This is a genomic window from Thalassobacter sp. (genome assembly GCF_982993085.1).
The window spans coordinates 1-55,783 of sequence record NZ_CEZFMW010000005.1 but is presented as its reverse complement, the minus strand read 5'-3'; the positions used below and the strand labels follow the sequence as shown (position 1 = coordinate 55,783).

Annotated in this window: 61 protein-coding genes (1 of these 61 cut by a window edge); 15 read left to right on the top strand and 46 right to left on the bottom strand. The window is 57.8% G+C overall.

The genetic code is table 11. The features are described from left to right. The 4 genes from dut to AC4GMC_RS01880 all read right to left on the bottom strand — a co-directional run. Positions 1–351 carry the 5' portion of a dUTP diphosphatase gene (gene dut / locus AC4GMC_RS01895; protein WP_487876468.1) on the bottom strand. Its footprint begins 117 nt before the window's first position, so only the first 351 of its 468 coding nucleotides appear in the window; the start codon lies at positions 349–351; its stop codon lies beyond the left edge, outside the window. Beyond that, positions 348–1,544, bottom strand: coding sequence for a bifunctional phosphopantothenoylcysteine decarboxylase/phosphopantothenate--cysteine ligase CoaBC (gene coaBC, locus AC4GMC_RS01890; protein WP_487876469.1), 1,197 nt, complete (start codon positions 1,542–1,544; stop codon positions 348–350). The genes dut and coaBC overlap by 4 nt, the downstream gene beginning before the upstream one ends. A 66-nt stretch (positions 1,545–1,610) precedes the next feature. Beyond that, the gene (locus tag AC4GMC_RS01885) at positions 1,611–2,429 is read right to left on the bottom strand and encodes a ChaN family lipoprotein (protein WP_487876470.1); all 819 of its coding nucleotides are present in this window, start codon (positions 2,427–2,429) and stop codon (positions 1,611–1,613) included. Continuing rightward, positions 2,426–3,304, bottom strand: a complete 879-nt coding sequence (locus tag AC4GMC_RS01880) for an RNA polymerase factor sigma-32 (protein WP_487876471.1) — start codon at positions 3,302–3,304, stop codon at positions 2,426–2,428. Before AC4GMC_RS01880 ends, AC4GMC_RS01885 begins: the two co-directional genes overlap by 4 nt. 82 nt (positions 3,305–3,386) lie before the next feature. Between AC4GMC_RS01880 and cobU the strand changes: the two genes are divergently transcribed. Genes cobU through AC4GMC_RS01860 form a run of 4 tightly spaced genes read left to right on the top strand, consistent with a single transcriptional unit; the run spans position 3,387 to position 6,976 of the window. Then, complete coding sequence (cobU, locus tag AC4GMC_RS01875; RefSeq protein WP_487876472.1) at positions 3,387–3,929, top strand: bifunctional adenosylcobinamide kinase/adenosylcobinamide-phosphate guanylyltransferase; 543 nt, start codon at positions 3,387–3,389, stop codon at positions 3,927–3,929. Then, positions 3,926–4,486: a histidine phosphatase family protein gene (locus tag AC4GMC_RS01870; protein WP_487876473.1), complete on the top strand. Its 561-nt coding sequence runs from the start codon at positions 3,926–3,928 to the stop codon at positions 4,484–4,486. The genes cobU and AC4GMC_RS01870 overlap by 4 nt, the downstream gene beginning before the upstream one ends. A gap of 59 nt (positions 4,487–4,545) precedes the next feature. Further along, on the top strand, positions 4,546–5,415 hold the full coding sequence (locus AC4GMC_RS01865; RefSeq protein WP_487876474.1) for a glutathione S-transferase: 870 nt from the start codon (positions 4,546–4,548) through the stop codon (positions 5,413–5,415). 46 nt (positions 5,416–5,461) lie between these two features. Then, positions 5,462–6,976: a YifB family Mg chelatase-like AAA ATPase gene (locus AC4GMC_RS01860; RefSeq protein ID WP_487876475.1), complete on the top strand. Its 1,515-nt coding sequence runs from the start codon at positions 5,462–5,464 to the stop codon at positions 6,974–6,976. On the opposite strand, the gene gshB is transcribed toward AC4GMC_RS01860, so the two are convergent. The 3 genes from gshB to rsmI form a co-directional block, all read right to left on the bottom strand. After that, a complete protein-coding gene (gshB, locus tag AC4GMC_RS01855) occupies positions 6,973–7,911 on the bottom strand; it encodes a glutathione synthase (protein WP_487876482.1) in 939 nt (312 codons plus the stop codon). The genes AC4GMC_RS01860 and gshB overlap by 4 nt on opposite strands. Positions 7,912–7,990: 79 nt before the next feature. Beyond that, on the bottom strand, positions 7,991–8,344 hold the full coding sequence (locus AC4GMC_RS01850) for a YraN family protein (RefSeq protein ID WP_487876476.1): 354 nt from the start codon (positions 8,342–8,344) through the stop codon (positions 7,991–7,993). Continuing rightward, positions 8,341–9,207 (bottom strand): 16S rRNA (cytidine(1402)-2'-O)-methyltransferase, encoded by an 867-nt coding sequence (gene rsmI / locus AC4GMC_RS01845; protein WP_487876477.1) that lies wholly within the window; start codon positions 9,205–9,207, stop codon positions 8,341–8,343. Before rsmI ends, AC4GMC_RS01850 begins: the two co-directional genes overlap by 4 nt. A gap of 107 nt (positions 9,208–9,314) precedes the next feature. On the opposite strand from rsmI, the gene AC4GMC_RS01840 reads away from it, so the two are divergent. Genes AC4GMC_RS01840 through murJ form a run of 3 tightly spaced genes read left to right on the top strand, consistent with a single transcriptional unit; the run spans position 9,315 to position 14,814 of the window. Then, the gene (locus tag AC4GMC_RS01840) at positions 9,315–10,478 is read left to right on the top strand and encodes a penicillin-binding protein activator (RefSeq protein WP_487876478.1); all 1,164 of its coding nucleotides are present in this window, start codon (positions 9,315–9,317) and stop codon (positions 10,476–10,478) included. 55 nt (positions 10,479–10,533) lie between these two features. Beyond that, positions 10,534–13,275 (top strand): [protein-PII] uridylyltransferase, encoded by a 2,742-nt coding sequence (locus AC4GMC_RS01835; RefSeq protein WP_487876483.1) that lies wholly within the window; start codon positions 10,534–10,536, stop codon positions 13,273–13,275. 3 nt (positions 13,276–13,278) lie between these two features. Beyond that, a complete protein-coding gene (gene murJ / locus AC4GMC_RS01830; RefSeq protein WP_487876479.1) occupies positions 13,279–14,814 on the top strand; it encodes a murein biosynthesis integral membrane protein MurJ in 1,536 nt (511 codons plus the stop codon). Here the strand turns inward: murJ and AC4GMC_RS01825 are convergent. Then, complete coding sequence (locus AC4GMC_RS01825) at positions 14,811–15,494, bottom strand: rhomboid family intramembrane serine protease (RefSeq protein ID WP_487878926.1); 684 nt, start codon at positions 15,492–15,494, stop codon at positions 14,811–14,813. The two genes, murJ and AC4GMC_RS01825, sit on opposite strands and share 4 nt — an antisense overlap. A 143-nt stretch (positions 15,495–15,637) precedes the next feature. Here AC4GMC_RS01825 and trpS point away from each other — a divergent pair, with 143 nt between their 5' ends. Beyond that, positions 15,638–16,660 (top strand): tryptophan--tRNA ligase, encoded by a 1,023-nt coding sequence (gene trpS, locus AC4GMC_RS01820; RefSeq protein WP_487877520.1) that lies wholly within the window; start codon positions 15,638–15,640, stop codon positions 16,658–16,660. Between the two features lie 3 nt (positions 16,661–16,663). Here the strand turns inward: trpS and AC4GMC_RS01815 are convergent, their stop codons facing one another. The 14 genes from AC4GMC_RS01815 to AC4GMC_RS01750 all read right to left on the bottom strand — a co-directional run bounded on the left by AC4GMC_RS01815 (position 16,664) and on the right by AC4GMC_RS01750 (position 30,164). Next, positions 16,664–19,108 (bottom strand): ATP-binding protein, encoded by a 2,445-nt coding sequence (locus AC4GMC_RS01815; RefSeq protein ID WP_487877519.1) that lies wholly within the window; start codon positions 19,106–19,108, stop codon positions 16,664–16,666. A 150-nt stretch (positions 19,109–19,258) separates the two neighbouring features. Then, a complete protein-coding gene (locus tag AC4GMC_RS01810) occupies positions 19,259–20,026 on the bottom strand; it encodes a TIGR02186 family protein (RefSeq protein WP_487877518.1) in 768 nt (255 codons plus the stop codon). Beyond that, a complete protein-coding gene (locus AC4GMC_RS01805) occupies positions 20,026–20,946 on the bottom strand; it encodes a sulfite exporter TauE/SafE family protein (RefSeq protein WP_487877517.1) in 921 nt (306 codons plus the stop codon). The genes AC4GMC_RS01810 and AC4GMC_RS01805 overlap by 1 nt, the downstream gene beginning before the upstream one ends. Positions 20,947–21,079: 133 nt before the next feature. Further along, positions 21,080–21,883, bottom strand: a complete 804-nt coding sequence (locus tag AC4GMC_RS01800; RefSeq protein ID WP_487877516.1) for a purine-nucleoside phosphorylase — start codon at positions 21,881–21,883, stop codon at positions 21,080–21,082. Continuing rightward, positions 21,867–22,835, bottom strand: coding sequence for an ABC transporter permease (locus AC4GMC_RS01795; protein ID WP_487877515.1), 969 nt, complete (start codon positions 22,833–22,835; stop codon positions 21,867–21,869). Before AC4GMC_RS01795 ends, AC4GMC_RS01800 begins: the two co-directional genes overlap by 17 nt. Further along, complete coding sequence (locus AC4GMC_RS01790) at positions 22,832–23,908, bottom strand: ABC transporter permease (RefSeq protein ID WP_487877514.1); 1,077 nt, start codon at positions 23,906–23,908, stop codon at positions 22,832–22,834. The genes AC4GMC_RS01795 and AC4GMC_RS01790 overlap by 4 nt, the downstream gene beginning before the upstream one ends. Continuing rightward, positions 23,908–25,476 carry an ABC transporter ATP-binding protein gene (locus tag AC4GMC_RS01785; protein WP_487878925.1) on the bottom strand — a complete coding sequence of 523 codons (1,569 nt, stop codon included), beginning with the start codon at positions 25,474–25,476 and terminating at the stop codon, positions 23,908–23,910. Before AC4GMC_RS01785 ends, AC4GMC_RS01790 begins: the two co-directional genes overlap by 1 nt. A 6-nt stretch (positions 25,477–25,482) precedes the next feature. Continuing rightward, positions 25,483–26,487 (bottom strand): BMP family lipoprotein, encoded by a 1,005-nt coding sequence (locus AC4GMC_RS01780; protein ID WP_487878441.1) that lies wholly within the window; start codon positions 26,485–26,487, stop codon positions 25,483–25,485. A 132-nt stretch (positions 26,488–26,619) separates the two neighbouring features. Then, positions 26,620–27,003, bottom strand: coding sequence for a GNAT family N-acetyltransferase (locus AC4GMC_RS01775; protein ID WP_487878442.1), 384 nt, complete (start codon positions 27,001–27,003; stop codon positions 26,620–26,622). A gap of 20 nt (positions 27,004–27,023) precedes the next feature. Continuing rightward, on the bottom strand, positions 27,024–27,656 hold the full coding sequence (gene tsaB / locus AC4GMC_RS01770) for a tRNA (adenosine(37)-N6)-threonylcarbamoyltransferase complex dimerization subunit type 1 TsaB (RefSeq protein WP_487878443.1): 633 nt from the start codon (positions 27,654–27,656) through the stop codon (positions 27,024–27,026). Next, a complete protein-coding gene (locus AC4GMC_RS01765) occupies positions 27,646–28,206 on the bottom strand; it encodes a NifU family protein (RefSeq protein ID WP_487878444.1) in 561 nt (186 codons plus the stop codon). The genes tsaB and AC4GMC_RS01765 overlap by 11 nt, the downstream gene beginning before the upstream one ends. Before the next feature lie 76 nt (positions 28,207–28,282). Further along, positions 28,283–28,738: a universal stress protein gene (locus AC4GMC_RS01760; protein ID WP_487878924.1), complete on the bottom strand. Its 456-nt coding sequence runs from the start codon at positions 28,736–28,738 to the stop codon at positions 28,283–28,285. A gap of 70 nt (positions 28,739–28,808) precedes the next feature. Next, entirely contained in the window at positions 28,809–29,672 is an 864-nt protein-coding gene (locus AC4GMC_RS01755) for a branched-chain amino acid aminotransferase (RefSeq protein ID WP_487878159.1), read from the bottom strand. 84 nt (positions 29,673–29,756) lie between these two features. Next, a complete protein-coding gene (locus AC4GMC_RS01750; protein WP_487878160.1) occupies positions 29,757–30,164 on the bottom strand; it encodes a universal stress protein in 408 nt (135 codons plus the stop codon). Positions 30,165–30,208: 44 nt separating this feature from the next. Here AC4GMC_RS01750 and AC4GMC_RS01745 point away from each other — a divergent pair, with 44 nt between their 5' ends. Further along, on the top strand, positions 30,209–30,754 hold the full coding sequence (locus AC4GMC_RS01745; protein WP_487878161.1) for a pyridoxamine 5-phosphate oxidase: 546 nt from the start codon (positions 30,209–30,211) through the stop codon (positions 30,752–30,754). Here AC4GMC_RS01745 and AC4GMC_RS01740 read toward each other — a convergent pair. From AC4GMC_RS01740 to AC4GMC_RS01700, 9 genes are read right to left on the bottom strand one after another with little or no spacing between them, the layout of a single operon-like run. Next, entirely contained in the window at positions 30,742–31,239 is a 498-nt protein-coding gene (locus tag AC4GMC_RS01740; RefSeq protein ID WP_487878162.1) for a flagellar basal body-associated protein FliL, read from the bottom strand. The two genes, AC4GMC_RS01745 and AC4GMC_RS01740, sit on opposite strands and share 13 nt — an antisense overlap. 11 nt (positions 31,240–31,250) lie before the next feature. After that, on the bottom strand, positions 31,251–31,982 hold the full coding sequence (gene flgH, locus AC4GMC_RS01735; protein ID WP_487878163.1) for a flagellar basal body L-ring protein FlgH: 732 nt from the start codon (positions 31,980–31,982) through the stop codon (positions 31,251–31,253). Between the two features lie 12 nt (positions 31,983–31,994). Continuing rightward, positions 31,995–32,423, bottom strand: a complete 429-nt coding sequence (flgA, locus tag AC4GMC_RS01730; RefSeq protein ID WP_487878164.1) for a flagellar basal body P-ring formation chaperone FlgA — start codon at positions 32,421–32,423, stop codon at positions 31,995–31,997. 4 nt (positions 32,424–32,427) lie between these two features. Continuing rightward, a complete protein-coding gene (flgG, locus tag AC4GMC_RS01725) occupies positions 32,428–33,213 on the bottom strand; it encodes a flagellar basal-body rod protein FlgG (RefSeq protein WP_487878165.1) in 786 nt (261 codons plus the stop codon). 15 nt (positions 33,214–33,228) lie between these two features. After that, entirely contained in the window at positions 33,229–33,948 is a 720-nt protein-coding gene (locus AC4GMC_RS01720; protein ID WP_487878167.1) for a flagellar hook-basal body complex protein, read from the bottom strand. After that, entirely contained in the window at positions 33,948–34,214 is a 267-nt protein-coding gene (locus AC4GMC_RS01715) for a flagellar biosynthetic protein FliQ (protein ID WP_058124332.1), read from the bottom strand. Before AC4GMC_RS01715 ends, AC4GMC_RS01720 begins: the two co-directional genes overlap by 1 nt. A 12-nt stretch (positions 34,215–34,226) precedes the next feature. Continuing rightward, positions 34,227–34,520 carry a flagellar hook-basal body complex protein FliE gene (gene fliE, locus AC4GMC_RS01710; RefSeq protein ID WP_487878288.1) on the bottom strand — a complete coding sequence of 98 codons (294 nt, stop codon included), beginning with the start codon at positions 34,518–34,520 and terminating at the stop codon, positions 34,227–34,229. A gap of 14 nt (positions 34,521–34,534) precedes the next feature. After that, the gene (flgC, locus tag AC4GMC_RS01705; protein WP_116904364.1) at positions 34,535–34,927 is read right to left on the bottom strand and encodes a flagellar basal body rod protein FlgC; all 393 of its coding nucleotides are present in this window, start codon (positions 34,925–34,927) and stop codon (positions 34,535–34,537) included. A gap of 9 nt (positions 34,928–34,936) precedes the next feature. Then, a complete protein-coding gene (locus AC4GMC_RS01700) occupies positions 34,937–35,314 on the bottom strand; it encodes a FlgB family protein (protein WP_038004060.1) in 378 nt (125 codons plus the stop codon). 84 nt (positions 35,315–35,398) lie between these two features. Between AC4GMC_RS01700 and AC4GMC_RS01695 the strand changes: the two genes are divergently transcribed. Together AC4GMC_RS01695 and deoD are read left to right on the top strand one after the other, a co-directional pair. Continuing rightward, on the top strand, positions 35,399–36,718 hold the full coding sequence (locus tag AC4GMC_RS01695) for a FliI/YscN family ATPase (protein ID WP_487878287.1): 1,320 nt from the start codon (positions 35,399–35,401) through the stop codon (positions 36,716–36,718). A 40-nt stretch (positions 36,719–36,758) separates the two neighbouring features. After that, the gene (gene deoD / locus AC4GMC_RS01690; RefSeq protein ID WP_487878286.1) at positions 36,759–37,463 is read left to right on the top strand and encodes a purine-nucleoside phosphorylase; all 705 of its coding nucleotides are present in this window, start codon (positions 36,759–36,761) and stop codon (positions 37,461–37,463) included. On the opposite strand, the gene AC4GMC_RS01685 is transcribed toward deoD, so the two are convergent. The 6 genes from AC4GMC_RS01685 to AC4GMC_RS01660 all read right to left on the bottom strand — a co-directional run bounded on the left by AC4GMC_RS01685 (position 37,460) and on the right by AC4GMC_RS01660 (position 43,192). Beyond that, positions 37,460–38,632, bottom strand: coding sequence for a type III PLP-dependent enzyme (locus AC4GMC_RS01685; RefSeq protein ID WP_487878285.1), 1,173 nt, complete (start codon positions 38,630–38,632; stop codon positions 37,460–37,462). The two genes, deoD and AC4GMC_RS01685, sit on opposite strands and share 4 nt — an antisense overlap. Before the next feature lie 224 nt (positions 38,633–38,856). After that, positions 38,857–39,891, bottom strand: a complete 1,035-nt coding sequence (locus AC4GMC_RS01680) for a quaternary amine ABC transporter ATP-binding protein (protein WP_487876261.1) — start codon at positions 39,889–39,891, stop codon at positions 38,857–38,859. Beyond that, on the bottom strand, positions 39,888–40,832 hold the full coding sequence (locus AC4GMC_RS01675) for an ABC transporter permease (protein WP_487876260.1): 945 nt from the start codon (positions 40,830–40,832) through the stop codon (positions 39,888–39,890). The genes AC4GMC_RS01680 and AC4GMC_RS01675 overlap by 4 nt, the downstream gene beginning before the upstream one ends. An 82-nt stretch (positions 40,833–40,914) precedes the next feature. Continuing rightward, positions 40,915–41,883: a glycine betaine ABC transporter substrate-binding protein gene (locus tag AC4GMC_RS01670; protein WP_487876259.1), complete on the bottom strand. Its 969-nt coding sequence runs from the start codon at positions 41,881–41,883 to the stop codon at positions 40,915–40,917. An 87-nt stretch (positions 41,884–41,970) separates the two neighbouring features. Further along, complete coding sequence (locus tag AC4GMC_RS01665) at positions 41,971–42,720, bottom strand: class II aldolase and adducin N-terminal domain-containing protein (protein ID WP_487876258.1); 750 nt, start codon at positions 42,718–42,720, stop codon at positions 41,971–41,973. A gap of 46 nt (positions 42,721–42,766) precedes the next feature. Then, positions 42,767–43,192 (bottom strand): VOC family protein, encoded by a 426-nt coding sequence (locus tag AC4GMC_RS01660; protein WP_487876257.1) that lies wholly within the window; start codon positions 43,190–43,192, stop codon positions 42,767–42,769. A 50-nt stretch (positions 43,193–43,242) separates the two neighbouring features. On the opposite strand from AC4GMC_RS01660, the gene ade reads away from it, so the two are divergent. The 4 genes from ade to AC4GMC_RS01640 all read left to right on the top strand — a co-directional run bounded on the left by ade (position 43,243) and on the right by AC4GMC_RS01640 (position 47,864). Next, a complete protein-coding gene (gene ade / locus AC4GMC_RS01655) occupies positions 43,243–45,027 on the top strand; it encodes an adenine deaminase (RefSeq protein WP_487876256.1) in 1,785 nt (594 codons plus the stop codon). Next, positions 45,024–46,508: an AMP nucleosidase gene (locus AC4GMC_RS01650; protein ID WP_487876255.1), complete on the top strand. Its 1,485-nt coding sequence runs from the start codon at positions 45,024–45,026 to the stop codon at positions 46,506–46,508. The genes ade and AC4GMC_RS01650 overlap by 4 nt, the downstream gene beginning before the upstream one ends. 119 nt (positions 46,509–46,627) lie before the next feature. After that, a complete protein-coding gene (locus tag AC4GMC_RS01645) occupies positions 46,628–46,918 on the top strand; it encodes an HU family DNA-binding protein (RefSeq protein ID WP_487876254.1) in 291 nt (96 codons plus the stop codon). 79 nt (positions 46,919–46,997) lie between these two features. Next, entirely contained in the window at positions 46,998–47,864 is an 867-nt protein-coding gene (locus AC4GMC_RS01640; protein WP_487876253.1) for a DMT family transporter, read from the top strand. A 3-nt stretch (positions 47,865–47,867) separates the two neighbouring features. Here the strand turns inward: AC4GMC_RS01640 and aroC are convergent, their stop codons facing one another. The 9 genes from aroC to dapF all read right to left on the bottom strand — a co-directional run. Continuing rightward, complete coding sequence (aroC, locus tag AC4GMC_RS01635) at positions 47,868–48,971, bottom strand: chorismate synthase (RefSeq protein ID WP_487876252.1); 1,104 nt, start codon at positions 48,969–48,971, stop codon at positions 47,868–47,870. A 109-nt stretch (positions 48,972–49,080) separates the two neighbouring features. Then, a complete protein-coding gene (locus AC4GMC_RS01630) occupies positions 49,081–49,899 on the bottom strand; it encodes a cytochrome c1 (RefSeq protein ID WP_487876251.1) in 819 nt (272 codons plus the stop codon). 18 nt (positions 49,900–49,917) lie between these two features. After that, a complete protein-coding gene (gene petB / locus AC4GMC_RS01625; RefSeq protein ID WP_038004045.1) occupies positions 49,918–51,264 on the bottom strand; it encodes a cytochrome b in 1,347 nt (448 codons plus the stop codon). A gap of 18 nt (positions 51,265–51,282) precedes the next feature. After that, the gene (petA, locus tag AC4GMC_RS01620; protein ID WP_038004043.1) at positions 51,283–51,843 is read right to left on the bottom strand and encodes a ubiquinol-cytochrome c reductase iron-sulfur subunit; all 561 of its coding nucleotides are present in this window, start codon (positions 51,841–51,843) and stop codon (positions 51,283–51,285) included. A 177-nt stretch (positions 51,844–52,020) separates the two neighbouring features. Further along, on the bottom strand, positions 52,021–52,452 hold the full coding sequence (locus tag AC4GMC_RS01615; RefSeq protein WP_487876250.1) for a GNAT family N-acetyltransferase: 432 nt from the start codon (positions 52,450–52,452) through the stop codon (positions 52,021–52,023). Between the two features lie 14 nt (positions 52,453–52,466). Continuing rightward, positions 52,467–53,066 (bottom strand): glutathione S-transferase family protein, encoded by a 600-nt coding sequence (locus tag AC4GMC_RS01610; RefSeq protein ID WP_487876249.1) that lies wholly within the window; start codon positions 53,064–53,066, stop codon positions 52,467–52,469. A 48-nt stretch (positions 53,067–53,114) separates the two neighbouring features. Further along, a complete protein-coding gene (locus AC4GMC_RS01605) occupies positions 53,115–53,753 on the bottom strand; it encodes an FMN-binding negative transcriptional regulator (protein ID WP_487876248.1) in 639 nt (212 codons plus the stop codon). A 2-nt stretch (positions 53,754–53,755) separates the two neighbouring features. Next, a complete protein-coding gene (gene mtaB, locus AC4GMC_RS01600; protein WP_487876247.1) occupies positions 53,756–55,009 on the bottom strand; it encodes a tRNA (N(6)-L-threonylcarbamoyladenosine(37)-C(2))-methylthiotransferase MtaB in 1,254 nt (417 codons plus the stop codon). Next, the coding region (dapF, locus tag AC4GMC_RS01595) for a diaminopimelate epimerase (protein ID WP_487880510.1) at positions 55,006–55,783 on the bottom strand (778 nt) is incomplete at its 5' end. The genes dapF and mtaB, both read right to left, overlap by 4 nt.

The following is a 55,783-nucleotide window of genomic DNA, read 5'->3' as shown; positions in this document are numbered from 1 at the left end:
ACCATGCGCGATGGAAACAGCCTCATCCCCAAGATTAATCATCAAAACACCCACGTCGCCGCGATAATCGCTGTCGATTGTGCCAGGCGTGTTGATCAGCGTCAGTCCCTGCTTGAAGGCTAGGCCAGAGCGTGGGCGTAGTTGCAACTCATACCCTTCAGGGATCGCAATGCGCAGACCTGTCGGCACGATAGCGCGGCTCATGGGCGCCAAAATTTGCCCCTGTTCACGACGCTCAGCCGGTAAGTTCGCGCGCACGTCCGCACCTGCCGCACCTGACGTGGCATAGTCCGGCAAATCAACAGACGGATCCGCCCAGTCCGCGCGCATCACCGCGATCCGAACGTTCATGCCAAGGCCTTTGCAATACGGTCCGCCAACTTGTGCGCCGTCTCTGATTTGCTCATGCGGGGCCATGCCTCCGTTCCAGCTTCGGTCACTAAGGTGACCGCATTTTCAGTGCCACCCATAATCCCGGTTTCTGGAGAAACATCATTGGCCACGATCCAGTCGCAGCCCTTACGGACCCGCTTCGCAGTTGCGTTTGCAAGAACATCATCCGTCTCAGCAGCGAAACCAATGACCAGTTTGGGCCGTTTGTCACCCCATCCGGACACTGTTTTCAAAATGTCTGGATTTTCCGAAAACGCTAAGGCCGGCGCCTTGCCGCTCCCGTCTTTCTTCATCTTGTGGGCTGAACTGTTGTCGACACGCCAGTCTGCAACAGCTGCGGCAAAGACGGCGGCATCAACAGCAGGCGCAGCCTCGACCGCGTGAAGCATTTGATCTGCCGTTTCAACCTGCACAACCTGTACCCCGTGCGGTGGCGGCACGGTGGCCGGACCTGTCACAAAGACAACCTCGGCCCCCAAATCCTGCAGCGCGCCTGCAATCGCTGCACCCTGTGCTCCAGATGACCGGTTGGCGATATAACGAACTGGATCAATGGGTTCATGGGTCGAACCGGAGGTCACGAGCACTCTGCGCCCAGCCAGCGGCCCCGCAGTGAAGGACCTTTGAATAGCGGCTATGATCTCAGGGACTTCGGCCATCCGACCCGGGCCAAACTCGCCACAAGCCATAGTACCATGGTCCGGCCCCACAAAGCTGATCCCATCGCCCGTCAACGTCGCAACATTGCGCTGCGTGGCGGGATGTTCCCACATTTTCACATTCATCGCTGGCGCAATCAGCACGGGCTTATCCGTCGCGAGCAAAAGCGTGGATGCCAGATCATTCGCCAAACCCTGAGCCATCTTAGCCATCAGATCTGCCGTAGCGGGTGCAACCACGACCAAGTCGGCGGCGCGGCTCAACTCGATATGCCCCATCTCAGCTTCATCCGTGAGGTCGAACAGGTCGCGGTACACTTTGTTCGCCGCCAATGCGGACACGGACAAGGGCGTTACAAACTCTTCCCCCGCGCGGGTTAGAACCGGGATAACCTTAGCCCCCTGCTCACGGGCACGGCGGATCAAATCTAACGACTTGAACGCTGCAATGCCGCCACCAATGATAAGGAGGATTTTCTTGTTTTGAAGCATGATGGCTGGCGTTCCACGGCAGTTAGGTTGGCTGGACGTTACGGTGCGCCGCGCAGAGGGGCAAGATCAGCGAAAGGCCAGACACGGATCGGGACGCTCTGCCGCGCTTGAAACGAGTGTGATGTCGAATGGCGCGTCCAGCGCAGGGTCATCCTCAAATTGGCCAAGCGCCCGCACTGTTACCTCGGGCGCCGCGGCCGCAAGGTAGACCGGCATCCCCCAGTCTTTGCGCGCGTGGCCATTCCCCGTAATGACGACTACGGGGCCGCCCGTTTCAGCCAATGCTATAAGCGTCACACGTGAAAAATGTGCATCACGCAAGCGCTGTGCCGCGACAATGCCGGGCAACATGTTTGCTGGTAACGCATCACAATGCGCCGACATTTGCATCGCTTCGCGTGCCTCTTGTTCAGATTGCTCTAACGGCCGATCCAATCCGAAGATATCGGCGCCCTCACCGAAAAGGGCCGCTATATCGCCAGAAACTGCGGCACGAACTTGGGCACGAGGCAGGGCAGCGCCATAAATTGCGGCACCATCCGCCGCAAGGAATACCGGGTGATACATCGTGTAGTCCGGCCAGCCAGAATCGTCCCATTCCAACAACTCGGCCACGTTCTCTGCCTGCTTTGGCACGCCCCCCGCCAGTGCCTTGGCCTGATCTGGCGTCAACATTTCGAAAACAACAGCCGCCGGGGACAGGGACGCAATCGCCTCTGCCTGCCGCAAGTGATGTTCAGGGTTGTCGTGAATTTCGCCTAAAAGAACGACATCAGCACCTGCCAGACGCGCGATCCAATCCTCTTGGGCGACGGCAGACGTAGATAGGGTCGCGCTTGCAAATGCCAACGCGACCCCAGCAAGCAGCTGATTGCTATTAATCATACGAAAAAGGCTCGAACCTCTTTGGACTGGCCTTCGAGGCTTTTGCGCATTTTGGTAAAGGCAGCGGCCTCCAATTGGCGCACACGCTCCTTGCTGAGTTTCAGCTCTTGGCCAAGACTTTCGAGCGTCCGAGGTGCGTCGCGCAGCTTTCGCTCTCGGACGATAAACCGTTCACGTTCATTAAGGGCGTTTAGGGCACACAACAGCCATTCGCGCAGCGTGTCCGTGTCATGGCGATGCTCTACGGTTTCGGCAGCCTGCGCACCATCATCCTCAAGCGCATCAATCCATTCGCGCCCCTCATCCTCAGATGATTGGGTTGCATTCAAAGAGAAATCTGAGCCGGACAGGCGACCTTCCATCATCTCAACATCGTGCAATGGCACGCCCACTTCTGTCGCGATCATCTGGCGCAATTGGTGCCGATCTAGGTTTTCACCTGCAGCTTGTGCTTCACGCTCGAGCCGAGCTTGCACGCGGCGCATGTTGAAAAAGAGCGACTTTTGCGAGGATGTCGAACCAGTCCGCACCATCGACCAATTCCGCATCACGTAATCTTGGATCGACGCTTTGATCCACCAAACGGCATACGTCGAAAAGCGTACTCCACGGTCGGGGTCAAACTTATCAGCGGCTTTCATGAGGCCCAAACCGGCCTCTTGAATGAGGTCGTTCATGGGTGCGCCATAACGGCGAAATTTCGATGCCATTGAGATCGCCAGCCGCATGTATGCTGTGATCAGTCTGTGCAAGGCCGCCTCGTCTCGCTGGTCGCGCCACGCATAGGCGAGTTGCAATTCCGTTTCGGCGTCCAGCAACTCTGCCTTCATCGCACGACGGGATAATGTTGTATCGCTGTTGAAATCCAAGGCCATGATTGCCCCCTGAAGACTGTTGGTTTGGTTTTACAAGTGATACGGGGGGCGACAGATGTTGGATCACCGGGGGTCATAATTAATGTTGATTTTACCAAAGCTCACCCTAGTGACCGGTGGGGCTGCATCTGGAAAAAGCCATTATGCAGAGCGCCTTATAGCCTCTTCCGGCCTACCGAAAAAATATTTCGCAACGTCACAGATTTGGGATGACGAAATGGCGGAAAAGGTCCGCGCGCACCGTACAAGTCGTGCCGACGACGGCTGGGACACGGTCGAAACTGGAACCGATTTGACGGCCGCGATCAACACAGTGTCCCCCGGGGAGGCCGTCCTAATCGACTGCGCCACAATGTGGTTAACCGCCATTATGATGGCCGACGGCGACACTGCTAAAGAAGTGCCACGGGTGTTAAAAGCCTTGAGCCAATCGCCCGCGCCCTTTGTCATCGTCACCAATGAGGTGGGACAAGGGATTGTGCCAGACACCTCCATGGGCCGCGCGTTTCGCAATATCCAAGGACGGTTCAACCAAGCAGCCGCTCGGCAAGCCGACAGCGTGATTGCAGTGATGTCTGGGCTGCCCTTTGCCCTCAAAGGGACACTGCCAGAGGTGCCGCAATGACCCGTTTTTGGTGGGTTCGTCATGGCCCAACCCATGCAAAAACGATGGTAGGCTGGACCGATTTACCAGCCGATCTGTCAAACACAGACCAGATCGCCCGCGTCAGCGCCGCATTGCCTGATGCGCCAATCGTTAGCAGCGATTTGCTCCGTACGCGGACCACAGCAGACGCCATACAGGGCACGCGATCCCGGCTTCCGCATGAAAAACGCTTTCGCGAATTCCATTACGGAGAGTGGGAAAACCAAACGTTTGACGCAATCGACAGCCCCGAGTGCCGTTCCTTTTTTGACGCGCCCGGTGCGCAAAAAGCACCCGGTGGCGAGAGCTGGAATGACGTCACCGAAAGAGTAAATGCGGGCTGCGATATGTTAACGGGCGCCTATTCCGACATCATCATTGTTGCCCATATGGGGGTGATCCTCACGCAGTGGGCGCGCGCGCTACAGATCACACCCTATACTGCCCTCGGACAAGTGATTGAGCCGCTATCAATCACAAGGATCACGTGGAACGGGAGCGGGTTTGAGGGTGATTTCGCCAATCACCATCCGTGATGAGGACGCCGCAAAAACATCATTGGCATGCCTGCATTTAACAGGGCTATGCTCAGGTCATGACATATGACCTTTTGATCGGCGACAAATCATATTCAAGCTGGAGCCTACGCGCTTGGCTGTTGTTTGAACGCTTTGACATCCCCGTGAACATTCATACCACTGAGTTCTATCAACCGGGATTTGCGGAGGACCTGAAGCCTTGGTTTCCCGCTGCAACTGTCCCTGCGGTGCGCGCGCCTTCTGGGGCCGTTTGGACCGATTCCCTTGCGATCTTTGAAGGGATCATTGAGGCCCACCCCGATCTGCCCCTACTCCCGCATAATCCAAAGGCCCGAAGCGCGGCGCGGTCGCTTATTGCCGAAATGCACAGTGGTTTCATGGTATTACGCAGTGACTGCCCCATGAACCTGCGGCATGCGTGGCAGGGGTTTTCACCATCAGAAGCCGTTTTGCGTGATATCAATCGCATCAGCATGTTGTGGGATCATGCTCGCAGCCTGAGTGGGAGGGGGCCTTGGTTATTTGGTGACTATGGCGCAGTCGATGCCTTTTACGCACCGATCGCCGCCCGCATCGCGGGATACGGATTGCTGGTTGACCAAGCAACCCAAGCGTATGTGAGTGCGCACTTGCATGACCCTGCCTTCCGCCGCTGGCGCGCCATGGGTGAGGCACGTGATCGGACGCTTAGCGAATACGACAAAGACCTCCCACAGGGACCATGGACTGGGCCAAAAGCACTAGTTGCTCAACCGGTTGCTGCAGGTCCCTCAGAGAATGACAAATGCCCATACTCAGGCGACCCGGTCACTCATTTCCTTAAACTTGATGGGCGGGTCTTTGGCTTCTGCAATAAGGCTTGCCGAGACAAAACCTGCGCCGACCCAGAAGCATGGCCAACATTCATGAAGCTTTACCAATCGTAAACACCTTGCCGCTAATCCTGTCCCAAGATGCCATCGAGGGGGCGCAATGCTCGCAAGTACATACACCGTCGCGTTTGACGGATTGGTCGCTCGGCCAGTTAAGGTAGAGTGCGCGCTCGCGCCTGGACTGCCGTCATTCTCAATCGTCGGGCTTCCCAGCAAAGCCATCAGTGAGGCAAAAGACCGAGTGCGCGCCGCGCTCGCGCATTTGAACGTGGCAATGCCGTCAAAGCGGATCACGATAAACCTATCCCCAGCCGACCTGCCAAAATCTGGTGCGCATTTTGATCTACCGATCGCCGCCGCGATTCTTGCGGCGATTGACATGCTCCCGCAGGATAAAGTCGCGGGCATAATGTCATTGGGAGAGCTATCTCTTTCCGGCAAGCTGATCCCGATCAAGGGCGCGCTACCTGCCGCTGTCACTGCCGGCACCCTTGAAACCGAACTGTTTTGCCCCGAAGAATGCAGCACAGAAGCCGCTTGGGTCGGGGCCACGCGTGTGTTTGGCGTGTCCAGCTTGGCGGCACTGCTCGCGCATTTCACCGGTGCCAAACCTCTCGCACAGGCACATCCAACCCACCTTGCACCAATTCAACATGATCGCGATTTACGCGACATTAGGGGGCAAGCCCGCGCGAAACGTGCGCTCGAAATTGCCGCTGCTGGGCGGCATCATCTGCTCATGGTCGGCAGCCCCGGGTGTGGAAAGTCCATGATCGCGGCACGGCTGCCTTCCATTTTACCAGACCTCACACCGGCTGAGGCACTGGAAACCTCGATGGTCCACTCGATCGCCGGCCTGCTTGGCGAAGGAGGTATTGCCCGAACACGCCCCTTTCGCGACCCACATCACACGGCATCAATGCCCGCACTCGTTGGCGGTGGCAAAGGGGCCGGACCGGGCGAAATTTCGCTCGCGCATAATGGTGTTTTGTTCATGGACGAGTTTCCGGAGTATCAGCGCCAAACGCTCGAGTCCCTGCGCCAACCCCTTGAAAATGGTGAGGTCGTTGTCTCACGCGCGAATGCACATGTCCGCTACCCCTGCCGCTTTCTACTCATCGCTGCGGCAAACCCATGCCGGTGCGGGCACTTTTATGACGCCAATCTTGCATGTGGCCGGGCCCCTATCTGTGGCGCGGACTACATCGAAAAAATCTCAGGGCCGCTGCTAGACCGCTTCGACCTGCGGATCGAAATGCTACAAGTCCCCGCCGATGAGTTGAAACGTGAACCGACCTGCGATAGCTCCGCTCAGGTGGCAGAACGGGTGGCCGCAGCCCGCGCGATCCAAACCGAGCGTTACTCAAGCATCGAAGGCACCCACACAAATTCTGACTGCGAAGGTGAAGTATTGATGGATGTCTGCCGCCCAACACAGGCCGGCCAAGCGATGCTCGACCTCGCAACGGACCGGTTTTCGCTCAGCGCGCGAGGGTACCACCGGGTGTTGCGGGTTTCGCGTACCATCGCTGACCTGGCAGGGGATATTGATATAGACACGCCACACATCGGGGAGGCGCTGTCATACCGATTGGTCGCCGCTCCTAAGGTTTAGCGCGTCAACTTCCGCTCAATCGCATCCCAGATGAGCCCTGCTCCATTGACCCCATCAAATGCTTCAAGCTCCCGCAGACCAGTGGGAGAGGTGACATTAATCTCAGTCAGGTAGTCACCGATCACGTCGATCCCGACAAAAATCTGCCCCGCTTCACGCAGTTTCGGCCCAATTGCGGCGCAAATCTCAAGATCGCGATCCGTCATACCAACTGGCTCGGGGCGCCCCCCAACGTGCATGTTCGATCGTGTCTCGCCCTCTGCCGGGACACGGTTTATCGCGCCAATCGGCTCTCCGTCCACAAGGATGATCCGCTTATCACCTGCGCTCACGGCAGGCAGGAATTTCTGCATGATTAGCGGTTCATTGTTCACGGACGAAAACAATTCGTGCAGCGAATTGAGGTTGCGATCTTCCGGCGTCAGGCGAAACACGCCCGCACCGCCATTTCCATAAAGCGGCTTGAGAATGACGTCACCATGCCGCGCGCGGAAAGCTTTCAACGTCTCCAAATCACGCGTCACCATCGTCGGCGGCGTGAGGTCCGGGAAATCCAGAACCATCAGCTTTTCCGGCCAGTTGCGAACCCACGTCGGATCATTAACAACCAACGCCTCGCCCTTGAGACGGTCCAACACATGCGTCGTCGTGATGTAACCCATGTCGAACGGCGGGTCTTGGCGCAGCCAAACCACATCCATGGATGCAAGGTCGAGTTCAGTTTCCGGCTGCAAAGTGACGTGATCACCCAGCACATTGCGGACTTCCATCGCATGGCCACGCGCAAGGATGCGACCCGTGTCATAGGCCAACGCAGTTGGTGGATAATAGAACAGCTCATGCCCACGCGACTGCGCCTCTAGCGCCAATCGAAAGCTTGAATCTGCACTGATATCGACACCCATTATAGGGTCCATCTGGAATGCTACACGCAGCGTCATGTCCGTCTCCACTTAACCATCTCTATCTAGATGGCGCAGTCAGACGGGCCGCGCAACGCACAAGTACGCACGTCTAAGCGCACAATGCGTTTTCTATAACCTCGATCTGGCCGGACTGATCCACAAGAGCCACATCAAACCGCGACGGCGTAAGATCACCCTTTGGCTGCCCAGAAAGATATTCAGCCGCGGCATGAAAAAGGCGTTGGATCTGCCGGGGGCCTAGACTTTCTGCAGCGCGTGCAAACGCTTTGCTTTTCTTCACTTCAACAAAAACGCAAGTGCCCGCTTTCACAAAAATGAGGTCAATCTCACCTCCAATGCCGCGCCAGCGATGCGACAGAAGAGTATGACCACTGCGAATATATTGAATGGCGACAGATTGTTCCGCGGCCAATCCAGCAAGATAATTGGTAAGACTGCTCATTTATCGCCCAGTTTCAAAGCCATCTGATACGCATCCCGCCGTGGAATCGAGAAATCCTCCGCGATCATCGCAGCCGCTTCTTTGACCTTGAGCGTTTGTAGTGCTTCGCGCAGCGCCGCTTCGATATCCCCTTCAGAGGCTACCTCATCGGCACCTTCACCAATCACGAGGACAATTTCGCCCTTGGGAGGGTGATCAATCACAGAGGTCAAAACGTCAGACATCATACCACGGCGTGTTTCTTCAAATTTCTTAGTGAGTTCGCGACACAAAGCGCATTCGCGATCCCCCAAAACTATCAGACATGCCTTTAATAATTCACTAATCCGCTTTGGGCTTTCATACAAAACCAGCGTCCCCGGAATCGTCTTGAGCCCTTTCAGGAACGTCTCGCGGGCTTTGGCCGAACTGGGCGGAAACCCTGCAAAATAGAAACGATCCGTGGGCAGCCCAGCGACGCACAACGCCGACAAAACCGCCGACGCACCGGGTGCCGCAAACACCGGCACATTCGCATCATGCGCGTCACGCACCAACTGATAGCCCGGATCGGCGACCATTGGCGTGCCGGCCTCTGAGACATAGGCCACGGATTTTCCCTCCTGCAATGCCGCCAACAACCGAGGGCGTGCAGTGGGGCCATTGTGATCGTGATATGCTACAATCTGACGGCCATCGCGCGAAATTCCATGCAATTCCATTAGCTTGCGTGCCGTTCGCGTATCTTCGGCCGCAAGCATGTCTGCCGCACCCAAAATATCTAGCCCGCGCAGCGTGATGTCCCGCGCAGCACCGATTGGCGTGGCAACAAGGTAAAGCCCCGGGGCAAGGCTGGCGCTCAGTGGCGATGTGGCGCGCGTCATGCTCAATTCCCTTCGCATCGTTTACTTGGCTGACTATAGGCTCTAGTTTCGGCAGAAGGTCTATGGGATTTCGATGATTTCCCGCATTAATTCAAAGGGTGGGTCTTATGGTCGGGTGGCTTTTTTCGCGTGTTTCGCGGTGTGCGATGTTGGTTTTGGGTGCGCTGGCCGTTGCGGGATGTCAGGCCAACTTTCCCGGCGGAGGCGCACGCACGGTTTCACCCGACCGCGCGGTTCCGGTTGCCATTCTTCTGCCCTATGGGTCCGCAAATGCGGGTGACAGTGTGGTCGCACAGGCCCTAGAGGACGCCGCCCGCCTTGCGATTGGCGACCTAGCGGGGGTCCGCCTTGATCTGCGGGTGTATGAAACAGCGGGTGACGCGACCATTGGGGCCGCCGCCGCCACGCGCGCCGTGGATGATGGCGCAAAGGTGATCCTTGGGCCGCTTTATGCAGACGTTGCCGCCGCAGTCGGCGTTGCGGTGGCCAATGACAACATCTCGGTCCTGAGTTTCTCGAACAACACATCCGTCGCGGGCGGCAATGTTTATGTCCTTGGAAACACATTTGAAAACACCGCAGACCGTGTGATCAGCTATGCCACAACCCGAGGGCGCAACCGCATAGCGATCCTGCATGCCAACGATACAGCAGGCAACATCGCCAGAGCAGCGGTGCAATCAGCAACAAGCAAATCCGGCGCAACACTTGTGGCCGCGATCCCTTATGAATTGTCGCAGGAAGGCGTGTTCAACGCCGTACCCGTCGTGCGTGACGCCGTCCGAGAGGCTGGCGCCAATTCGGTTTTCTTCACCTCTGCGTATTCCGGCGCGTTGCCAATCTTTGCACAACTTCTGCCAGAAAACGGCATTCAGCCCGGTGAGGTTCAGTTCATGGGCCTTGCCCGTTGGGATGTTCCATCTGAGGCACTTAGTCTTGCAGGGCTCCAGGGTGGATGGTTCGCGCTCCCCGACCAAGGGCTTTCAGCCCAATTTGACAGCCGCTTCCAAGCCGCATTTGCGCGCGCCCCGCACCCCCTTGCAGGCCTTGCATTTGACGGCATTTCGGCGATTGGTGCCGTGGTCCGCGACGCAGGCGAAATCAGCCCCGCGTCATTGACGCAGCCCTCTGGCTTTGCAGGCGTGAACGGGGTATTCCGACTTCGAGCCGATGGCACCAATGAACGTGCCTTAGCCATCGCGCAAATCATTGACGGCCAAGTTCAGGTGATCTCCCCTGCCCCAAGACGTTTCGGAACCCCAGGTTTCTAGGACCTCCACCCCCCGCCGTTTACCGCGGGACCTAAGCACACTTACCCCCAGCGACCTGATCGTTGAGGGCCGTAAGATATTCGACATCGAAATGATGCTCGATAGGCTTGAAGCTGCATTGGCCAACGCCCCTGACAGCAGCGCGATCCGCAAGGCCACCGTTGAGACACTGGGCGATGCGCGCACCCTAGGCCGCGACGCCATTGCCGCCGGGTTTGAGGCCGACCCAAGCCGCGCCCGCCGTGTCACCCATGCCTATAGTTTCCTGACGGATTGCATTGTGGAATGCGTATTCCATGTGGCCACGCGCGTGCTGCACCCAAACCCGCACCCGACCGAAGGGGAACAGATCGCCGTGCTGGCCGTAGGCGGCTATGGGCGCGGCGAAATGGCCCCACATTCTGACGTCGATCTGCTATTTCTCACGCCCTACAAAATGACCCCTTGGGTCGAGAGCGTGATTGAATCCATGCTGTATATGCTGTGGGATTTGAAGCTAAAGGTCGGGCATTCCAGCCGCACAGTAAAGGATTGCCTCCGCCTTGGGCGAGAAGACCTGACCATCCGCACAGCACTTTTGGAACAGCGGCTTATCTGCGGACGCGGCGCGTTAGCCACGGATTTGCGTGACCGGCTCTGGGCTGAGTTGTTTTCTCAGACGATCCCCGAGTTTGTTGAGGGCAAACTCATCGAGCGCAGTGAACGGCACCGCAAACAAGGTGGACAGCGCTATATGCTGGAGCCGAATGTCAAAGAGGCCAAGGGCGGCCTTCGGGACCTGCAAACGCTTTATTGGATCGCAAAGTATCGGTACGGCGTGCGCGATGCCGCGGACCTCGTGGATTTAGGCGTCTTTCGCCCCGAAGAGTTCAGAAGCTTCGAAGCCGCAGAGCGGTTTTTGTGGTCAGTGCGGTGTCACTTGCATCTGGTCACAAACCGCGCCGCTGATCACCTGACGTTCGACATGCAGGTCGAGGTTGCTGCGCGATTGGGCTATACTGACCGAGGCGGGCGGCGCGGTGTTGAACACTTTATGCAGGCCTATTTCCGGCACGCGACCAAGGTTGGTGAGCTGACCCGCATCGTGCTCACAGCACTTGAGGCCGACAACACCAAATCAAAGCCGGGCATCTTTGGATTTTTGCGCGGCAAGCGCCCCAAAAAACTAAAAGCCCCATACGTGCTGCACCAAGAACGCATCAATGTTGAGGACGAGGCCGCGTTTTTGTCGGACCCAATCAACCTATTGCGCGTGTTCGAAGAGGCGCTGCGCACTGGCTTTTTGCTGCACCCCGATACGATGCGGCTGATCTCGGCCAACTTGCACCTGATCGATCAAAAGGTACGTGAGGCCCCCGAGGCCAACAAGTTATTCCTTGGGCTGATGCTGAAACACGGCAATCCCGAACGGTCCCTGCGGCGCATGAATGAGCTAGGCGTTCTGGGGGCATTCCTGCCAGAGTTCGCACCCATCGTCGCGATGATGCAGTTCAATATGTATCACAGCTACACCGTGGATGAGCATACGATTCAGGTAATCTCGAACCTCGCAGAGATTGAGCGTGAGGAACTGCGCGATGACCTGCCCCTGGCCTCATCCATTCTGGAAGAAGGCGTTAATCGCCGGGTCCTTTATGTCGCGATGCTGTTGCATGATATCGGCAAGGGGCGGCCCGAAGATCACTCGGTGCTTGGGGCGCAGATCGCCCGCCAAGTCGCGCCGCGCTTTGGCCTGCGCAAAGAAGAAGTCGAGACCGTGGAATGGCTGGTGCGCTATCACCTGCTGATGTCCGACATGTCCCAAAAACGGGATATTTCCGATCCGCGCACGGTGCGTGATTTTGCCAAAGCAGTCAAAACGCGTAAGCGGTTGGACCTGCTGACTGTGCTCACGGTGTGTGACATTCGCGGCGTGGGTCCGAATGTGTGGAACAACTGGAAGGCGCAGATGTTGCGCGCCCTGCACCGCGCCACGGCCCTTGCGCTCGAAAACGGCCTAGAGGACGTGAACCGCGAAACCCGTGAGGCCAAGGCCCGCAAGTTGTTCCGCGACGCCATGCCCAACACATGGACTGAAACACGGCTCCGCGCCGAGATCGGTCGCCACTACGGCACCTATTGGCAAGGCCTGCCCACCGGGGCGCAGGTGCGCTTTGCCCATATGTTACAGGACATCGCCGCCGACGAATTCAAGGTTGAATTGGAACCCGATGAAGAGCGGGATGCGACCCGTGCTCTCTTTGCCAACGAAGACCACCCCGGCGTGTTCACCCGCCTCGCAGGTGCGTTGTCGCTGGTTGGGGCCAACATTATCGACGCGCGGACGTTTACCTCAAAGGATGGCTACGCAACGTCGGTGTTCTGGCTGCAGGACGGTGACGGTCACCCCTACGAGGCGAGCCGCCTACCGCGTCTGCGCGGTATGATCGAAAAAACCCTACGCGGTGAGGTCATCACCTCTGACGCGCTGCAAGGTCGTGAGATCAAGAAACGCGAGCGCCCCTTTGCGGTACCCACGTCGATCACCTTCGATAACGAAGGGTCAGAGATCTACACGATCGTTGAGGTTGATACCCGTGACCGCCCCGGTCTGCTGTACGATCTGACCCGCACTCTTGCGGATGCGAACATCTATATCGCCACCGCCACCATCGCGACATACGGCGCGCAGGTCGTGGATGTGTTTTACGTAAAGGACATGTTTGGGCTCAAACTGCACTCCAAGTCCAAACAAGCCGATCTAGAGAAAAAGCTGCGCGCCGCGATTGCACGCGTCAAGGAACGGGCGGGCGCCTAAGATATGCTAAAAGGGTTCCTGACTGTCGGAGGCTGGACAATGGCCAGCCGCGTGCTGGGCTTCATGCGTGATATCTTTATCGCGCGGTTTCTGGGCACAAGCGGCGTGGCCGAGGCGTTCTTGATCGCCTTTTCCCTGCCCAACATGTTCCGCCGGTTTTTCGCCGAAGGCGCTTTCAACATGGCCTTTGTGCCGATGTACGCCAAAAAACTAGAGGGCGGAGAGGAGGCAGATGACTTTGCCCGCGACGCGTTCACGGGGTTGTTCGTCATCCTATCGGTCTTCTCCGTTTTGGGTGTGGTGTTCATGCCGGCACTGGTCTGGGTTATGGCATCGGGCTTTGCGGGGGATGAGCGGTTTTCTCTTGCGGTCATCTACGGACGCATCGCGTTTCCCTACATCCTGATGATCTCACTCGCGGCACTTGTCTCAGGGTTACTGAACGCCAACAGCCGCTTTTTGGCAGCGGCGGCGGCACCTGTTTTGCTCAACCTTGTATTTATTGCAGGCATGTTGGGCGTGGCGGTTTTCTCCACGCCAACACCATTGGCTATTGGCACCGCCCTAGCATGGTGTGTGCCGGTAGGCGGCATGGCCCAATTGGGCCTCGTCTACTGGGCCGCGCGCCGAGCGGGCCACACACTTACGATACGCCGCCCCCGCATGACGCCAGAACTAAAACGACTAGCGATCATCGCCGGTCCAGCGGCATTGGCGGGCGGCGTGATGCAAATCAACCTGCTCGTCGGCCGCCAAGTCGCCAGCTATTTTGAAGGTGCAGTCGCGTGGCTGGCCTATGCCGACCGCTTGTACCAATTGCCGTTGGGTGTTGTGGGTGTCGCAATCGGCGTGGTTCTGCTTCCTGAATTGGCGCGCCGTGTCCGCGCCCAAGATGAGGCTGGCGGCCAAGAGGCATTTTCCCGCGCAGGTGAATTTGCACTCCTGCTGACCATTCCGGCGGCCGTCGCACTTGTGGTTTTGGCCGTGCCTCTTGTGTCCGTCTTGTTCGAACGCGGAGCCTTTAACGCCGACGACACGGCCTTTACCGCGCTCGCGCTGATCGTCTATGGCGCGGGCCTGCCAGCATTTGTCCTGCAAAAGGTCTTTCAGCCCCTGTTCTTCGCCCGCGAAGACACAAAAGCCCCCCTGCGCTACGCGGTTATTTCACTGTTCATCAATGCCGCCGTTGCCATTGGTCTGGCCCCGTTCATTGGGTTTATGGCCGCCGCCCTTGGAACCACGCTTGCGGGATGGGGCATGGTTTGGCTGTTGTGGCGCGGCAGCCGCGATATCGGACAGGCCGCGACATTTGACTCACAATTCAAGGGCCGCATTTGGCGCGTGGTTTTTGCCTCACTCATCATGGGCGCGGTCTTGTGGTTTGCCGAAATCACCCTTGGCCCAGTGTTGGGCATGGGTGGATGGCGATATTTCGGCTTGGCCATTCTGGTCGCGGTGGGCATCGCAACATACGCAGTCGCGGGTCAATTTTGCGGCGCATTCCAGCTTCGTGAACTGCGGGCGGCGTTGCGGCGTTAGCCGCGCAGGCTGTCACGCAAACGGGTCCAGCCGCCCGGAATCAGGAAAAACGACATCCCAAAGCCCGCGACAAAACCCGCAAGATCCGCGACCCAATCGCCAGTTGATCCGAACAGTGCCGCGAATAATAACTGAATACCCAACAAGAAACCGATCAAGGAAAACGCCTTCATCGGTGCCTCACCCAAAACCCGCGCGCGCACCCACAACAGAAAGGTAAACGCGCCAATCAATCCATAAATACCCGGATAGCTGCCGATCAAAGGCGTCAGAAACTCAAACAAATAGCCGTAGACAAACGCTCCAAAGATCGAGGCACCAAAGAACACGGCCAGCAGTCGCCACCCACCGAAAGCGCCCGAAATCGCCTTGCCGATCGCAAGGATGAAAACCACAGAAAACAGCACATGCGTGAAACTAAGGTGGAGGAAAGGGTAGGTCACAAAACGGCGCAGATGTTCGAGAGGGAATTGTCCCGTCGTGATCATCCAATCGAGGATTTCGCCGCTAAAGCCAAAGTCGCTAATGGCGTTGATCCGCCAGCCGATGCCGCCGTCTCCGCCCAGATAACCCGCTTGCGCGAGGGAAAACATCCCCTCTACTCCGCCGATAACCGCCGCCAAGGCGACAACAGTGCGCGGCACATCAAGAAAGGGAGAAGCGTTTGGATCGGCGTTCATGCATATGCGTCCTGTGCAATTATTGGCCCACGCCTAACGCGGAATGCCCCCCAAGACCAGCCGCAGCCCGCCCCTTTGGTTGACGCCCCAGCACCGCCTCGCTAAGCGAAAGGACCACTCTCGATCCTTCCCATGAGGCCCCCATGTCCGAAGCCCAGTTCACCAAGCGCGTTTTTTCCGGCATCCAACCGTCGGGCGGTTTGACGCTAGGCAATTATCTGGGCGCGATGAAGCGGTTCGTGGATATGCAAAACGAAGGCTCGTTCGAGACGGTCTATTGCATGGTCGATCTGCACGCGATCACGACCGTGCTGAACGATCCCGCCGCATTGCGCCACAACACGCGGGAATTGTGTGCAGGCTTTATCGCCAGCGGCATCGACCCTGAGAAATCAATCCTGTTCAACCAATCGCAAGTTCCCGAGCACGCGCAATTGGCTTGGATCTTCAATTGCGTGGCACGCATGGGTTGGATGGGTCGAATGACTCAGTGGAAAGACAAAGCGGGCGAAAATGCCGAAGGCGCATCCCTTGGGTTATTCGCGTACCCCGCGCTGATGGCCGCAGACATTCTGATCTATCATGCGACACACGTCCCCGTGGGTGAGGACCAAAAACAACACCTTGAGCTGACGCGCGACATTGCCGCAAAGTTCAACCACGACTTTGGCGTGGACTTCTTTCCGATCACTGAGCCCGTGATTGAAGGCGCCGCGACACGGGTGATGAACCTGCGCGACGGCACCAAAAAGATGTCAAAGTCGGACCCATCCGACATGACTCGGATCAACCTGACGGATACGGCCGACCAAATCGCGAAAAAGATCAAAAAGGCCAAGACCGATCCCGATCCGCTGCCCGAAACGCTCGATGGCCTCAGTGCTCGGGCAGAGGCGCGCAACCTTGTGAACATCTGGGCGGCCTTGACCGAAGAAACCCCCGCCACAGTGGTTGAGGCAAATGCCGGCAAACTGTTTGGCTACTTCAAGCAAGACTTGGCCGAGATCGCCGTAGACAAATTAGCCCCCATTTCCACTGAGATGGGGCGTCTTATGGAAGACACAGCCGAGATTGACCGCATTCTTGCACGCGGCGCGGAACGTGCGCGCGAGCTTGCTGAGCCAATTCTCAATCAAACCTACGAGATCGTTGGGATGGTGCGCTAAACCTTAGTTCACCGCCTGCACCTGTTGTGGCATATCAACATGGCGCTCGTGGTGTTCTAGGCATTTAATAAGCGTCGCCAACAACTGCTTTTTCTGTAGCGGCTTGGACAGAAAGTCATCCATGCCAGCGTTCAGGCATGCTTCGCGGTCACTCTCAAACGCGTTGGCCGTAAGGGCGATAATGGGCGGTTGCGGCAGGTTCATCGCGCGAATGCGGCGCGTCGCCTCAACCCCGTCCAGCCTAGGCATCGACATATCCATCAACACGATGTCGGGCTGGACCTGTTCAAAGACTTTAATCCCCTCCAACCCATCTGTAGCATCCCAAATTTCAAGCTGTGCATCCTTAAGAAAGCGGTGAATAAGAAAGCGGTTTGTGCCATTATCCTCGACCAAAAGCAGGCGCAGCCCCCGCAGGACGCTCAGATCGATTGGGCGTTCCACAACCTCAACAGGCGGCCCGTCGACCGCTGGCGCCACTTTGATCGTGAGGGAAAAACAAGTCCCCTTACCCAGCGTCGAACGCACCGAAATCTCGCCATTCATTTCCTGAACCAAGTGGCGGACAATAGACAAACCAAGGCCCGTGCCCCCGAATTTGCGCGCAATGCCTGCATCGGCTTGCGCAAAACGATCAAACACATGAGGCATTTGCAGATCCGAGAGGCCGATCCCGGTATCCTCAACCTCAATATGTAATCGATGGGGATCCTGCTCATCACGGCTGGCACGTAAGGTGATTTGTCCTTCGGATGTGAATTTTACCGCATTTCCAAGGAGATTCAGCATAATCTGACGGATACGCCCATCATCACCAGACACAAAATTCGGGAGATCATCAGACATCTCGACCATAATTTTCAGTCCCTTATTCAGAGCCGTCGCCCGCACGAGCCCAACAGCCCCTTCGATACATTTTCTAAGGTCAAAATCATGGTGCGAAATTTCCAGCTTGCCGGCTTCAAGACTGGATAGATCAAGAATGTCGTTAATGATGGCCAACAATGACTGAGCGGATTCATGGACAATTTTGACATGCCCACGCGCCTCCGCCGGAAGCTTGGTTTCCTTCAGCAACTCAGACATACCGATGATCCCATTCATTGGCGTACGGATTTCGTGGCTCATGGTGGCGATGAATTCTGACTTTGCCTTTGTCGCCTTTTCGGCCACATCCTTCGCCTGAGCCAACTCTTCTTCCTGACGCTTGGATAGGGTAATGTCCCGCTCAATCGCGGCGGTAAACAGCACCTCACCTGTTTCGCTCCGCGTCGGCACCAGATACGTCTCAATCCAGACAGGGCGCTTATCCTTGGTATAGTTCAGCATTTCTGTCCGATAAGGTTGGCCCATCGCCAAATGCTCTCGGATTTGGTTAATCGTCTCTCGGCTGGTCTCTGGGCCATTCAGAATTTGGGCATAAGCCTTTCCAACAGCCTCGTCGAAGCTGTAGCCAGTCAAATCCGTAAAGGCCTTATTCACCCATTGAATGCGACCGAACTTATCGCTGATCACAATGCTATCGGACGCAGATTCAACCACCGTGGACAGCTTTTTTAGCTCTTGGCTCTGTTCACGCAGCTGACGTTCAGTGCGTGACAGCGATTTGACCATCACATTGCGCTGCTGCGAAATGCTACACATCAAGAATGTAGGAATAAGCACCAGAAAACCAATCAGAATAACGGGGCCCCGCACCCACCAGCTCGCGACATGTGATGTCGTCCAACCCGCCTGCGGGATCGCCGCCATCTGCCATGTACCAACTGGCAAATTAATCGTGTTAACAACTGCATCCGCGTCAAAGATCGCTTGATCGCCGTAGAACACTTCACCATTCGCCCCAAGCCCGTGGCGACCACGCAATGCAACGGTAACACCCAAGTCGGCGTCCATCAGACCAAACCGTTCGTACAACAATGCAATGTCCAAAACGCCCGAGACGATGCCCCAAAATACTTGGCCGCCCTCAACCTCGGCATAAACGGGAAAGCGAGCGATAAATCCCTGCCCGCCGCCAATCAGGTCTACTGGACCCGAAAGCACCATTTCTCTGGTATCACGCGCCTGCATGGCAACTCTCAGAAAATCAGGATTATCGTTGTAGTCTAGGCCAATAACTCTCGCGTGCCGCTCGATTGGATGTATCATCGTGACGACCATATCCTCGGCCACCGAAATACCATAAAAATCCTTATTATTATCAATTACTTGACGTGAAAGACTGGTAAATTCCTCTTGCGACATTTCGGGATGCAAGGCGATGCTTGCCACCAGACCACGCAACAGTTGCACATCTGAGTGCACGATGCTTTCCATACGGGTCTGAATCTGCGCCACTGTTTCGCGAACCTCGGCGCGCTCAGCTTGACTATGGATGATGTCAGATTGCCATTCTGTCACGGCCAGCGTGAGCAAAAAGACCACGAAGACGATCCACGCAGGCATAAACGTTTTATGAAGGATGTTTTGGGTTTTAAATCGGTGCCAGTGATCTTCCAACAATCAAACCTTTCCCCATAGACAGTTGATCTATTGTAGAGGTGAAGGATTAAAATGTTGTTAACGACGATAAAGCCTGAGCGAGTTTGTTGATTTTTAACGAATAAATCGAAACACAGCAGAGGCCATCCAACCCGCAGCAATCGCAATGAACAACGACAACAGCCCATATACCAACGGCTGTTCATGGGCGAGATTGTAAATAAAACGCTCCAGCCCGACTTTGCTCACTTCAATGACATCATTGTAAATGGCCGTCACCTCACCCCCGCGGGTCAAGAAAATCCGGGTCTCATAGGCGCCTTCTACCAGATTGGCGGGCAACCGAATTTCTGTATTAAAAAGCGTTTCTTGCACCAACTCGACTGAGCCTTCGGACGTCACGTACAGCTCATCATTGGCGCGAATACGCATTAAAGCCTCGGTAAAGGACTGCGCGTCAGAAATTGAGGCGGGCGCACCAACAGAGCGAATGGCGCGCGCAACGGACACCTTGTGACGCTGATCCTCTGTCTCGGTTAGGACATCACCAAACGCACCGGACGTCGCGACCGCATAAAAGCTTGGCGCGGCATCAATATCGACCGATTCAGTGTTGACCCAAATGCCAAGACGGCGATCTTTTTTCCGCACGGTAACGGGCTCAGACGGGCCACTCACGGTGATGATAACCTCAAGCGGAGGCGTGCCAATGGGCACCGGGCGGGACCGTTTGACCGCGCCAAAAACCAAAATTTCTGAGCCATCAAAACTGGTGTTAATCGACACCCGATTTTGGCTGAGGTCAGCCACGACATCCTCGGCCGCAAAGGCATGGGCCTGCATCGGCAGCAGCAGGCAAAGGAGGGCAAACAGCCTGCGCATCAGCCGTGTCCCCCTGTCCCGATTGAGTAGATCTCGGCGGGTGTCAGCAGCAGGTCCAACGCCAGCTTGCCGCACACCGCAAGAACCATGATCGCAAGCAGAATACGCAACTGCTCTGCCTTGAGTTTCACGCCAATCCGCGCGCCAATTTGTGCGCCGATCACGCCGCCAATCAGCAGCAAGACCGCGAGAATCATATCAACCGTATAGTTCGTCGTCGCGTGCAGCAGCGTGGTGAACGCAGTCACGAAAATGATCTGGAATAACGACGTTCCAACAACAACTTTTGTTGGCATACCAAGGATGTAGATCATCGCCGGCACCATGATGAACCCACCGCCAACACCCATGATCGCGGCCAAAATTCCGACCAAGACGCCCACAACAAGCGGCGGAATAACCGAGATATAAAGACCCGATGTCCGGAACTTCATCTTGAACGGCAGCGCGTGAATCCAAGTGCGCTGTTTGCGGATCACCTTGGTCGTCCCCGACGCCCGAGACCGTCGGATCGCACGCAAGCTTTCGATGAACATCAAGCCACCGATCAGCCCCAAGAAGACCACGTAACACAGCTTAACCAGCAGATCGACTTGCCCCATTTCACGCAAAAGCGTGAAAACTTGGACCCCGACGGCAGCACCCACAAGACCCCCGACCAGCAAGACCCCCCCCATTCGGAGGTCGACAGTCTGTCGCTTCAGGTGCGCCAAAACCCCGGAAAAGGACGAGGCAACAATCTGGTTCGCCTCAGTCGCGACGGCCACAGCAGGCGGAATGCCAATGAAAAACAGCAGCGGCGTCATAAGGAACCCGCCGCCCACGCCGAACATGCCGGACAACACCCCAACGATCCCTCCCAATCCTAAAAGGAGGAAGGCGTTCACCGAAACTTCGGCAATTGGGAGGTAAATTTGCATTAGCTGGGTCCACCAAGCGTGGCTTTTCCCCTTAAAAGCCGATTAGCGGATGAAAAGCAAACCCAACGACCGGTAAAATGAGACGCAGCGCCTCAATTTCGAAAGTGGCACGATGGGCCCGCAGAAACTGGACCTAAAGATCGCGCAAAAACTGTCGAAGAACTTTTTCCAACTTGGCCGCACCAAGCGGTGCCATCGCCTTGGTATGCTCGTGGCTGATGTTCTCATCCGATAATCCAGCGGCTTTGTTCGTGATCGTCGAGATCGCGGCCACTCGCAGCCCCAAAAACCGTGCAAGGATCACTTCAGGCACCGTCGACATACCAACCGCATCAGCGCCAAGCGTACGGATGGCTCTAATCTCGGCAGGCGTCTCAAATGAGGGGCCGGAATACCAGGCGTACACGCCTTCGGCCAAATCAACCTCTTGGGCCTGCGCCGCCGTCCTTAACTGCGCCCGTAGCGTCGCATCATGGGCATCGGTCATAGGCACAAAGCGCGCGTCGGTCGGTTCACCTATTAACGGGTTCAGCCCTGAAAAGTTAATGTGATCCGACAGCAGCATAATGTCACCTGGATCAATATCAGGATGAAGTGACCCTGCTGCGTTCGTCAGTAAAACGGCCTCTGCACCAAGTGCGCTCAAGACCTCCAGCGGCAAGCGCATCGCGTCGCCACGCCCATTTTCATAGTAATGCGCACGGCCACCAAAGATCGCCACGCGCTGACCCTCCAGCTCACCGATCACAAGGTGCGGCGTGTGACCAGACACACCAGCATGGGGAAAGCCCTTTAGGTCAGCATACGGGATGCTGACCCCATTCACAGCCTGAGCCAAATGCCCAAGACCAGAGCCAAGGATCAACCCAAAGCGCACCGGGGCATCACCCGCAATCGTACGGATCCGGGCGGCCAGGGCCTCAGCGTTCTTTGACATAGGGCTCCCCTCCCGCACGGGGCGGGATCGCCTTGCCCACAAAACCCGCAAGGATCACGACCGTGAGGATATAAGGCAACGCCTGCATGAACTGTGACGGCACAGCGATGCCAAGCAATTCGATCGATTGGAAACGGTTCCCGATAGCCTCAAGGAAACCAAACAGCAGGCACGCATAAAGCGCGTACCACGGCCGCCATTTCGCAAAGATCAACGCCGCAAGCGCGATGAACCCGCGCCCAGCCGACATGTCCTTAACGAACCCCGCCGCAAGGCCGGTCGCCAGATAAGCCCCTGCAATCCCGCACAAAACGCCGCAAATACCAACTGCGTAGAACCGCAACGCAACAACCGACACGCCCGCTGTATCCACCGCTGCTGGGTTTTCGCCCACTGCTCGTAGACGCAGGCCAAACCGCGTTCGAAACAATACCCACCAGCTAAGAGGCACAAACAAAAGAGCCACGTAAACAAGAGGCGAATGCCCTGATATCAACTCGGCATAGATGGGCCCCAAAACGGGCACGGGCGCCAAGGCATCGGCAAAGGGGAGAGTGACCTCTTGGAACCGCCCCGCCCCTTCTAGGGCTGGCGTCCGTCCGCCTAGATCAAACCACGCCTGCCCGATCACAACCGTCACACCTGCCGCCAAGAAGTTGATCGCCACGCCCGAGATCAACTGGTTCCCCCGGAAGGTGATCGACGCCAAGCCGTGCAACAACGATAAGGCCAGAGAGGCCACGACAGCAGCCAACAGCCCGATCCAAACGTTGCCCGTAAAGGCCGCAAAAGCCGCGGCAAAGAACGCGGCCATGAGCATCTTGCCCTCAAGCCCGATGTCAAAAATGCCGGCCCGTTCCGAGAACAATCCAGCAAGACACGCCAAGAGCAAAGGTGTCGCCATGCGCACCGTGCTGTCCAAGATTTGCAGCACTCCAAGCAGATCCATCATGCGGCCCTCTTGTTCAGGTTCACAAAGAACCGCTCAACCGGAGAGCGCACCATATTGTCGAGCGCGCCGGTAAACAAAATGACCAAAGCCTGAATGACCACAATCATCTCTCGGGTAATTGCGGGGCGTTCAAATTCCAACTCTGCGCCACCCTGATATAGCATCCCAAACAATAGCGCCGCTAGGAACACACCAACAGGGTGCGAACGGCCCATCAGCGCCACTGCGATGCCCACAAATCCTGCACCTTGCACAGGGTCCAGGACCAGCCGTTCGGCCTCTCCCATGACGGCATTTATGGCCATCAACCCAGACAATCCGCCCGAAATAAGCATCGTCACCATGATGATCCGAACCGGCGAAATACCAGCATACAAGGCCGCCGGCTCCGAATGTCCATAGGCGCGAATTTCATAGCCCAGTCGCGTGCGCCAGATCAAAACCCACACGGCAACGCAGGCCAGCAATGCCACAACGAATGTAACGTTCAATGGTGTCGACCGGGGGAATCCCACCCACGGCAGCACGTCGTTTGCATTGGGCAGCGACACACCAAACCGCGCAGTTTCGGGCGACATCGATCCTTGGACCTTGATCACATTAACCAACAAATAGACCAGTAACGCAGAGGCAATGAAGTTGAACATAATCGTGGTGATGACAATGTGACTGCCCCGCTTGGCCAACAAGTAGGCCGGGATCGCAGCCCAAAACGCGCCGAACGCCATGGCCCCCATCATTGCCGCCAAAAGCGCGATGGACCAGTGCGGCCAAGGCAAAGCCAGCAAGACCAACGCCACGCCAAGCCCGCCAAGACCCGCCTGCCCTTCGCCCCCGATATTGAACAATCGCGCATGAAATGCCACGGCGACGGCCAAGCCGGTAAAGATGAAATTGGTCGTGTAATACAGCGTGTAGCCCCAGCCATAGGGGGACCCAACAGCCCCCTTCACAAGGATCGCCACAGCCTCAAACGGATTCTCGCCGATATAGGCGACGACCAGACCAGAGACAAACAACGCCAAAGCCAAATTGATCAACGGAATCAAAAGGATATCAACCCACTTTGGCATCATGAAGCTCCCTGCTTGACGCCAGCCATCAACAAGCCAAGCTCTGTCTCATTGGTCTCGGACGGTAGGCGTTCACCCATAATCTGGCCATCAAACATCACTGCAATGCGGTCTGACAGGGCCATGATTTCATCCAACTCGACCGACACCAAAAGCACCGCCTTGCCCGCATCGCGCAGGGCCACGATCTGCTTGTGAATGAACTCAATCGCCCCGATATCCACGCCCCGCGTCGGCTGCCCGATTAGCAAAAGGTCAGGGTTGCGCTCGATCTCACGGGCGACAACGATCTTCTGCTGATTGCCACCAGAAAAGCTTTTGGCCTGCAAGTTCGGGTTGGGCGGGCGCACGTCAAACCGCTCCATCTTTTCGACGGTATCTTGCTTTAACGCACGGTTATTCATGAAAATACCACTGCTGTACGCAGGATCGTGATGGTACCCAAAGCCGGTGTTTTCCCACGCGTGGTAGTCCATGATCAGGCCCTCGCGCTGTCGATCCTCGGGCACATGCGCGATACCGCTCGCACGGCGCGACCGACCATCGGAATACCGCCCAGAAAGATCGATCGCCTGTCCATTCAACCGAACGACGCCGTCGCCAGTGGCATACCCGCCCAGCACCTCCAGCAGCTCGGACTGACCATTGCCAGCCACCCCCGCGATGCCCAGAACCTCACCAGCGCGGATATCCAAACTCACACCCTTAAGCCGCTCAACCCCCTGAGCGTCGCGCACTCGTAGGTTTTCAACCTCAAGCACTGTCTTGCCCGGAGTGGCAGGTACCTTGTCGACCCGCAAAAGCACTTTGCGCCCCACCATCAATTCCGCCAATTGCTCGGGGCTGGTGTCGCTTGTTTTGACGGTCGCGGTCATCTCACCACGGCGCATCACACTCACCGTATCAGTGATATCCATAATCTCACGTAGCTTGTGGGTGATCAGGATAATCGTCTTGCCCTGATCCCGTAGCCCCTTGAGAATACGAAACAAATGATCTGCTTCAGACGGGGTTAGAACACCCGTTGGCTCATCCAAAATCAAGATATCAGCCTGCCGGTACAGCGCCTTCAGGATTTCGACCCGCTGGTGCAGACCGACAGAAAGGTCCTCAATCACAGCGTCGGGGTTTACGTCCATCTCGTAGTCTTTGGCCAACTGGGCCAACAGTTTGCGCGCCTTGCCAAGGGACGGCTTCAGCAATCCGCCCTCCTCGGCACCAAGGATCACGTTTTCCAAAACTGTGAAATTCTCAACCAGTTTAAAGTGCTGGAACACCATCCCGATGCCCGCAGCAATCGCCGCCTGACTATCAGGGATTGCGGTCTTTTGACCGCCTACAAAAATCTCGCCTGCATCGGCTTTGTAGAACCCATACAGGATCGACATCAGCGTGGATTTACCCGCACCGTTTTCGCCAATAATCCCGTGGATCGTACCTTTTGCGACCTGAATTGAGATATCCTTGTTGGCCTGAACAGGCCCAAAAGACTTGGAAATCCCTCTCAATTCAATAGCAAGGGCGGCCCCGTCGGACCGCCCCTGTTGAAGAGTTTGCACGTCAGACATGCCCTATCAGAACGTCAAAACGGGGCAGCTGTCATCGCTGGTGTAGTCATGCACGGTCAAATCACCGCTCACGATCTGATCAGCGGCCGCATAAACCTCTGACAGCATGGAAAACGGCACGATGGCTTCGTTGAAGCCATCCAGCGCGATGCCGACGCCGCGGTTGGACAGGTCCATCCGCACCACACCAGCCTCAAAGCCATCGGCACCGGCGGAGAACACATCATAAACGGCATTATCCACACGCTTAAGCATGGATGTCAGAACTTCACCGGGGTGCAGGAAGTTTTGGTTGCTATCGACACCGATGGACAGGATGTCCTCATCCGCAGCCGCCTGAAGCACACCGATACCGGTGCCGCCCGCCGCCGCATAGACTACGTCTGCGCCCTGGCTGATCTGACTGCGGGTCAGTTCTGCACCACGCACCGGGTCATTCCACGCGGTCGGCGTGGTCCCGGTCATGTTGGCGATTACGGTTGCTTCGGGATTTGCGGCCAGAACACCTTGCGCGTAGCCACAGGCAAATTTCCGGATCAACGGAACATCCATGCCGCCGACAAACGAAACCGTCCCGGTCTCAGACGCTTTGGCCGCCATCATACCCACAAGATACGATCCCTCGTGCTCGGAAAACGCGATTTGGCGCACGTTTGGCAGGTCACCCAGCCAATCAACGTCAATGATCGCAAAGTTGGTGTCGGGGTAATCAGGCGCCACTTCGCTCAACGCAGAGGCATTCGCAAAGCCCAACACAACGATTGGGTTGGCGCCACGCTCGGCCATCCGGCGCATGGTCTGCTCACGCTGAGCCTCATTCGCAAGCTCGGTTTCGACGTATTCGCCGCCGGTCTCTGCCACCCAACGCTGTGCGCCATTAAACGCGCTTTCGTTGAAGGACTTGTCGAACTTACCGCCCAGATCGATGATCAGGCCCGGCTCTGCAGCAGCGGCACCCGCCGTGAGTGCAAGCATGGCAGCAGCGCCAAGAAATTTCTGCTTAAGGTTCATGTGTCTCTCCCAGGTTTTCAAACGGAGGGCGCAACCAGACGAGCGCCACCCCTCGCGAGCATGCGCAGAATAAGGCCGCAGCAACCGCGAAGGGTCAACTGCTTTTTGACCAATTTCGCCAACGACGTGCCGTTACATCGCCCGGCGCAGAACCAAAGCATCGGTGCCCGCATAATAGGCGGGGCGGCGACCAACCTGCACGAACCCATGTTTGATATAAAGCGCACAGGCCGCAGCATTGTCAGCGGCAACCTCAAGAAACATGTCCTGCGCGCCCGCAGTCTTTGCCCCAACACAAAGGCCCTGCACCAACGCGTCGCCCAAACCCTGCCGCCGTAGCGTTGGATCAACTGCAAGCGTCAGCAATTCAGCCTCATCGGCGATCACCCGCACCACGCCAAAGCCACCCTCCACGCAGTGAAACAAAGCATTCGCGTCCTGCGCGTAGCACGCAAATTCCTGTGCAGACCACGGACGCGGAGCGACCTGAAAACACCGCGCGTGCAAGGCTGCCATATCCTCTGGCGTCATCATCATTATGGCAAAATAACGGGGGCCGCCTCGCGCGAAGGCGCAGCATCCGCCGGACGAATATACAGTGGCACCGGGCGCGATACGTCCTGCCCAATCCGCGTCATTGCAACCCGCGCCGTCGCTTCAGCAATGGAATACGCAGGCGCGACAACCCGCACACCAGCCGCGGACATGGCCGCGGTATCAGTCGCGCAAATAACGGTCCGGTCCGCGGCATCTCCAACTGGGACAAGCCGTGCAGGCAGATCACCGTCAGGGCCCAAATACAGGTGATCACGCGGGGCAACAACGGCGCACAATGCTGGCAAATCGCAGGCGCCGTGTGCCAACGCATCAAATCCGTTCACCCCAATCGCAGGACACCCAAGACCCAGCGCAAGCCCACGCGCCGCCGCGACAGAAATGCGAATACCGGTAAAGTTTCCAGGGCCGGTCCCTACACCAATGGCAGCAAGTTCGGCCCATGTGGCACCGCCCTTTGCAAGGACATCTTCAAGCAGGGGCATCAAGCGCTCCGCCTGTCCGCGGCCCATATCCTCGTGGGTTGAAGCCACGACACGGTCACCGCAAAGCAAAGCGGCCGCGCAATGCGCGGCCGACGTGTCAAAGCCTAAAACAAGAAGGTCAGACGGCAACAGGCCGGACCTCCAGCACCTCTGGGATGTAGTGGCGCAACAAGTTCTCGATCCCCATCTTGAGCGTTAGGGTCGACGACGGGCAGCCAGCACAAGCACCTTTCATGTGCAGATAAACAACACCCCGGTCAAAGCCGTGGAACGTAATATCACCACCATCTTGGGCCACTGCTGGACGCACGCGGGTGTCCAACAATTCTTTGATCTGGCCGACAATGACGGTGTCTTCGCCATGATCCACATCTGTGTGGCCCGAACCTGCATCGCCTTCCATGATGGGCGCGCCGGATTGATAATGTTCCATGATCGCACCCAGAACGGAGGGTTTGATATGGTCCCACTCAACGGGTTCGTCCTTGGTCACGGTCACGAAATCCGTACCAAAAAACACACCGGTCACACCTTCAACCCCGAACAAACGTGTCGCGAGCGGAGAGGTCTGAGCCGCCTCAGCAGTGGTGAAATCCGCAGTGCCCACGTCCATCACGGGCTGACCGGGCAGGAATTTCAAGGTCGCAGGGTTTGGCGTCGATTCCGTTTGGATAAACATGGGCAGCTTCCTTCGATTGGACTTCTTATATGCAAATCCAAAGGCAAAAGGTCAAGATAATTGGAACGATTCTAATCTAGGTCACAGCCTCAAGCTGTTCTTTTGACATCTCACCGGGGACAATTGTCACAGGAATGGGCAGATTACCCGCAATGCGCGTCAGTTGTGTCACCAGCGGACCCGGACCATTTTTGTCGATACCAGCCCCCAACACGAGGACCCCGATCTCCTTGTCGGCCTTCACCTGCGCGAGGATCTCATCAAAGACTTCACCTTCGCGGATCACCAGCTCGGGATCAATATTTTGACGGTCCCGCATCCATTTGGCGAACACTTCAAAATGCGCCTCGATACGTTCACGCGCTTCTTGGCGCATGATATCGCCAACGCCGATCCAGTGATTGAATTCCTCGGGTGGGATCACGGCCAGCACTTCAACCCCGCCCCCCGTATTGGCGGCGCGCATCGCGGCAAAGCGGATCGCATTCAAACATTCGCGGCTGTCGTCGAGCACAACAAGAAACTTGCGCATCGGATCCTCCCGATTGATCGGTTCGGACTGTGCCCGCTCCGGCCATCACTGGCAATGGCAAATACGCGGACTAGGCCTCGCTTAGCGCCCAATCCCAGTACAACTCACGGGCGCGCCGCGCGATGGGGCCGACTTGATACTGGACGTCATCAAAGGCCGTAACCGGTGTGATTTTGGTCATATTGCCAGTCAAAAATACCTCATCCGCGCTGCGAAAATCATCAAAGCTAAGCACGCATTCATGCACGTTAACCCCATCACGACGCAGATTATCCATGTGCCGCGCCCGCGTGATACCCGCCAAAAACGTCCCATTGGGGATGGGGGTAAACACCTCGCCGTCGCGCACCATAAACACGTTTGAGGTTGCCGTTTCGGCGACATTGCCCATGGCATCCGCGACCAGCGCATTGCCAAAACCCTTGCGCGTGGCTTCTGCCAACATGCGTGCGTTGTTGGGATACAGACAGCCTGCCTTTGCGTTGCACACAGCGTCCTCAAGGACGGGACGCCGGAATTGTGTGGTGGTCAGGGTCGTGGTCGTGTCCTGCGGCGCCATTGGAATCTGCTCAAGGCAGATCGCAAACCCCGTGGCACCCATTTTGGGCAAAACACCCAACGGCCCGCCCTCCAATGCCCAATACATCGGCCGGATATAAACAGAGTCATTGGGACCGTAGGATTTTAAGCCTTCCCCTACGATCTGCACCATATCTTCGGGGGAAACGGTGGGCGTGATCATCAACGCTTCAGCGGATCGATTGACCCGCTCGCAATGCGCCGCAAGGTCGGGCACGCGCCCCTCAAACCGCCGCGCACCGTCAAACACGCTCGATCCGAGCCACATCCCGTGATCCGCAGCGCGCATAATGGGCACATCCCCGTCATGCCAGCGGCCCTCAAAATATGTGCGAATATTTGTACCCGTTGCCATCTGCGCCTCCCCTATCCGGGCAGAGCTTAGGCGCGGTGTCAGGGCGGCTCAAGCCCAGAGGTTTGGATGATCCATCACAGCGCTCTACCGCACCACATGCACACAACATTTCGCGTGCCGAACCACGCGCGCAGCGGTGGAGCCTAGGAAATAATCCTGCACCGAGGGGCAATGCGAGGCGATCACGATCAAATCCACCTCACGACGCTCCGCCTCTTCCAGAATTCTGTGACCAGAGCGGCCTTCAACCACAACCACATCAATATCCGGGCTATTACCGGTTTTTTCGAGCAATCCATTCATCAATTGCGCCCGGTTGCCCTCCATCTGCTCTTTGGTCAGGTATTCTGTCGCATAAGACGGCAGATGCTCACGAACATGAATCGCCGTGATCTTGCCACCCTGATCAAGCAGTTTGCGCGCCACGTTCAGGGCCTGCGAAACATCACGTTCATCGTCAAACGCGATCGGAACAAGAATATTGGAGTACATGATCAATCCCTCTTTCTACTCACCTCACAATAATCGACCCCAAAGTGACATCTTTGATTTGCATCAGACGTTTGCGGCTTGCCCGCGATGCAGCGGTGACCCATCTTGATCATATGACCGATCCGTTCCGCCCAGTTAATGACGATGCCCGCGCAACCATGGACAGGTTGCTTACGGACATGCGGCATGGCGTGTTGTCCTACCTAGACCCCCAGCGCGCAGCACCATCGGCCAGCCGAATTGCGCTTCTCAGCCTGCCACGCCACGGCATCGTAACACTGGTGTCGGAGCTATCGTTGCACACACCGGCCCTGCAATCTGGCGCTAAGTGCGCCCTATTGGTGGGTGAGCCGGCAGCGAAAGGTGACGCATTGACGGCACCGCGGATCACTCTGCACGCCCAGCCCAAGCCGGTGGATAAATCCACCATCCGGGACGCATGGTTAACGCTCCTACCCAAATCAGGGCTCTATTTCGATTTCACCGACTTTACCGCGTTCCACTTTGAACTCGACGACGCGTTCCTGAACGGCGGATTTGGCAAAGCATTTGTATTCACCGCGAACGACCTCAAGCCCTATGCGTCCTGACGCACAATATCCGTAATCAGCACCCCAACATGCGACCCGCCCAGCGCCTTATGCGCAGCCTCTGATAGGCCCTTGCGCAGTGTTTCCATCTTGCTGAAATCCGTAAAGACACCATCAAAGCCACCCGTGTTGGCATGGAAGAACAGCACTTCGTTGAACAAATCACGCAGTTTGGGTTCACGCTCATAGACTGTCGCATCCTGATCGCCGCTCACCTCAACGCTCAGTGATAGGATGACCAACGCCGCAACCCGGCCAGATTTCAACACCGGAATGACGAACTGATTGTTAAGTTTAACGTACTCCAGCTCTGAGGAGGTCTTAGCCTCTACAGCCTTAAGCGGCTGAGCGGTCTCAGACGGCAGGCAATCATGCGTGCCGTCATCATCGACCACCTCAACCGGGGCGGGCTTTAGGAAAAATCCAGCAGCCGCACCGCCCCCGACACCAAGGACCACCAGCAAAAGGGGAAGAATGAGTTTCATTACTTCAGACCTCAGAAGGGCAGGAGAATATCGGCAACCTGCTGACCATAGCGCGGCTGCTGCATGTCAGAGATTTGCCCACGTCCACCATATGAAATGCGCGCAGATGCGATCTTGTCGTAGGTGATCTCATTCTGCCGTGAGATATCCTCAGGCCGCACAAATCCGCTCACCAGTAACTCACGGACTTCAAAGTTAACCCGCACCTCCTGCGACCCCTCGATCCGGGCCACCCCATTGGGCAGAACATCAACCACCGTAGCAGCCACACGCAGGGTCAGTTTTTCGTTGCGCCGCACAGACCCATCGCCCGAAGATGAGCTGGATCCGCTCGCGTTCACGCCATTGCCAAGGGTCGCGTCACCCGGCAGCTGCCGATCAATCAACTGCGGCAGACCAAGGAACTGAGGGATAGCCATTGCCTCCGAACCAGAGCGGGACCGATCCGTACTGTTTGAAATCTCCGCCTGATCATTGATCTCGATCACCACGGTCATGATATCGCCCCGACGGCTGGCCCGGCGATCCCCCAATAGCGACTGCCGATCCCCCGACCAAAGCGAGGCCCGCTGCACACCCGGCCTTTGCTCCGCCATCTCGGGAAAGCTGTTGCTGACCATGGCATGGTGCTCATAACCGCCAGTGATAGGCGTGAACTCTGGCGCTTTGCCAACCTCAGACAGGCGATCACAGGCAGTTAGGGACAATGCACACAGAATAAGAAGGGAACGTTTTAAAAGCATGGGAAGGTCCAATTAAAATCTGTTGGGGTTTACGATGACGGAGCCATCGGACGTCACAGTGCCGAAAACAGTGGATCGAGAGGCAAGGTTCATAATGCGCAAAGTCTCACCAACTCCTGCGGCGCCCAGCGCGCGCCCTTCGGTCATGATCAGCAAGCCACCTGCGTTGAAAACCAGCGGCACGATTGCGTTGCGCTCGACCAAAGTGGGGCGTCCGACGTCTTCGGGACGAATGGGCCGGTTTGCATACAGGTTCACCCGCGCCTCCATCCCAATCAGCGCCTTGGGGTCGGTGGCCGCACCGGGCAACGTCATCTCGCTGAGGCTTAGGTGATCCGCCGTCAGGATCGTCCCACTGCGAATGGTCATTGCCGCCAACACGGCGTCCGCACGGACCGCGGCGGGAAACAACAAAAGAAAAATCGTTAGAATTAGTTTCATGACATCACCGGATTTGCGTTGTCGCGCTAAGCATTTGGTCCGCCGCCGTGATAACCTTGGCGTTCAACTCATACCCACGCTGCGCCTCGATCAGGTCAGTGACTTCTTTCACCGCATCCACAGAACTGTCCTCAAGATAGCCTTGGCGAAAGGACCCCAACCCGTTCTCACCGGGCGTCCCAACCAATGGCGCCCCAGACGCCCCAGTCTCGCGGAACAAGTTACCGCCAATCGCCTCTAGACCCTTTTCATTCGAAAACCCCGAGAGCGTCAGCTGCCCCAAAAGTTCCGGCTCGGTCCGGTCGTTGAAATAGGCATAAATCTCACCCTCAGGGTTTATGGACAGCGACTGCGTATCTTCGGGCACCGTGATATCGGGCACAACAGGATAGCCATCGCTCGTGACCAATTGGCCATCGCCCGTCATCTTAAGCGCGCCATCACGGGTGAACCCCGACACGCCCGAGGGCAACGTCACCTCAATGTAGCCTTTGCCTTCGATCGCGAGGTCCAGATCACCGCCCGTCGCGGACAGCGCCCCTTGGCTCACGTTCATCGTCACGGCGGTCGGCCGCACCCCCAGCCCCAGCTGCACCCCCGCAGGCACAACTGTCCCGTCGGACGCGGCAATAGAACCCGCGCGCGTCACCTGTTGATAATGCAGGTCCGCAAATTCAGCCCGCCGGGCGTTGTAACCAGTGGTATTCATATTCGCGAGGTTGTTGGAAATCACCTCAACTCGTGTCTGCTGGGCGCTCATGCCCGTGGCTGCGATTTGGAGTGCACGCATGTTGGTCTCCTTTTTCTATCGGCCAATAAGCTGGGTCACAGAGCGCATGCGCTCGTCCTCCCGCTCCATGAAGCCTTGGCCCATCTGGTAGGCGTGTTGCACTTGGATCATCCGAGAAATCTCAGAGACCGCGTCGACGTTTGATCCCTCAAGAAACCCTTGCAGGACGCGCCCGTTTTCAACCGGTTCCAGCGCACCTTTGGTGGTGAAGCTCACCCCATTTGTCCGGTCGAGGGAGTTGATATCTTCGGGCATCACCAATCCGATCTGCGCAAGCAGACGGCCATCGGCGCTGAGTGTGCCATCACTGCTGATGTGCACATCGCTCACGTCAGGCGGGATAAAGATCGGGGCACCGCCCGCATCCAAAACCCGCAAGCCCTCTGGCGTCACAAGATCACCGGCATCATTGGGCAAAAACGCACCCGCACGGGTCAGCTGAATTTCGCCCTCAGAACCCTCAACTTGGAAAAAACCGTCACCTTCGATCGCCAAATCATAGGTGCCATTCGTCTGGCTCAGCGCACCTTGTACCGAGCGAGTGACATGCCCGTTGCCTGTAGCCATCGATAGCGAAGGCTGTCCCTCACCCAAGTCCTTGACGTGCTCCGAGAAGATCAGCCCCTCAGCGCGGTAACCGGTCGTCGAGGCGTTGGCGACGTTGTTGGCCACCATGCTCATTTCCCGCATCAGGCCGGACTGCCGCGTCAGCGTGGTATAAATCCCGTCTGACATCAGATGCTCACGATCAGGGGAATGATCGTATCCCCGAAAAAGTCCGTCAGGACCGTACTCATGAAACCCATCGTGGCCCAAAACACGACCATAATGGCGCCAAGTTTCGGCACGAAGGTCAGTGTCATTTCCTGAATAGACGTCAGCGCCTGCACCAAGCCGATGATCAGGCCCACCACGAGGGCTACGGTCAGGATCGGCGTGGACATCAAAAGTGCCGCCCACAGCCCCTGTCGCATCGTGTCGTAAAAGATGAACTCATCCATGAAACAGACCCCTCATACCGGCATCCTCAAAATTTCCTGATAGGCTTCGACGACCTTGTCGCGCACCGTGACGGCTGTCTCGACCGCAAGGCTGGTTTCAGCCAACGCGGTGACCAACGCATGCGGGTCAGCCCCGGTTGTCATGGCCGCTTGGGCCTGCGCCTCACCCTGTTGAACGGTCTGCGCAAAATTCTGCGCGATCTTGGCAAAATCCGGTCCAGCGGCCGCTTGCTCTTGAGGCTTGGGCTGTGCAATCGACCGTCCGGCACCATAAGCTTGCTGCGCAAAAGAAGAACGAATATCCATCTCTCATCTCTCCCTTACTGTCTCATTATCTCATTGAGTTTGTTTGACATCTTCCGTGTCTGCTCAAACATCTTGAGATTGGCTTCATAGGACCGTTGCGCCTCTCGGGCGTCGGCCAATTCGATCAACAGATCGACGTTTGACCCGTCGTAGTGGCCTGTTTCGCTCGCCAACGGATGGGAAGGGTCATGCACCTTTGGCAGATCGCTCTGATCCAACTGCACCGGCCCCAATTGGACCGCGCCGGACTTTTCACCGGCCTTCACCATCGCCTCAAACGACACCATCTTGCGGCGGTAACCGGGGGTGTCGGCATTGGCGATATTCTCTGAGACATGGCGCAGCCGCTGAGACTGGCTTTTCATGCCGCTCGCAAGAACCTCAAGTGTGTTGGAAAAACCCATGATCTAAACTCCTTACCTACGGCCAAGCCCAGCGCGCAAAACGCCAAGCGAAGCCTGATAGACGGTGATGGCACGGCTATGGTCTCGCTCCGCCTGAACGGATCGCAGAACCTCTTCATCCAAGGACACGCTGTTACCGTTGGGATCAGCCGCGCCACCGGCGTCGATCTCGCGCCACTCATTTCGCGGCGCAGAAAAGTCAAAATGTGCGGGATGGGTGCGACGCGCCCTAAAGCCTGGATCAAGCTCAGCCTTGAACTCAGTCACATCCCGGGCGCGATACCCCGGGGTGTCGGCGTTGGCTACATTACGTGCCGCCACTTCCTGACGGGCCGCTGCATGGCGGGCTTTGTCCGTCGCTAGATTTAGTATTCCAATTTTCTCAAGCATCGGGGCTTCTCCTCCGATTAATCTCAACCAAGCCTTAACTGTGATTCCTTTAGAAAGAGTAAGGAACAAACGGAAAACATCATTATGGTTACCGCCGAGCTTTTCACGACCTTGCGCAAGGAAGTCGCGCGCCTGAAGCCTGTGTATGATTTGGGATATGTCACTGAAATCAACGCCAACGCCCTTGTGGTCGCGGGGCTTTCAAAGGTCGCGCGTCAGGGCGATGAGGTCAGCTTTTCGGCGGAACACGGACAGAATCACCACGGTGAGATCACCCGGCTCAGCACGGACACGGTGACAATCATGCCCTACGGATCACTTGACGGGGTGGCGATTGGCACGCCAGTCAAACTATTGGGCGCGCCACTTTTGGCCCCGGACAACAGTTGGATCGGCCACGTCCTTGACCCGTTCGGCGTCCCAATGGATGGCAGCACGATCACAACAGGCCCCTTGTCAAAATCCGTCCACGCCCCCGCGCCGCCCGCGCACGCGCGCCAAATCATGGGCGAACGTCTTCAGACCGGGGTGGGCGTGATGGACACGTTTCTACCCTTAGCCAAGGGGCAACGGATCGGGCTGTTTGCAGGCTCTGGCGTCGGGAAATCGACCCTTTTGGGGCGCCTGGCCAAACGTGTGCCCGCCGATGTCACAGTGATCGCGCTGATCGGCGAACGCGGGCGCGAGCTACAGGAATTCATTCAAAAGGCCCTCGGCCCCGAAGGAATGGAGCGGAGCATTATTGTCGCCGCGACCTCTGATATGGCGCCTAACCTACGCCGCCGCGCGGCTTGGACCGCGATGACCATCGCAGAACATTTCCGCGATCAAGGCGCGCATGTCCTGTTCCTTGCCGACAGCCTCACCCGCTTTGCCGAAGCCTACCGCGAGGTTGCGGTTTCCGCCGGCGAAGAGGCAAATATGCGCGGCTTTCCCCCCAGCCTGACCCACGCGCTCGCCGCGCTTAGCGAACGGGCTGGTCCGGGCACAAAAGGCCAAGGCATGATCACCGCCGTAATGTCCGTTCTCGTCGCGGGCTCCGACATGGAGGAACCCGTGGCCGACATTCTGCGTGGACTTCTCGATGGGCACATCCTTCTTAATCGCGAAATCGCGGAACGCGGGCGATATCCCGCAATTGATGTGCTGCGCTCTGTGTCTCGGTGCTTGCCGGACGCCGCGACCGAGCCGGAAAATGCCATGCTTAGCCAAGCGCGCCGCCTCATTGGGGCCTATGATCGGGCCGAAATGATGGTGCAATCCGGCCTCTATGAACGGGGCAATGACCCCCAACTGGACCAAGCCATTGCTGCCCTCCCCCGGCTAGAGGCGTTTTTCGGTGACGGACGGCACCTTAGCATTGAGCAAAGTTTTGAAGCGCTTGCTGCCTGTTTGCCAGACTAACGCAATCGGCTAGGTGTGTTTCAACAACAGGAGACGCGCCATGACACCCCATATTTCCGCCCAACCCGGCGACATTGCCGAAACCGTTCTGATGCCCGGTGACCCGATGCGCGCCAAATGGGCCGCCGAAACCTTTCTCGACGCCCCAAAAGAGGTCAACGCAGTGCGCGGAATGCTCGGCTACACTGGCACATGGCGCGGCAATCCCGTCACGATCCACGGCTCCGGCATGGGGATGGCAAGCCTCTCGATCTATGCCAATGAGTTGATCAAAACCTACGGTACCAAGACACTGATCCGCATCGGCTCGACCGGCGCGATGCAAGAATACGTGGGCATACGCGACGTAATCCTCGCGATGACAGCCAGTACTGTGTCCACCCCATCTTCAACCATCTTCAAGGAACTAAACTTCGCCCCTTGCGCCGATTTCCACTTGCTGCAAGCCGCCCACACCGCCGCCAAGGCCAAAAACAGCACGGTTCATGTCGGTGGCATCTATAGCTCTGACACTTTTTACGACGAACGCCCCGACCTGAATGAACAGATGACCCGCCACGACATCCTCGCGGTAGAGATGGAAACCGCAGAGCTTTATATCCTCGCCGCCCGCCACAACTGCCGCGCACTGTCGGTCCTGACGGTATCCGACCACCTTTTGACGCATGAGGCGCTCCCTCCGCAGGAGCGCCAATCAAGCTTTGGCGACATGGTCGAAATCGCGCTTGAGGCGGCTTTCGCCTAGATCACAACCACGTCCAGCGGCGGAAACCCGTTGAACCCAACCGAGCTGTAGGTAGAGGTATAGGCCCCGCAATTGCGGATAATCACCTTATCCCCCGCCTGCAGCGACAGCGGCAACTGGATCGGACGCTGTTCGTACAGAACATCCGCGCTGTCGCACGACGGCCCGGCCAAAACACAGGCCCCCAACTCATCCCCATCGCGGGGCGTGATAAATTGATAGCGGATCGCCTCATCAATGGTTTCTGCCAGCCCCGAGAATTTGCCGATGTCCAAATACACCCACCGGTGCAGATCATCGTCAGATTTCCGCGACACCAACATCACCTCGGCAGCAATCGCACCGGCCTCCGCCACAAGACCCCGGCCGGGCTCCGCCATAATGTGCGGCACGTCGCCAAAACGGGCGGTGATACGCTCCATCACGCGGGTGGCATAGGCGGTGGGGGCCTCAATGTCTTGGCCATAAAACGCAGGAAACCCGCCCCCGATGTTCAGCAGTTGCAACGCAAACCCGTCGTCCAAGGCACGGTGCCAGATGGCCGCCACCTGATCCAGCGTCCCCTCCCACATCCGCGCCTCACGCGTTTGGGATCCGACGTGGAACGACAAACCATGCGGGTCCAGCCCCAACATCCGGGCGTGGCCGAGCAGTGACAAAACCTTGTCCGCGGCACAGCCAAACTTGCGCGACAGGGGCCAGTCGGCCTCTGGGTTGTCGACGATCACACGAATATACACCCGCGCACCGGGGGCGTTGGCGGCGATTTTCTCAAGCTCTTCTTCCGCATCGGCGGCAAACAAGGTGATGCCCACGCCATGGGCCCACGCCACATCCGAAGCGCGCTTGATCGTGTTGCCGAACGAAATCTGATCGGGCCGCGCGCCCGCCTCAAGGCACATCGCGATCTCACCACGCGAGGCCGCATCAAACCCCGACCCAAGCGCTACCAAACGGGCCAAAATAGCCTCATGCGGATTCGCTTTGACCGCGTAATGAATATGCGCATGTCCAAGGCCTGCGGCCAGTGCGCGAAACTGCGTTTCCACGGCATCGACATCCACCACAAGGGTCGGACAGTCAAAGCTATTGGCGTCGATGTAGGTTTCAGCGCGGGTGCGCGCACGGATAGGGGTGCGACCCGACAGGTCGGCTACGTATGCGTTCATGGTCATCTCCAATCAGACCCGGCCATTCCGGGTTCCCCCGGCTCAGACCGCTCACTTCCAAACAGAGACGTTACCGTCGCTACGTAACCGCGTGGGTGCTATGCCCACCTCGCCAGAGGCGCGTGCGTTGGCGTCTATAATCGCGCATATGCGGCCAATTTCAAAACCGATCAAGAAAAAAATTCAGCCCCGTGATCAGAGGCGGTTTTTTGTAACTTTTGGGGCTAATGGCGCCCTGCCACCCCGCGCGGAACCAAAGCACGCACCAAATCCCGCATATCGATTTGACCCAGAGTTTCGCCATTACGAACAACGCGGTAGCATAGGTTCGTTTCTCCGCCCGAGCGTGCGATCAACGCCTCTAGCGTGTCGTCCGGGTCCACGTCGCCCGCACAGGCGCGGTCCTGCACCGGCCCCATGACCGACCGAACACGCAGCACCCGCGCACGGTTAATATCGCGCACAAAATCCTCAATGTAGGGATCTGCCGGGGCCAACAGAATCCCCTGCGGCTCTCCTTGCTGAACCACAGCACCATCCTTCAGGATCACCAAATGGTCCGCCAGCTTCAGGGCCTCATCCAAATCGTGTGTGATAAACACGATCGTTTTTTTCAGCTCAAGCTGTAGCTCCAACAGCAGGTTCTGCATGTCCGTCCGGATCAACGGGTCCAACGCGGAAAACGCCTCATCCATCAACATGATATCCGCGTTTGAGGTCAGCGCCCGCGCAATCCCGACACGCTGCTGCATACCGCCCGACAGCTGCGCGGGATACCGGCCCTCATAGCCGTCCAACCCCACGCGTTTGAGCCACTTTTGCGCCTCTGTCTCGCGGGTCGGGCGGTCAACGCCCTGCACCTCTAGTGCGGTCGCCGCATTTTGCAGAACCGTCCGGTGCGGCAGCAAAGCAAACTTTTGAAACACCATCGACATGCGTTTTTGGCGCAACCGGCGCAGCGCATCAGGGCCCAGCGCGGTCACATCCTCACCATCCAACAGGATTTCGCCCGCCGTCGGCTCAATCAACCGGTTCAAATGCCGGATCAACGTCGATTTCCCGGACCCAGACAGCCCCATCACAACCGTGATTTCTCCGGGCTGCATATCGACCGAGATGTCCTCTAACCCCAGCACATGTTTGTGCCGTTCCAAAAGCTCGGCCTTGCCCATGCCATTCCGAACATGCGCCATCATTGCCGCATCATCGGGGCCAAAGATTTTGTACAAGCCGCGCAGGGCGATTTTCGGCGCACTCATTCGGCTTTTCCTGCCCGATCCACACGCGCCAACGCCGCCTTGGACGTACGGTCCAAAATGACCGCCAACAATACGATGCCGATGCCCGCCACCAGCCCCACGCCCAATTCCAAATTACGAATCCCGCGCAAGACCAGAACACCCAATCCCGGCGCCGACACAAGGCTGGCAATGACAACCATCGCAAGGCTCATCATGATGGTCTGGTTCACCCCTGCCATGATGTTCGGCAGCGCGAGCGGCAACTGCACTTTCCATAGCTTTTGACGCTGCGACATGCCAAATGCATCCGCCGCCTCAATCACGTCACGGTCCACCAAACGAATACCCAGATCCGTCAATCGGATCACCGGGACGATCGCATATAGAATAATCGCAATCCCATACAGCTTTGATTCCGTTACCGAAAACAAGAATATCAGCGGGATCAAATACACAAATGTCGGTAACGTTTGCAGCAGGTCCAATATCGGTACGATCCCACGCTGCACCGCTTTGCTGCGCGACATCGCAATGCCAATGGGCACGCCCAACACTACCGATATCGACGTACACACAAAAATAATCGAGAGCGTCTCTAGCGCGACCTCAAGGTGATCAATCACCCCAAGCCCCAAGAACGACAGCGCCACAAACAGCGTCACCCCACGGGACCGCGAAACGGTCCATGCCAAGTAAACCAACGCGGGCAACAGCACCCACCACGGCACGCTCGTGAAAAACCACAACGCGCTGTCCAGCATCCACGACAGGGGCTGCGTGATCGGGTCCAACACCAGCTTTAGCTCAGGCCGCATCGCCAAAAAGCCATCCTCTAGCGCGGCGGTCACATCCCGGGTTTGGGCAATTTGGGGGCAGGCCTCATGCAACACATCAAGCGAAGGGAACGGCACGCCGCCTCCCTCACCTGCCGCGCCTGTGCTGGCCAGCAAATCTGCCATCGATAGGGGCGCGTTGTCCCCCGCAGCATCGCACCAGGCACGTAGGCCTAGCGCATCAAATACCCCCTCGTATGCCACGCGCTTATTTAATCAGCGCGGCCAATTTGGCCTTTGCCTCATCGTCAAGCCAAGCGGACCAAACATCAGGGTAAGTCGTCAGGAACAGCACGGCTGCTTCTTCGTTCGACAGGCTATCGGCTTCTTGTGCCGCCAAAACTGCGCCCATTTGGGCGTTGGTAAAGGACATCTTGGTCAGGAATTCCGCCACCGCAGGCTCCCGCTCCGCGAATGCGGTGGTTGCGGCTGTCACAACGTTGGCGCGGGGATAGGCCGACAGACCCGGCGTGGCACAATCCTCTAGCCCGTTACAGGTGTGGATATCCGCGTCATATGGCGGGAATTCGACCTGCACCATCGGGTATTTGCCCAGCACCGAAGTCGGCGCCCAGTAATAGCCGAACCACGGCTCACGCGCCTCATAAGCAGCAGCCAGTGCGGCGGCCAGCGTCTCACCGGAGCCGTGTTTGAAACGCTCGATGCCCGCATCAACCAGCCCTGCGGCCTTGAGATTGTTGAAGTTTGTCACGTCACAGCCCCAGCCGGTGACACAATCGTGGAACAACCCACCGACCAGTTCGGGGTTCGCACGAATACCTTCCAACGTAGCCAACGCAGGGTTTTCTTCGACCAGATAGGCAGGGACCCACCACGCCTCAACGCCGCCATCCGACAACACCTTGGACATTTCGGTCAGTTTGCCCTCGGCGATCAGGTCGTCATAGACCTCGGTGTAGCTGGTCCACAGCTCCGTCAGGATGTCCGGCTGGCCCGTTTCCGCAACGGACGCCATCGCGGGCACCGTTGTCGTAGGCACCACGGTCACATCGCAGCCATAGCCCTGCTGCATCAAGAAACTTGCAACCGATGTAACAACCGCCGCAGAGGCCCAGTCCATCTCGGTGATCGAAACTTCACCGCAATCGGCAAAGGCGGCAGTGGTGCTAAGGGCACCGGCGGTCAATGTAGCAGCGGCAATCGTTTTCAAATGCATGGTAGGCTCCTGGTTAATCCCGCGCAGATATCCGCGCGGGTGAAAGGTTGGCTGCATTGTCCAGCACTTTGCGGCGAAATTGAACCGCTAAGTCGCGTAGCTATCGCCCTCTGCGTCAAGAAGCGCCTTTAGCTCCGACAAGAATTTCTCATCGTCGCCAGAATACTCCTCAATCTCACGGGCGGTTTTTTCTGCAACCTCGTCGGACAGGATGTTCAGCGGCTGACCCGTTTGTAGCGCACGGATGTAATTCGCGCAGGCCCGCTCAAAGTAATAGAGCCGGCCAAACGTCTCACCCACGGTATCGCCAATCACCATCACGCCGTGGTTGCCCATCACAAGGACCTTCTTGCGCGGGTCGTCCAACAGTTTGGCACAGCGCGCGCCTTCTTCCTCTAGCGCGAGGCCACCATAAGCAGGGTCCACCGCGATCCGGTTAAAGAACATCGCGGCGTTCTGTTCCAGCGGGGGCAGAACCGGGTCCTTGAGGCAGGCCAGAACAGTCGCATAGGGCGAATGGACGTGCATCGCGCAACGCGCATGCGGGCACAAACGGTGCAAGCCACGGTGCAACCCCCACGCCGTTTCATCGGGTGCATTCGGCCCCTGCAACGTCTCGGGGTCGTTGGCATCTACGACGATCAGGTCGCTCGCACGGATACGCGAAAAATGCATCATGTTCGGGTTCATCAAAAACTTGGAACCGTCCTCATTGATCGATAGCGAAAAGTGGTTGGCCACCCCTTCGTGCATGTCCATCCGCGCCGTCCAGCGGAAGGCCGCAGCCATATCCACCCGCTCCGTCCAATTCGCGATATTCGCGCCTGCACCGTCCATGTTTTTCCTCCCGTTTAATGTATACTTTAATGTATACATTGTGGCCCTAGCTTTTCAGGGGCCTTGATGGCACCCAAGCGTATCCGCTGGGCGATAGAATGTAAGCCTCGCAGAGGCCGTGGGGTTTGTCCGTTGGGGGCTGCAAAATCACATCACCCCGAACCGTCGCACGCGCCACCGCAACCTCTGGCGCGATGTCATATAGCCGAAATTCCGCCCCGCCCCCGCGCGGCGGATTTTCGGGGACCAATCCAAGCAGTGGGTTGGCGTGATAGGTGCCATCGCTGTGCAATTGAAACACCGCCTCACCCAAAACCAAAATCGCAAAATCAGCCGAGACGCGATGGGCTGTCATGCCAAACACGTCGGTCAAAAACGCCACCTCATCCGCGACATCCACGACCAACAGGTTGATCCCAAAACCACGCAGACCCGCGCCGAATGCCTCGGCAGAGATCGTATCATAGTCCATTGGCCGCGCTCCCGTCTTGCGCCTGTAGCCTGCCCGTGTCAGCGTGCCTTATGCAAGCAAAAGATATTACGTCTTGGGCGGACTGCGCCCCCACATTAATTGCCGTAGCCGCCGGGCGAACGCCTGCGCAAACCGTGGTCCGTGGCGGCCGCGTGGTAAACGTGCACACCCGTGAAATCCTTGAGTGGGAGATCGCCATATCGCATGGGCGTTTCGCCTATGTCGGCCCAGACGCAAGCCATTGTATTGGCCCAGATACCCAGGTGATCGACGCAGCCGGGCGCTATGTCATTCCGGGCCTGTGCGACGCCCATATGCACATCGAGAGCGGGATGCTGACCCCAGCCGAATTCGCCGCCGCCGTCATCCCCCATGGCACGACCTCTATGTTCACCGATCCCCATGAAATCGCGAATGTTTTGGGCCTACGCGGTGTGCTTTTGATGCATGATGAGGCGCTGTTGCAACCCATCAGCATTTTCACCCAGATGCCGTCCTGTGCGCCCTCTGCGCCCGGGCTAGAAACCACCGGCCATGAGATCACCCCCGACGACGTGGCCGAGGCGATGGCATGGCCCGGGATCATCGGCTTGGGTGAGATGATGAACTTTCCCGGCGTGGTGAACGGCGACCCCAAGATGCTGGCCGAAATGGCCGCCACCGCGCGGGCGGGCAAAACCATCGGGGGGCACTATGCCTCTCCGGATTTGGGGCCTGCGTTTCATGCCTATGCGGCGGGCGGTCCGGCGGATGACCATGAAGGCACATGTGAGAACGACGCCATCGCCCGCGTGCGCCAAGGGATGCGGTCCATGATGCGGCTTGGTTCGGCTTGGTATGACGTTGAAAGCCAGATCACCGCCATCACGGAGCGCGGCCTTGATCCGCGTAATTTCATCCTGTGCACCGATGATTGCCATTCCGGTACGTTGGTGAATGACGGGCACATGGACCGTGTGGTGCGCCATGCGATTGCCTGCGGCTGTGACCCGTTGATTGCCCTGCAAATGGCCACAATCAACACCGCCACACACTTTGGCCTAGAGCGCGAGTTGGGGTCCATTGCGCCCGGGCGGCGTGCAGATCTAATCCTGACCTCTTCGCTAGAAGACCTGCCGATTGAGATGGTTATCGCCTTGGGTGAGGTCGTGGCAGAGGGCGGCGTGTTGCGCGCGACATGCCCACATATCGATTGGCCAACGTCTGCGCGAAACACCGTTCACCTGGGTAAGCCCCTGACTGCGCGGGATTTTGAGATTGCGGGCAGCGGTGAAACCGCAACCTGCCGCGTCATCGGCGTGGTCGAGAACCAAGCCCCAACGGAGGCCTTGATCCGCGAACTGCCTGTGCGTGACGGCCTGATTGAGGGCACCGGCGACACCTGTCAGATCGCGCTTGTGGAACGGCACAAAGGCACGGGCGGTGTGAGCAACGCGTTCGTCGCGGGCTTTGGCTATAGCGGGCCGATGGCCATGGCCTCGACCGTGGCGCACGACAGTCACCACATGATCGTTGTGGGCACATCGCGCGCGGATATGGCATTGGCGGCGAACCGTCTTGCGCAGGTCGGCGGCGGCGTCACGGTATGGCAAGACGGGCGCGAGTTGGCCTTGGTTGAGCTGCCCATTGCGGGGCTGATGTCGGACAGTCCCGCCAAGGAAGTCGCGGCCAAAGCGGACGCCATGGTCGCCGCAATGCAGGCCTGTGGTTGCACCCTCAACAACGCCTATATGCAGCATTCTCTGCTGGCACTTGTGGTCATCCCCGCCCTGCGGATCAGTGACCTTGGACTGGTGGATGTCACGAAATTTGAGCTAACGGAATTGACCCTATGAACGCCCCCCGCGCGACGACCAAAATCTCGAGCCCGCCAGACGCGGAACCCACACGTTTCACGGACCCTGCCGCCGCAGTGGCCGAGCTTCAACGGCTGTACACCGAAGCCACCGGATTTTTGAACGCCGCGTTTAACCGCGCCACGGCCGAGGGTGATCCGGGCTGCCGGTTTCGGGCCTATTACCCCGAAATCCGTTTAACGACACGCAGCTACGGGCATGCTGACAGCCGACTAAGCTTTGGCCACGTAGCAGAGCCCGGCGTCTATGCGACCACGATCACACGCCCTGATCTGTTTGCGCATTACTTGACCCAGCAGATCGCGCTGCTGATCCAGAACCATGATGTTGGCGTGTGGATTGGTTGGTCACAAACGCCGATCCCGATCCATTTTGCGGTGCTCAACGACGACAGCCTTAGCGTGCCCCAAGACGGGGTTTTGCCCTTTTTGATGCGGGATATTTTCGATGTTCCGGACCTAAGCACAACGAATGACGATATCGCCAATGGGGTGGGGTTTGCCTTTGAGGATGGCGCGAAACCGCTGGCACCGTTTACCGCGCAACGCATCGATTATTCGCTCGCGCGGCTGGCGCATTACACCGCGACTGACGCTGAGCATTTTCAAAACCACGTGCTGTTCACCAATTACCAATTCTATGTTGATGAATTCGTGGCATACGCCCGTGCGGCCCTGCGGGACCCGGCGTCGGGGTATACCGCGTTGATTGGGCCCGGCAATGTTGTCCTGACGGACCCCGATGGTGATCTGCCCGAGCCCGCCAAGATGCCCCAAATGCCGACCTATCACCTGAAGCGCGGCAAGGAGGCGGGCATCACATTGGTTAATATCGGCGTTGGTCCGTCCAATGCCAAAACCGCGACGGACCATATTGCCGTACTGCGCCCACATGTTTGGCTGATGGTGGGGCATTGTGCTGGGCTGCGGAACTCTCAGTCGTTGGGGGATTTCGTACTGGCCCATGCCTATCTGCGCGAAGACCATGTGTTGGACGATGACCTGCCCGTTTGGGTGCCGATCCCTGCCTTGGCCGAAGTGCAGATCGCGCTGGAAACCGCCGTGGCCGAGGTGACTGAGCTGGAGGGCTATGAGCTGAAGCGGATCATGCGCACGGGCACTGTTGCCACGATTGATAACCGCAACTGGGAATTGCGAGAGACATCCGGCCCGGTCAAACGGCTGAGCCAATCACGGGCGGTGGCGTTGGACATGGAAAGTGCGACCATCGCGGCCAATGGTTTCCGCTTTCGCGTGCCCTACGGGACGCTGCTGTGTGTGTCGGATAAACCTCTCCACGGAGAGTTGAAATTGCCCGGAATGGCATCGAGTTTTTACAAGTCGCAGGTCAGTCGGCATCTGCTCATTGGGATCCGCGCCATGGAGAGCCTGCGCGAAATGCCACTCGAACGGCTGCATTCGCGCAAATTACGCAGCTTTGAAGAGACCGCTTTCCTCTAAAAGGGCAAAATAACGTAGAAAACTGGGGGTCAGGGCACACAACTTGTTGTGTGTCCCCACATCATTCGGCTAGAATTATATGAAACAACCGCCAGGGTTAAAGCTTTGAGGAGATCGACATGGCAACTAAACCAATGACAAAGACCCAGCTTGTGGCCGCATTGGCAGAAAAGATGGATACGGACAAAAAGTCAGCAGGCGCCGCACTGGACGCAATCTGCGAACTGATCACGTCCGAAGTTTCCGGCGGTGGCGCCGTGACACTGCCCGGCATCGGCAAAATTGCCTGCCGTGAGCGCCCCGAGCGTATGGTGCGCAACCCCGCCACCGGTGAGCAGTTCAAGAAAGACGCTGACAAGGTCGTGAAAATGACCATCGCCAAAGCGCTGAAAGACAGCGTGAACGGCTAAGCGCTTTTCGAGCGTAGATTTTAAGGGTCGTCTTCGGGCGGCCCTTTTTCTTTGACGACAGCCGTGTGATAGGAAGCCCATGGATATTCGCGCACTTTTTCTGGGGCTGGCCTTTGCCCTTATGTGGTCTTCGGCCTTTACATCGGCTCGGATCATCGTGGCCGAAGCACCACCGATTTTGTCGCTGGCGCTGCGGTTTTTGATCTCTGGCGGGATTGGTGTAGCGTTGGCGTTTGCCATGGGTCAGACCGTGCGGCTCACCCGGGGGCAATGGTCCGCGGTTGTGGTGTTTGGCGTTTGCCAAAACGCGCTGTACCTGGGGCTGAACTTTGTTGCGATGCAGTGGATCGAAGCGTCACTTGCGGCGATTATCGCAAGCGTGATGCCCCTGCTGGTGGCTGTCTGCATTTGGGTCTTATTTGGGGAACGTACCCGCGCATTGGGCGTGGCCGGATTGATTGCAGGCACAGTGGGTGTCGCGTTGATCATGGGAACCCGATTGCAGGGCGGCGCCGATATCTGGGGCGTGGCTTTTTGCCTGATCGGGGTCGTGGCGTTGACAGCGGCAACCTTGGCGATGCGCGGCGTGTCGGGGGGCGGCAATCTGATGATGGTGGTGGGGCTACAAATGCTGGTCGGCTCAGCCGTTCTGGCGCCGATTGGTTTTGCACTTGAGACATGGGACGTCACATGGTCGCCCCGGTTGATCAGTGCGCTGGCCTACACCACGCTGGTGCCCGGGCTGGCGGCAACGTGGGTTTGGTTCACATTGGTCGAGCGTATCGGCGCGACACCTGCCGCGACGTTCCACTTTCTCAATCCGTTCTTCGGAGTGGTCGTCGCCGCCCTATTGTTGGGCGAGCGTTTGGGCGTTGCGGACGCAGTGGGCGTTATTGTCATCGCAGGCGGCATTCTGGCTGTTCAGGTCAGCCGAATGCGCGCCTAGCGGCTAGCCAATCGCGCCTTGGTTTTCACCAACTTGCCCACGGTGCAGCAGGATATGATCCAACAGAACGCAGGCCATCATCGCCTCTCCTACGGGGACGGCGCGAATGCCGACGCAAGGATCGTGGCGACCTTTGGTGATGATCGTAGTCTCTTCGCCGGACTTGGTGATGGTACGCCGTTCCGACAGGATGCTCGACGTTGGCTTGACCGCAAACCGTACAACGACGTCTTGGCCCGTGCTGATCCCGCCCAAAATACCGCCCGCGTGGTTTGAGCTATATTCCGGACCGTTAGGGCCCATGAAAATCTCATCCGCGTTGTCGCGTCCCGTAAGCGCAGCTGCGGCCATGCCTTCACCGATTTCCACACCTTTGACAGCATTGATCGACATCATCGCAGCGGCCAGATCGGTATCCAGCTTGCCATAAATCGGTGCGCCAAGACCTGCGGGAATCCCACGGGCGGTTACCTCGATCACGGCACCGACGGAATTATGATCATCCTTGCGGAGCCAATCCAAGTGCGCCTCAAACGCGCTGGCGGCCTGTGGGTCCGGGCACCAAAAATCGTTGCGCCCAATTTCATCCCAATCGAACTGTGCGCGATCAATCCCAAGCGCACCCATCTGGACCATATAACCGGTGATCTGAAGTTCCGGCACCATCTGCGCCAGTGCGGCACGGGCAATACCGCCCGCCGCAACCCTAGCGGCCGTTTCGCGCGCGCTGGACCGACCACCGCCACGATAATCACGGATACCGTATTTCTGCCAATAGGTGATGTCCGCATGGCCGGGGCGAAATTTCTCGACGATGTCGCCGTAATCCTTGGAGCGTTGATCGGTGTTTTCGATCATCAGCTGAATCGGAGTGCCTGTGGTGCGGCCCTCAAACATGCCCGACAGGATGCGCACGGCATCGGGTTCTTTGCGTTGTGTGGTGTTCTTATTCTGACCGGGCTTACGCTTGTCCAGCCACTGCTGAAGGAACGCTTCATCCACCGCGATACCGGGGGGACAGCCATCAACCGTGGCCCCCAATGCGGGCCCGTGGCTTTCGCCCCAAGTGGTGACGCGGAAGAGATGTCCGAAAGAATTCATCGACATGGGCAGTGCTCCTTTGCGAGCATTGGTCTAGCGGGCAGCAGGCAGGCCCTCAACATGAAAAAAGGGCGCGAGACCAGCCCGCGCCCTTTTTCAATCATGACTAACGCGCTTATTCAGCGGGTTGGCCGGAAGCTTTGGCTTTCTTCTTCACCGGCGCCCAGAGGCGTTTGTTGGTGAGGTAAAGCAGAACCGTCAGCAGAGACAGCAACAGAACAGAGGTCAGACCCATCTGTTGACGTGCCATCATCTTGGGCTCAGCGGTCCACATCAAGAAGGCCGAGACGTCCTGAGCGATCGATTCCAGGTCCGTTGCCGCACCATCGTCAAACTCAAGATCGTCGCCCCAAAGTGGGGGCGCCATGGAAATCCAGCCGCCGGGGAACGCTTTGTTTTCGTACAAAACGGTGCCAGCTTCTTCTTTTTCTTCACCGGTGTAGCCCGCCAGCAGGGATGCGATGTATTCCGCGCCGCCCATGCCTTTGAACAACTGGTTTGTGCCAAGGCCATAGGGGCCGTGGAAACCAGCGCGCGCCTTTGCCATCAGGGACAGGTCCGGTGCGCCAACGCCGTTCACGGCGGGGAAGTTGTCGGACGGAACCGCCTGACGGTAGTCGCCTTCGCCGTCGTTCAGGGACGAATCCCAGACTTCGAAGTTGGATGTGTAGGCTTTCATCTGGTCTTCGGGGAGACCGACGCCGCCTTCGTCCGACAGGGTGCGGAAGGGCACGTACTGTAGGCCGTGGCAGGAGGCGCAGATCTCGGTGTAGACCTTGAGGCCGCGTTGCAGTTGGTTCTGGTCAAATTTGCCGAATGGGCCTTCGAAGGAGAAGGCATAGTCGGTCACATAACCAGCGCCGCCAGCGGCGATGGCAGGAGTTCCTGCCAAGGCCGTAAGTGCTGCTGCGGTGATCGCAAGTTTCTTGAACATGTGTCAGAGTCCCCTGTCTTATTCGGCTGGCGAGGCGGCAGGTGCGCCGTCTTTGCCATCCGAGGACTTGAATTTGGCGTTAAAGTCATCTTCGATCGTTGCAGGCTGAACGTCTGGCTTCTCGAGGACGCCCAGAAGGGGCAGGATCACGAGGAAGTAGGCGAACCAGTATGTTGCACCAATCAGAGCGATGACCGGGTAGATGCCTTCGGCGGGCATTGCGCCAACCCAAGTCAGAACCACGAAGTTCACCACGAAGATCCAGAACCACCACTTGAACATTGGGCGGTAGCGGCCGGAACGGACGTTGGACGTGTCGAGCCATGGCACAAGCGCCATCACAACAATCGCGCCGAACATCGCAACCACACCAAAGAACTTCGCGTCGACGATGCCACCTGTGAGGAAGCCCACAAGTTGCACGAGCCAGACGGTGTCATCAAATGCACGCAGGATCGCGTAGAACGGCAAGAAGTACCATTCGGGCACGATGTGTGCGGGCGTCGCCAAGGCGTTGGCCTCGATGTAGTTATCGGGGTGGCCAAGGTAGTTGGGCATGAAGCCCACGATGGCGAAGAACACAGCGAGGATCAGAGCCAGTGCAAACAGGTCCTTGATCACGAAGTAGGGCCAGAACGGCAGTGTGTCTTTCTCGGCTTCTGCTTTCGACGTGCGGCGAACTTCGACACCGGTTGGGTTGTTGTTGCCCGTGGTGTGGAAGGCCCAGATGTGCACGATCACGAGACCGGCAATCACGAAGGGCAGCAAATAGTGCAGTGAGAAGAAGCGGTTCAGTGTGGCGTTGTCCACGGCGGGTCCGCCCAGCAGCCATGTTTGCAGGCCTTCACCGATGAACGGGATAGCGCCAAACAGGCCAGTGATCACGGTCGCGCCCCAGAAGGACATCTGACCCCATGGCAGCACGTAGCCCATGAACGCAGTACCCATCATCAACAAGTAGATCAGCATACCGATGATCCATGTGACTTCGCGGGGTGCTTTGTACGAGCCGTAGTAGAGGCCGCGGAAGATGTGCAGGTAGACCGCAACAAAGAACAGCGACGCGCCGTTCATGTGCAGATACCGCAGAGCCCAACCGCCGTTCACGTTGCGCATGATGTGCTCAACGGAGGCGAACGCGAAGTCCACGTGGGGCGTGTAGTGCATCACCAGAACGATACCGGTGATGATCTGCAGCGCTAGCGTAAACGTCAGCACGATGCCCCAGATCCACATCCAGTTGAGGTTCTTGGGGGTGGGCAGCATCAATGTATCGTACAACAAACCTACGATTGGCAGCCGCTTGTGCAGCCACTTTTCACCGCCGGTTGTTGGTTCGTAGTGGTCGTGGGGAATTCCGGACATGGTCGTATTTCTCCCTGATTAACCGAGTTTAATTGTTGTTTCGTTGACGAAAGACGCAACGGGGATGGGCAGGTTTTCGGGCGCCGGGCCACGGCGAATCCGACCTGAGGTGTCGTAGTGCGAACCGTGGCAGGGGCAGAACCACCCACCGTAGTCACCAGCACCGTCACCGATTGGCACACAACCAAGGTGCGTACACACCCCGATCATCACGAGCCATTCGCCGGTTTCGTCCAACGCGCGGTTTTCATCAGCAGCGTCAGCGCCGCTGATATTGCGGTTCCGAGCTTCGCCATCGAGCAGGTCGCCCAGCTCAACGGTGCGCGCAGCTTCAATTTCTTCGGCTGTGCGGCGGCGAATGAACACGGGCTTGCCCAAGAACAGAACGCTAATCTGCGTTCCTTCAACAACGCCCGAAACGTCCACTTCAATGGAGGACAGGGCCTGTACGTCCGCGGAGGGGTTCATCTGGTTAACGAGGGGCCAAACCCCGGCGCCGACCGTGACAGCCCCCACACCAGCGGTGGCGTAGTAGAGAAAATCCCGACGAGTGTCGGTCTGATCGTCTGCGTGTGACACGTAGGTATCTCCCGTGTTGTGTACCGGACGCCTCGCGCGCCCCAGCGGTTCAAACGAAACAGGGCGCGCGGGAATCCCTTTGCGCCCAAATTTGGTGCCTTCTAGCAGGACCTAGCGAGCAGTGCCCAGCGGACAAACGCGCGCAGGTGCGCCCGATTGTCGCGGAGCGGTCATAACTTAATCCCAAACGGGGGGTGCGAGCGTCATTTCCATCTCTCGGTGATCGATCCCGGCGTCATCATAGACGGGGCCATAAACCGTGAACCCTAACTTGGCGTAAAACGGGATCGCGGTGACTTGGCTGCCCAAGACCGCCTTGGAAAATCCGTCTTGGGGCAGTTCACGCACGACGGTTTGCATCAAAAGCGCGCCTGCCCCCTTGCCCCGATGCGCCTTGAGAACGGCAACGCGTTGAATTTTAGCCGTTTCATCCATCGGCTTGACCCGCAGCGTGGCGATCGCGACCTCTCCATCCCACAACAAGTAGTGGTGGCAATCGTCATCAAGGCCGTCCATTTCCTCAGCCTCGCTGACGCCCTGTTCCTCGATGAACACGGCACGGCGGATGGCCTGACAAGCGGCGATATCGTGGGTTTCTTCGACGCGCATGTGCGGCTGGTCCTTCATGCTGGTTTGGTTTGCAGCATGGCGGGGCGCGCGGCAAAATCCTTTTCCCACGCGGCCAGCACGTCACGCCCAGCGCGCCAGTTCCGGTCTGCGTGGCGCAGGTCGAGATAGCCCAGCGCGCAGCCAACGGCGATGTGACCGGCATCAACGGGACCGTGCAGGTGGCTCATCCAGCGGGCGCCCAGCGCATCAAGCGCGCGCTCAACTTTACCCCATTGCGCATCGAACCACGTGGGCCAATGCAATTCCTCGGGGCGGAGCCTTTGTTCATAAACGATACCTATCGCGGCATCCATGATCGCGTCGCCTGTGGCCTCTAGGGTCAAAGTCTCCCACAAGCGGGCATCGGGGTACAACGCGGCATCGGCGCGGGCGTTCAGGAAGCGGCTGATTACGCGGCTATCATACAGCGCAGGGCCTTCATCACGTAAAAGCGCTGGAATTTTGCCCACAGGGTTGGCCGCGGACAGTTCGGGGACATTGGCCATGGGGTTGGTTTTGGTGTCCACGACCTCCACGTCGCTTTGTTCGGTTTCCAATAGCAATACGCGGACTTTGCGCGCGTAAGGCGATGCATCAGACGCCAAAAGTTTCATGACCCCTCCCTGGGATATCCTATTCTGGGTAAAGCTAGCGCGGTGTCCCTATGGAGAAAAGGGGCCGCGCATAAGGGCCGCCAAAAGCCGGACCTCTTGGCCGGTGCCAAAAGCCTCCATTTGATCAGCAGCGCGCAGGCGAACATCGTCAGATTTATTCTGGTTCAACTTCCATGTGCCTTCGGTCGCGGTGACGGTCATGCGGCAGGGCACGATCTGACGCATCATGCTTTCCAGCACCTCGGGCGTCATTTTATCGGTCGTCCAAGGCGTCTTGTGCGGCAGGAGTGCTTCGAAATGCGCGGATTCACGGTCTAGCATTTCGTGCATGTCCGTTTGCGGAAGTACACCAAGCGTGCCGCGCAGGTGCACGGCCACGTAGTTCCATGTCGGCACCTGATCGGGAACTTCGTACCAATCGGGTGAAATATATCCATCGGGACCGGATACCGCGATCACCGCTGGCTGCGCGCCATCCTTAAGCCGCCGCAGGATCGGGTTGGAGCGGACGAGGTGTAGATCAAGACTATCGCCCTGTGCGTTCAGTAGGAACGGAACATGAGAGATCAGTGGCCCGTTGGCGGCACTGTCAGCAGCATTGAGGCTGAGAACACCAAATCCCCGTTCCCGCGCGTAATCCCGATTGCGCGCTTCAGGGGTTTTGCGAAAGGCGGGATTCGGATGCAACGCTAGCAGCCCTGCCCGCGAAGCTGCGCACCATCTGCACCCGTGACCCGCGCCTGCACGATCTGTCCCTCGGGGTGGTCGGCATCAAACGTTACTTCGGCAAAGTGGGGCGTGCGGCCCATGCGAGTATTTTCCATCAGGACAGGCTGCGTGGTGCCCACCCATTGCGCAAGATGTTTCTGGACCTGCGCGTCACCAGCGGCGCGCAGCCGAGCGGCGCGATCCTTGATGATGCGTCCATCGACAGCAGGCATTTTGGCGGCTGGCGTGCCCTCACGCGCGGAATAGGGAAAGACGTGGAGCCACGTCAGATCACACTCTTCAACCAGCTTAAGACTATCGGCAAAGTGGGCCTCGGTCTCAGTCGGAAAGCCCGCAATGATATCGGCGCCAAAGGTCATGCCGGGGCGCAGGCGGCGCGCTTCTTGGCAGAATTGGATTGCATCGTCGCGCAGGTGGCGGCGCTTCATCCGCTTTAGGATCAGGTCTGCGCCGTGTTGCAGGCTGAGGTGCAGATGCGGCATCAGACGCGACTCGGTAGCAATGGCCTGCATCAGGTTTTCATCCACCTCAATCGAATCGATCGAGCTGATGCGCAAGCGAGGCAGGTCTGGCACCAGCTTGAGGATACGCATAACCAGGTCGCCAAGTTTCGGCGTGCTGGGCAGATCCGCGCCCCATGAGGTTAGGTCAACGCCGGTCAAAACGACCTCATTATAGCCGCGCCCTACCAGCCGTTTGATCTGTTCGACCACAACGCCCGCAGGCACCGAGCGGGAATTACCGCGACCGTAGGGAATGATGCAGAACGTGCAGCGGTGATCGCACCCGTTTTGGACCTGCACGTAGGCGCGGGACCGCGTGCCAAAGCCGTCGATCAGGTGGCCCGCCGTCTCAGTGACGGACATGATATCATCGACCTGCACCTGTTCGGTCGTGCCGATTCCAAAGGCGGCCCATGTTTGAGGCTGCATTTTTTCCGTATTGCCGACAACGTGGTCGACCTCTTCCATGGCCGCAAAGCTTTCGGGGGCTGTTTGGGCAGCGCATCCAGTGACGATGATCTTGGCGTCGGGGTGTGTACGGCGCAGCTTGCGGATATCTTGGCGAGCCTTGCGCACAGCTTCGGCGGTGACGGCGCAGGTGTTAACGATCACGGCGTCCTTTAGGCCCGCTTGCGTCGCCAACTCCCTCATCGCCTCGGTTTCATAGGCGTTTAGACGGCAGCCATGATTGGAAAACACAGGGGCGTTCATAACCAAACCCCGTTGAACACATGGGCCGTGGCCCCGGACATCCAGACGCCATCGTCGCGCCAATCGATCACGATATCCCCGCCATCCAACGTGACACGCACGTGACGCCCAGTCAGGCCCCGCCGCGCAGCCGCGACAGCCGTCGCGCAAGAACTAGAGCCAGACGCCAAAGTGATTCCCACCCCACGCTCCCACACGCGCATCCGAAGGTGATTTGGCGCGATAAGGTGTGCGACTTGAACATTTGTACGCTCAGGGAACAAAGAGTGATGTTCGTGGGCCGCGCCAAAGGCCGCAAGGTCAACTGCCTCGGCATCCTCAACGAAAAACGTGCAATGCGGATTGCCCATGCCAGTCGCCGTGGGTGCGCCCGCGATGGGCAATTCTAACGTGTCCATTTCGTAGGCCAGCGGCACGTCCCGCCAGTCAAGCAGCGGAGGGCCCATGTTAACCGAAGTGATCCCATCCCCAAGATCGCGTGCGAACAGGACGCCGCGTTCGGTGCGCAATGTCAGCGTGCCCGTGCCCGTTTGGCACATTTCGTAGGCCGCGATGCAGCGCGTGGCATTTCCACAGGCCCCAGCGGTTGAGCCATCGGCATTCCAAAACACCAACTCAACATCCGCCTGAGCGGAGTGCCTGATGACCGCGAGCTGATCGAAACCAACCCCGCGATGCCGATCACCGATCGCGCGCGCAATGGCTGCGTCGACCACCGAACCAGTGGCGCGTTCATCGATCACGACGAAGTCATTGCCCAGCCCATGCATCTTC

Bases quoted from the DNA above. Each gene is read 5' to 3' on its own strand.
- AC4GMC_RS01870 (WP_487876473.1), top strand. From the start codon at position 3,926: ATGACCCGTTTTTGGTGGGTTCGTCATGGCCCAACCCATGCAAAAACG.
- cobU (WP_487876472.1), top strand. From the start codon at position 3,387: ATGTTGATTTTACCAAAGCTCACCCTAGTGACCGGTGGGGCTGCATCT.
- AC4GMC_RS01670 (WP_487876259.1), bottom strand. From the start codon at position 41,883: ATGCATTTGAAAACGATTGCCGCTGCTACATTGACCGCCGGTGCCCTT.
- AC4GMC_RS01785 (WP_487878925.1), bottom strand. From the start codon at position 25,476: ATGTCTGACGTGCAAACTCTTCAACAGGGGCGGTCCGACGGGGCCGCC.
- murJ (WP_487876479.1), top strand. From the start codon at position 13,279: ATGCTAAAAGGGTTCCTGACTGTCGGAGGCTGGACAATGGCCAGCCGC.
- AC4GMC_RS01685 (WP_487878285.1), bottom strand. From the start codon at position 38,632: ATGAACGCATACGTAGCCGACCTGTCGGGTCGCACCCCTATCCGTGCG.
- AC4GMC_RS01850 (WP_487876476.1), bottom strand. From the start codon at position 8,344: ATGAGCAGTCTTACCAATTATCTTGCTGGATTGGCCGCGGAACAATCT.
- AC4GMC_RS01755 (WP_487878159.1), bottom strand. From the start codon at position 29,672: ATGGCAACGGGTACAAATATTCGCACATATTTTGAGGGCCGCTGGCAT.
- coaBC (WP_487876469.1), bottom strand. From the start codon at position 1,544: ATGCTTCAAAACAAGAAAATCCTCCTTATCATTGGTGGCGGCATTGCA.
- AC4GMC_RS01700 (WP_038004060.1), bottom strand. From the start codon at position 35,314: ATGCTTGAGAAAATTGGAATACTAAATCTAGCGACGGACAAAGCCCGC.
- AC4GMC_RS01825 (WP_487878926.1), bottom strand. From the start codon at position 15,494: ATGAACGCCGATCCAAACGCTTCTCCCTTTCTTGATGTGCCGCGCACT.
- fliE (WP_487878288.1), bottom strand. From the start codon at position 34,520: ATGGATATTCGTTCTTCTTTTGCGCAGCAAGCTTATGGTGCCGGACGG.
- flgA (WP_487878164.1), bottom strand. From the start codon at position 32,423: ATGAAACTAATTCTAACGATTTTTCTTTTGTTGTTTCCCGCCGCGGTC.
- AC4GMC_RS01780 (WP_487878441.1), bottom strand. From the start codon at position 26,487: ATGAACCTTAAGCAGAAATTTCTTGGCGCTGCTGCCATGCTTGCACTC.
- AC4GMC_RS01660 (WP_487876257.1), bottom strand. From the start codon at position 43,192: ATGGACTATGATACGATCTCTGCCGAGGCATTCGGCGCGGGTCTGCGT.
- AC4GMC_RS01840 (WP_487876478.1), top strand. From the start codon at position 9,315: ATGGTCGGGTGGCTTTTTTCGCGTGTTTCGCGGTGTGCGATGTTGGTT.
- AC4GMC_RS01640 (WP_487876253.1), top strand. From the start codon at position 46,998: ATGGATATTCGCGCACTTTTTCTGGGGCTGGCCTTTGCCCTTATGTGG.
- AC4GMC_RS01750 (WP_487878160.1), bottom strand. From the start codon at position 30,164: ATGTACTCCAATATTCTTGTTCCGATCGCGTTTGACGATGAACGTGAT.
- AC4GMC_RS01610 (WP_487876249.1), bottom strand. From the start codon at position 53,066: ATGAAACTTTTGGCGTCTGATGCATCGCCTTACGCGCGCAAAGTCCGC.
- aroC (WP_487876252.1), bottom strand. From the start codon at position 48,971: ATGTCGATGAATTCTTTCGGACATCTCTTCCGCGTCACCACTTGGGGC.
- AC4GMC_RS01865 (WP_487876474.1), top strand. From the start codon at position 4,546: ATGACATATGACCTTTTGATCGGCGACAAATCATATTCAAGCTGGAGC.
- AC4GMC_RS01765 (WP_487878444.1), bottom strand. From the start codon at position 28,206: ATGTTTATCCAAACGGAATCGACGCCAAACCCTGCGACCTTGAAATTC.
- AC4GMC_RS01800 (WP_487877516.1), bottom strand. From the start codon at position 21,883: ATGTCAAAGAACGCTGAGGCCCTGGCCGCCCGGATCCGTACGATTGCG.
- petB (WP_038004045.1), bottom strand. From the start codon at position 51,264: ATGTCCGGAATTCCCCACGACCACTACGAACCAACAACCGGCGGTGAA.
- rsmI (WP_487876477.1), bottom strand. From the start codon at position 9,207: ATGACGCGCGCCACATCGCCACTGAGCGCCAGCCTTGCCCCGGGGCTT.
- AC4GMC_RS01675 (WP_487876260.1), bottom strand. From the start codon at position 40,832: ATGGCAGATTTGCTGGCCAGCACAGGCGCGGCAGGTGAGGGAGGCGGC.
- AC4GMC_RS01885 (WP_487876470.1), bottom strand. From the start codon at position 2,429: ATGATTAATAGCAATCAGCTGCTTGCTGGGGTCGCGTTGGCATTTGCA.
- AC4GMC_RS01645 (WP_487876254.1), top strand. From the start codon at position 46,628: ATGGCAACTAAACCAATGACAAAGACCCAGCTTGTGGCCGCATTGGCA.
- AC4GMC_RS01665 (WP_487876258.1), bottom strand. From the start codon at position 42,720: ATGGACGGTGCAGGCGCGAATATCGCGAATTGGACGGAGCGGGTGGAT.
- flgH (WP_487878163.1), bottom strand. From the start codon at position 31,982: ATGCTTTTAAAACGTTCCCTTCTTATTCTGTGTGCATTGTCCCTAACT.
- AC4GMC_RS01810 (WP_487877518.1), bottom strand. From the start codon at position 20,026: ATGCGCAGGCTGTTTGCCCTCCTTTGCCTGCTGCTGCCGATGCAGGCC.
- AC4GMC_RS01790 (WP_487877514.1), bottom strand. From the start codon at position 23,908: ATGCCAAAGTGGGTTGATATCCTTTTGATTCCGTTGATCAATTTGGCT.
- AC4GMC_RS01815 (WP_487877519.1), bottom strand. From the start codon at position 19,108: ATGCCTGCGTGGATCGTCTTCGTGGTCTTTTTGCTCACGCTGGCCGTG.
- mtaB (WP_487876247.1), bottom strand. From the start codon at position 55,009: ATGAACGCCCCTGTGTTTTCCAATCATGGCTGCCGTCTAAACGCCTAT.
- AC4GMC_RS01695 (WP_487878287.1), top strand. From the start codon at position 35,399: ATGGTTACCGCCGAGCTTTTCACGACCTTGCGCAAGGAAGTCGCGCGC.
- AC4GMC_RS01630 (WP_487876251.1), bottom strand. From the start codon at position 49,899: ATGTTCAAGAAACTTGCGATCACCGCAGCAGCACTTACGGCCTTGGCA.
- deoD (WP_487878286.1), top strand. From the start codon at position 36,759: ATGACACCCCATATTTCCGCCCAACCCGGCGACATTGCCGAAACCGTT.
- AC4GMC_RS01795 (WP_487877515.1), bottom strand. From the start codon at position 22,835: ATGATGGATCTGCTTGGAGTGCTGCAAATCTTGGACAGCACGGTGCGC.
- AC4GMC_RS01740 (WP_487878162.1), bottom strand. From the start codon at position 31,239: ATGAAACTCATTCTTCCCCTTTTGCTGGTGGTCCTTGGTGTCGGGGGC.
- AC4GMC_RS01860 (WP_487876475.1), top strand. From the start codon at position 5,462: ATGCTCGCAAGTACATACACCGTCGCGTTTGACGGATTGGTCGCTCGG.
- AC4GMC_RS01805 (WP_487877517.1), bottom strand. From the start codon at position 20,946: ATGCAAATTTACCTCCCAATTGCCGAAGTTTCGGTGAACGCCTTCCTC.
- AC4GMC_RS01615 (WP_487876250.1), bottom strand. From the start codon at position 52,452: ATGCGCGTCGAAGAAACCCACGATATCGCCGCTTGTCAGGCCATCCGC.
- AC4GMC_RS01880 (WP_487876471.1), bottom strand. From the start codon at position 3,304: ATGGCCTTGGATTTCAACAGCGATACAACATTATCCCGTCGTGCGATG.
- flgG (WP_487878165.1), bottom strand. From the start codon at position 33,213: ATGCGTGCACTCCAAATCGCAGCCACGGGCATGAGCGCCCAGCAGACA.
- ade (WP_487876256.1), top strand. From the start codon at position 43,243: ATGCAAGCAAAAGATATTACGTCTTGGGCGGACTGCGCCCCCACATTA.
- AC4GMC_RS01760 (WP_487878924.1), bottom strand. From the start codon at position 28,738: ATGCGCAAGTTTCTTGTTGTGCTCGACGACAGCCGCGAATGTTTGAAT.
- trpS (WP_487877520.1), top strand. From the start codon at position 15,638: ATGTCCGAAGCCCAGTTCACCAAGCGCGTTTTTTCCGGCATCCAACCG.
- AC4GMC_RS01775 (WP_487878442.1), bottom strand. From the start codon at position 27,003: ATGGCAGCCTTGCACGCGCGGTGTTTTCAGGTCGCTCCGCGTCCGTGG.
- AC4GMC_RS01720 (WP_487878167.1), bottom strand. From the start codon at position 33,948: ATGTCAGACGGGATTTATACCACGCTGACGCGGCAGTCCGGCCTGATG.
- AC4GMC_RS01715 (WP_058124332.1), bottom strand. From the start codon at position 34,214: ATGGATGAGTTCATCTTTTACGACACGATGCGACAGGGGCTGTGGGCG.
- AC4GMC_RS01680 (WP_487876261.1), bottom strand. From the start codon at position 39,891: ATGAGTGCGCCGAAAATCGCCCTGCGCGGCTTGTACAAAATCTTTGGC.
- AC4GMC_RS01650 (WP_487876255.1), top strand. From the start codon at position 45,024: ATGAACGCCCCCCGCGCGACGACCAAAATCTCGAGCCCGCCAGACGCG.